The 57,671-nt window shown below is 51.9% G+C and carries 55 protein-coding genes (1 of these 55 running past the window's edge); 39 read left to right on the top strand and 16 right to left on the bottom strand.

Features of this window, described 5'->3' with window-relative positions; all coding sequences use genetic code 11:
• Positions 1–24 precede the first annotated feature (24 nt).
• The 8 genes from purF (at position 25) to rpnB (ending at position 7,612) form a co-directional block, all read left to right on the top strand.
• Entirely contained in the window at positions 25–1,542 is a 1,518-nt protein-coding gene (gene purF / locus HEM79_RS07300) for an amidophosphoribosyltransferase (RefSeq protein WP_000334208.1), read from the top strand.
• A 94-nt stretch (positions 1,543–1,636) separates the two neighbouring features.
• Positions 1,637–2,206: a flavin prenyltransferase UbiX gene (ubiX, locus tag HEM79_RS07295; RefSeq protein WP_000825692.1), complete on the top strand. Its 570-nt coding sequence runs from the start codon at positions 1,637–1,639 to the stop codon at positions 2,204–2,206.
• A gap of 263 nt (positions 2,207–2,469) precedes the next feature.
• Positions 2,470–3,252, top strand: coding sequence for a lysine/arginine/ornithine ABC transporter substrate-binding protein ArgT (gene argT / locus HEM79_RS07290; protein ID WP_176242335.1), 783 nt, complete (start codon positions 2,470–2,472; stop codon positions 3,250–3,252).
• Between the two features lie 220 nt (positions 3,253–3,472).
• Entirely contained in the window at positions 3,473–4,255 is a 783-nt protein-coding gene (hisJ, locus tag HEM79_RS07285) for a histidine ABC transporter substrate-binding protein HisJ (RefSeq protein ID WP_137594785.1), read from the top strand.
• A gap of 89 nt (positions 4,256–4,344) precedes the next feature.
• On the top strand, positions 4,345–5,031 hold the full coding sequence (gene hisQ, locus HEM79_RS07280; RefSeq protein WP_097337692.1) for a histidine ABC transporter permease HisQ: 687 nt from the start codon (positions 4,345–4,347) through the stop codon (positions 5,029–5,031).
• Entirely contained in the window at positions 5,028–5,744 is a 717-nt protein-coding gene (locus HEM79_RS07275; RefSeq protein ID WP_021551136.1) for an ABC transporter permease, read from the top strand. The genes hisQ and HEM79_RS07275 overlap by 4 nt, the downstream gene beginning before the upstream one ends.
• A gap of 7 nt (positions 5,745–5,751) precedes the next feature.
• Positions 5,752–6,525, top strand: a complete 774-nt coding sequence (hisP, locus tag HEM79_RS07270; RefSeq protein ID WP_001293616.1) for a histidine ABC transporter ATP-binding protein HisP — start codon at positions 5,752–5,754, stop codon at positions 6,523–6,525.
• A gap of 196 nt (positions 6,526–6,721) precedes the next feature.
• The gene (gene rpnB / locus HEM79_RS07265; RefSeq protein ID WP_001625563.1) at positions 6,722–7,612 is read left to right on the top strand and encodes a recombination-promoting nuclease RpnB; all 891 of its coding nucleotides are present in this window, start codon (positions 6,722–6,724) and stop codon (positions 7,610–7,612) included.
• A gap of 47 nt (positions 7,613–7,659) precedes the next feature.
• On the opposite strand, the gene HEM79_RS07260 is transcribed toward rpnB, so the two are convergent.
• Genes HEM79_RS07260 through yfcG form a run of 3 tightly spaced genes read right to left on the bottom strand, consistent with a single transcriptional unit; the run spans position 7,660 to position 9,640 of the window.
• Positions 7,660–8,553, bottom strand: coding sequence for a TIGR01777 family oxidoreductase (locus HEM79_RS07260; protein WP_176242333.1), 894 nt, complete (start codon positions 8,551–8,553; stop codon positions 7,660–7,662).
• Positions 8,554–8,573: 20 nt separating this feature from the next.
• Complete coding sequence (folX, locus tag HEM79_RS07255; protein WP_000068454.1) at positions 8,574–8,936, bottom strand: dihydroneopterin triphosphate 2'-epimerase; 363 nt, start codon at positions 8,934–8,936, stop codon at positions 8,574–8,576.
• Between the two features lie 56 nt (positions 8,937–8,992).
• The gene (gene yfcG, locus HEM79_RS07250; protein ID WP_176242332.1) at positions 8,993–9,640 is read right to left on the bottom strand and encodes a GSH-dependent disulfide bond oxidoreductase; all 648 of its coding nucleotides are present in this window, start codon (positions 9,638–9,640) and stop codon (positions 8,993–8,995) included.
• Positions 9,641–9,774: 134 nt separating this feature from the next.
• Between yfcG and yfcF the strand changes: the two genes are divergently transcribed.
• From yfcF to yfcD, 3 genes are read left to right on the top strand one after another with little or no spacing between them, the layout of a single operon-like run.
• Complete coding sequence (yfcF, locus tag HEM79_RS07245) at positions 9,775–10,419, top strand: glutathione transferase (RefSeq protein WP_176242330.1); 645 nt, start codon at positions 9,775–9,777, stop codon at positions 10,417–10,419.
• Positions 10,420–10,474: 55 nt separating this feature from the next.
• A complete protein-coding gene (gene yfcE, locus HEM79_RS07240; RefSeq protein WP_010351461.1) occupies positions 10,475–11,026 on the top strand; it encodes a phosphodiesterase in 552 nt (183 codons plus the stop codon).
• 58 nt (positions 11,027–11,084) lie between these two features.
• Complete coding sequence (yfcD, locus tag HEM79_RS07235) at positions 11,085–11,627, top strand: NUDIX hydrolase YfcD (RefSeq protein ID WP_000437935.1); 543 nt, start codon at positions 11,085–11,087, stop codon at positions 11,625–11,627.
• A 32-nt stretch (positions 11,628–11,659) separates the two neighbouring features.
• Here yfcD and yfcC read toward each other — a convergent pair whose 3' ends face one another.
• From yfcC to ackA, 3 genes are all read right to left on the bottom strand, one after another.
• Complete coding sequence (gene yfcC / locus HEM79_RS07230; RefSeq protein WP_176242328.1) at positions 11,660–13,180, bottom strand: putative basic amino acid antiporter YfcC; 1,521 nt, start codon at positions 13,178–13,180, stop codon at positions 11,660–11,662.
• A 189-nt stretch (positions 13,181–13,369) separates the two neighbouring features.
• A complete protein-coding gene (pta, locus tag HEM79_RS07225; RefSeq protein ID WP_176242326.1) occupies positions 13,370–15,517 on the bottom strand; it encodes a phosphate acetyltransferase in 2,148 nt (715 codons plus the stop codon).
• Between the two features lie 74 nt (positions 15,518–15,591).
• Positions 15,592–16,794, bottom strand: a complete 1,203-nt coding sequence (ackA, locus tag HEM79_RS07220; RefSeq protein ID WP_000095696.1) for an acetate kinase — start codon at positions 16,792–16,794, stop codon at positions 15,592–15,594.
• 337 nt (positions 16,795–17,131) lie between these two features.
• Here ackA and yfbV point away from each other — a divergent pair, with 337 nt between their 5' ends.
• The 4 genes from yfbV (at position 17,132) to HEM79_RS07200 (ending at position 20,745) form a co-directional block, all read left to right on the top strand.
• A complete protein-coding gene (gene yfbV / locus HEM79_RS07215) occupies positions 17,132–17,587 on the top strand; it encodes a terminus macrodomain insulation protein YfbV (RefSeq protein WP_000106629.1) in 456 nt (151 codons plus the stop codon).
• An 83-nt stretch (positions 17,588–17,670) separates the two neighbouring features.
• Positions 17,671–18,165 carry a YfbU family protein gene (locus HEM79_RS07210; RefSeq protein WP_000426118.1) on the top strand — a complete coding sequence of 165 codons (495 nt, stop codon included), beginning with the start codon at positions 17,671–17,673 and terminating at the stop codon, positions 18,163–18,165.
• A 10-nt stretch (positions 18,166–18,175) separates the two neighbouring features.
• Positions 18,176–18,826 carry a hexitol phosphatase HxpA gene (gene hxpA / locus HEM79_RS07205; protein WP_001203422.1) on the top strand — a complete coding sequence of 217 codons (651 nt, stop codon included), beginning with the start codon at positions 18,176–18,178 and terminating at the stop codon, positions 18,824–18,826.
• Positions 18,827–18,912: 86 nt separating this feature from the next.
• Positions 18,913–20,745: an SLC13 family permease gene (locus tag HEM79_RS07200; protein WP_001012878.1), complete on the top strand. Its 1,833-nt coding sequence runs from the start codon at positions 18,913–18,915 to the stop codon at positions 20,743–20,745.
• An 86-nt stretch (positions 20,746–20,831) separates the two neighbouring features.
• Here HEM79_RS07200 and yfbR read toward each other — a convergent pair whose 3' ends face one another.
• Both yfbR and alaA read right to left on the bottom strand, forming a co-directional pair.
• On the bottom strand, positions 20,832–21,431 hold the full coding sequence (gene yfbR / locus HEM79_RS07195; RefSeq protein WP_000813872.1) for a 5'-deoxynucleotidase: 600 nt from the start codon (positions 21,429–21,431) through the stop codon (positions 20,832–20,834).
• An 83-nt stretch (positions 21,432–21,514) separates the two neighbouring features.
• On the bottom strand, positions 21,515–22,732 hold the full coding sequence (gene alaA / locus HEM79_RS07190; RefSeq protein WP_000074519.1) for an alanine transaminase AlaA: 1,218 nt from the start codon (positions 22,730–22,732) through the stop codon (positions 21,515–21,517).
• A gap of 920 nt (positions 22,733–23,652) precedes the next feature.
• On the opposite strand from alaA, the gene lrhA reads away from it, so the two are divergent.
• The 14 genes from lrhA to nuoN all read left to right on the top strand — a co-directional run bounded on the left by lrhA (position 23,653) and on the right by nuoN (position 40,243).
• Positions 23,653–24,591, top strand: coding sequence for a transcriptional regulator LrhA (gene lrhA / locus HEM79_RS07185; protein ID WP_021551129.1), 939 nt, complete (start codon positions 23,653–23,655; stop codon positions 24,589–24,591).
• 629 nt (positions 24,592–25,220) lie between these two features.
• Positions 25,221–25,664, top strand: coding sequence for an NADH-quinone oxidoreductase subunit NuoA (gene nuoA / locus HEM79_RS07180; protein ID WP_000062994.1), 444 nt, complete (start codon positions 25,221–25,223; stop codon positions 25,662–25,664).
• Positions 25,665–25,679: 15 nt separating this feature from the next.
• Positions 25,680–26,342 (top strand): NADH-quinone oxidoreductase subunit NuoB, encoded by a 663-nt coding sequence (gene nuoB / locus HEM79_RS07175; RefSeq protein WP_000386733.1) that lies wholly within the window; start codon positions 25,680–25,682, stop codon positions 26,340–26,342.
• Between the two features lie 89 nt (positions 26,343–26,431).
• Complete coding sequence (gene nuoC / locus HEM79_RS07170) at positions 26,432–28,234, top strand: NADH-quinone oxidoreductase subunit C/D (RefSeq protein WP_000247878.1); 1,803 nt, start codon at positions 26,432–26,434, stop codon at positions 28,232–28,234.
• A gap of 2 nt (positions 28,235–28,236) precedes the next feature.
• Positions 28,237–28,737, top strand: a complete 501-nt coding sequence (gene nuoE / locus HEM79_RS07165) for an NADH-quinone oxidoreductase subunit NuoE (protein WP_000545042.1) — start codon at positions 28,237–28,239, stop codon at positions 28,735–28,737.
• Positions 28,734–30,071 carry an NADH-quinone oxidoreductase subunit NuoF gene (gene nuoF / locus HEM79_RS07160; RefSeq protein ID WP_000789507.1) on the top strand — a complete coding sequence of 446 codons (1,338 nt, stop codon included), beginning with the start codon at positions 28,734–28,736 and terminating at the stop codon, positions 30,069–30,071. Before nuoE ends, nuoF begins: the two co-directional genes overlap by 4 nt.
• A gap of 52 nt (positions 30,072–30,123) precedes the next feature.
• On the top strand, positions 30,124–32,850 hold the full coding sequence (nuoG, locus tag HEM79_RS07155) for an NADH-quinone oxidoreductase subunit NuoG (RefSeq protein ID WP_176242325.1): 2,727 nt from the start codon (positions 30,124–30,126) through the stop codon (positions 32,848–32,850).
• Positions 32,847–33,824, top strand: coding sequence for an NADH-quinone oxidoreductase subunit NuoH (gene nuoH / locus HEM79_RS07150; RefSeq protein WP_176242323.1), 978 nt, complete (start codon positions 32,847–32,849; stop codon positions 33,822–33,824). The genes nuoG and nuoH overlap by 4 nt, the downstream gene beginning before the upstream one ends.
• 14 nt (positions 33,825–33,838) lie before the next feature.
• Entirely contained in the window at positions 33,839–34,381 is a 543-nt protein-coding gene (gene nuoI / locus HEM79_RS07145; RefSeq protein ID WP_000172749.1) for an NADH-quinone oxidoreductase subunit NuoI, read from the top strand.
• A gap of 11 nt (positions 34,382–34,392) precedes the next feature.
• Positions 34,393–34,947: an NADH-quinone oxidoreductase subunit J gene (nuoJ, locus tag HEM79_RS07140; RefSeq protein ID WP_000393513.1), complete on the top strand. Its 555-nt coding sequence runs from the start codon at positions 34,393–34,395 to the stop codon at positions 34,945–34,947.
• A complete protein-coding gene (nuoK, locus tag HEM79_RS07135) occupies positions 34,944–35,246 on the top strand; it encodes an NADH-quinone oxidoreductase subunit NuoK (protein WP_000612644.1) in 303 nt (100 codons plus the stop codon). Before nuoJ ends, nuoK begins: the two co-directional genes overlap by 4 nt.
• A complete protein-coding gene (nuoL, locus tag HEM79_RS07130; RefSeq protein ID WP_176242321.1) occupies positions 35,243–37,084 on the top strand; it encodes an NADH-quinone oxidoreductase subunit L in 1,842 nt (613 codons plus the stop codon). Before nuoK ends, nuoL begins: the two co-directional genes overlap by 4 nt.
• A gap of 165 nt (positions 37,085–37,249) precedes the next feature.
• A complete protein-coding gene (nuoM, locus tag HEM79_RS07125; RefSeq protein ID WP_000926452.1) occupies positions 37,250–38,779 on the top strand; it encodes an NADH-quinone oxidoreductase subunit M in 1,530 nt (509 codons plus the stop codon).
• Between the two features lie 6 nt (positions 38,780–38,785).
• Positions 38,786–40,243, top strand: a complete 1,458-nt coding sequence (gene nuoN / locus HEM79_RS07120; RefSeq protein ID WP_176242319.1) for an NADH-quinone oxidoreductase subunit NuoN — start codon at positions 38,786–38,788, stop codon at positions 40,241–40,243.
• 68 nt (positions 40,244–40,311) lie between these two features.
• Here nuoN and HEM79_RS07115 read toward each other — a convergent pair whose 3' ends face one another.
• Positions 40,312–40,815: a YfbM family protein gene (locus HEM79_RS07115; protein ID WP_176242317.1), complete on the bottom strand. Its 504-nt coding sequence runs from the start codon at positions 40,813–40,815 to the stop codon at positions 40,312–40,314.
• Positions 40,816–40,916: 101 nt separating this feature from the next.
• Positions 40,917–41,888, bottom strand: a complete 972-nt coding sequence (locus HEM79_RS07110) for a M28 family metallopeptidase (protein WP_176242462.1) — start codon at positions 41,886–41,888, stop codon at positions 40,917–40,919.
• A gap of 136 nt (positions 41,889–42,024) precedes the next feature.
• Here HEM79_RS07110 and HEM79_RS07105 point away from each other — a divergent pair, with 136 nt between their 5' ends.
• Complete coding sequence (locus tag HEM79_RS07105; RefSeq protein ID WP_176242315.1) at positions 42,025–43,788, top strand: vWA domain-containing protein; 1,764 nt, start codon at positions 42,025–42,027, stop codon at positions 43,786–43,788.
• A 121-nt stretch (positions 43,789–43,909) separates the two neighbouring features.
• Here HEM79_RS07105 and rbn read toward each other — a convergent pair whose 3' ends face one another.
• On the bottom strand, positions 43,910–44,827 hold the full coding sequence (rbn, locus tag HEM79_RS07100; protein WP_176242313.1) for a ribonuclease BN: 918 nt from the start codon (positions 44,825–44,827) through the stop codon (positions 43,910–43,912).
• Between the two features lie 64 nt (positions 44,828–44,891).
• Between rbn and HEM79_RS07095 the strand changes: the two genes are divergently transcribed.
• The 9 genes from HEM79_RS07095 (at position 44,892) to pmrD (ending at position 53,163) form a co-directional block, all read left to right on the top strand.
• Positions 44,892–45,353 (top strand): GNAT family N-acetyltransferase, encoded by a 462-nt coding sequence (locus HEM79_RS07095; RefSeq protein ID WP_000568143.1) that lies wholly within the window; start codon positions 44,892–44,894, stop codon positions 45,351–45,353.
• Between the two features lie 54 nt (positions 45,354–45,407).
• Positions 45,408–45,713 (top strand): stress response protein ElaB, encoded by a 306-nt coding sequence (elaB, locus tag HEM79_RS07090; protein ID WP_000070621.1) that lies wholly within the window; start codon positions 45,408–45,410, stop codon positions 45,711–45,713.
• A gap of 78 nt (positions 45,714–45,791) precedes the next feature.
• Positions 45,792–47,087, top strand: a complete 1,296-nt coding sequence (gene menF / locus HEM79_RS07085) for an isochorismate synthase MenF (RefSeq protein WP_176242312.1) — start codon at positions 45,792–45,794, stop codon at positions 47,085–47,087.
• An 88-nt stretch (positions 47,088–47,175) separates the two neighbouring features.
• Positions 47,176–48,846 (top strand): 2-succinyl-5-enolpyruvyl-6-hydroxy-3-cyclohexene-1-carboxylic-acid synthase, encoded by a 1,671-nt coding sequence (menD, locus tag HEM79_RS07080; RefSeq protein WP_176242310.1) that lies wholly within the window; start codon positions 47,176–47,178, stop codon positions 48,844–48,846.
• The gene (menH, locus tag HEM79_RS07075; RefSeq protein WP_176242308.1) at positions 48,843–49,601 is read left to right on the top strand and encodes a 2-succinyl-6-hydroxy-2,4-cyclohexadiene-1-carboxylate synthase; all 759 of its coding nucleotides are present in this window, start codon (positions 48,843–48,845) and stop codon (positions 49,599–49,601) included. Before menD ends, menH begins: the two co-directional genes overlap by 4 nt.
• Before the next feature lie 14 nt (positions 49,602–49,615).
• Positions 49,616–50,473, top strand: coding sequence for a 1,4-dihydroxy-2-naphthoyl-CoA synthase (menB, locus tag HEM79_RS07070; protein ID WP_000639990.1), 858 nt, complete (start codon positions 49,616–49,618; stop codon positions 50,471–50,473).
• Complete coding sequence (gene menC / locus HEM79_RS07065) at positions 50,473–51,435, top strand: o-succinylbenzoate synthase (RefSeq protein ID WP_021551116.1); 963 nt, start codon at positions 50,473–50,475, stop codon at positions 51,433–51,435. The genes menB and menC overlap by 1 nt, the downstream gene beginning before the upstream one ends.
• The gene (menE, locus tag HEM79_RS07060) at positions 51,432–52,787 is read left to right on the top strand and encodes an o-succinylbenzoate--CoA ligase (RefSeq protein WP_176242306.1); all 1,356 of its coding nucleotides are present in this window, start codon (positions 51,432–51,434) and stop codon (positions 52,785–52,787) included. Before menC ends, menE begins: the two co-directional genes overlap by 4 nt.
• 109 nt (positions 52,788–52,896) lie before the next feature.
• A complete protein-coding gene (pmrD, locus tag HEM79_RS07055) occupies positions 52,897–53,163 on the top strand; it encodes a signal transduction protein PmrD (protein ID WP_176242304.1) in 267 nt (88 codons plus the stop codon).
• Here the strand turns inward: pmrD and arnF are convergent.
• The 5 genes in view from arnF to arnA are tightly spaced (each overlapping or abutting the next) and all read right to left on the bottom strand, a layout consistent with a single transcriptional unit that may run on beyond the window.
• Positions 53,157–53,543, bottom strand: coding sequence for a 4-amino-4-deoxy-L-arabinose-phosphoundecaprenol flippase subunit ArnF (gene arnF, locus HEM79_RS07050; protein WP_176242303.1), 387 nt, complete (start codon positions 53,541–53,543; stop codon positions 53,157–53,159). The genes pmrD and arnF overlap by 7 nt on opposite strands.
• Positions 53,543–53,878 carry a 4-amino-4-deoxy-L-arabinose-phosphoundecaprenol flippase subunit ArnE gene (gene arnE / locus HEM79_RS07045; RefSeq protein ID WP_000638003.1) on the bottom strand — a complete coding sequence of 112 codons (336 nt, stop codon included), beginning with the start codon at positions 53,876–53,878 and terminating at the stop codon, positions 53,543–53,545. The genes arnF and arnE overlap by 1 nt, the downstream gene beginning before the upstream one ends.
• Positions 53,875–55,527 (bottom strand): lipid IV(A) 4-amino-4-deoxy-L-arabinosyltransferase, encoded by a 1,653-nt coding sequence (gene arnT / locus HEM79_RS07040; RefSeq protein ID WP_176242301.1) that lies wholly within the window; start codon positions 55,525–55,527, stop codon positions 53,875–53,877. The genes arnE and arnT overlap by 4 nt, the downstream gene beginning before the upstream one ends.
• On the bottom strand, positions 55,527–56,417 hold the full coding sequence (gene arnD / locus HEM79_RS07035) for a 4-deoxy-4-formamido-L-arabinose-phosphoundecaprenol deformylase (RefSeq protein ID WP_176242299.1): 891 nt from the start codon (positions 56,415–56,417) through the stop codon (positions 55,527–55,529). Before arnD ends, arnT begins: the two co-directional genes overlap by 1 nt.
• A protein-coding gene (arnA, locus tag HEM79_RS07030; RefSeq protein WP_176242297.1) for a bifunctional UDP-4-amino-4-deoxy-L-arabinose formyltransferase/UDP-glucuronic acid oxidase ArnA crosses the window boundary here: on the bottom strand, positions 56,414–57,671 show its 3' portion. It continues 725 nt past the right edge of the window; 1,258 of the gene's 1,983 nt are visible here — the last part of the coding sequence; its start codon lies off the right edge, out of view; its stop codon occupies positions 56,414–56,416. The genes arnD and arnA overlap by 4 nt, the downstream gene beginning before the upstream one ends.

Here is a 57,671-nt window from a genome sequence, read left to right as displayed (position 1 = left end):
GTGGCTTAACGAGGAAAAAGACGTATGTGCGGTATTGTCGGTATCGCCGGTGTTATGCCGGTTAACCAATCGATTTATGATGCCTTAACGGTGCTTCAGCATCGCGGTCAGGATGCCGCTGGCATCATCACCATTGATGCCAATAACTGCTTCCGTTTGCGTAAAGCAAACGGTCTGGTGAGCGATATATTTGAAGCTCGCCATATGCAGCGTTTGCAGGGCAATATGGGCATTGGTCATGTGCGTTACCCTACGGCTGGCAGCTCCAGCGCCTCTGAAGCACAGCCGTTTTACGTTAACTCCCCGTATGGCATCACGCTTGCCCATAATGGCAATCTGACTAACGCTCACGAGTTGCGTAAAAAGCTGTTTGAAGAAAAACGCCGCCACATCAACACCACTTCCGACTCGGAAATTCTGCTCAATATCTTCGCCAGCGAACTGGACAACTTTCGCCATTACCCGCTGGAAGCCGACAACATTTTTGCCGCCATTGCCGCCACAAACCGCCAGATCCGTGGCGCGTATGCCTGTGTGGCGATGATTATCGGTCACGGTATGGTCGCGTTTCGCGATCCTAACGGCATTCGTCCCCTGGTGTTAGGGAAGCGCGATATTGATGAGAATCGCACAGAATATATGGTCGCTTCTGAAAGCGTTGCGCTCGACACCCTGGGCTTTGAGTTCCTGCGTGATGTAGCACCTGGTGAAGCGATTTACATCACTGAAGACGGACAGTTGTTTACCCGCCAGTGTGCCGACAATCCGGTCAGCAATCCGTGCCTGTTTGAGTATGTATACTTCGCCCGCCCGGACTCGTTCATCGACAAAATTTCCGTTTACAGCGCCCGCGTCAATATGGGAACGAAACTTGGCGAGAAAATTGCTCGCGAATGGGAAGATCTGGATATCGACGTGGTTATTCCAATCCCGGAAACTTCCTGCGATATCGCGCTGGAAATCGCTCGAATTCTGGGTAAACCGTACCGCCAGGGCTTCGTCAAAAACCGCTATGTTGGCCGCACCTTTATCATGCCGGGTCAGCAGCTGCGCCGTAAGTCTGTGCGCCGTAAACTGAACGCCAACCGCGCCGAGTTCCGTGATAAAAACGTCCTGCTGGTTGATGACTCCATCGTCCGTGGCACCACCTCTGAGCAGATTATCGAGATGGCGCGTGAAGCCGGAGCGAAGAAAGTTTACCTCGCCTCTGCAGCACCGGAAATTCGCTTCCCGAACGTTTATGGTATTGATATGCCGAGCGCCACGGAGCTTATCGCCCACGGTCGTGAAGTGGATGAAATTCGTCAGATCATTGGTGCAGACGGCCTGATTTTCCAGGATCTGAACGATCTGATCGAAGCCGTCCGTGCTGAAAACCCGGATATTCAGCAGTTTGAATGCTCGGTGTTTAACGGCGTTTACGTTACCAAAGACGTCGATCAGGGCTATCTCGATTTCCTCGATACCTTACGTAATGACGATGCCAAAGCAGTGCAACGTCAGAACGAAGTTGAAAACCTGGAAATGCATAACGAAGGATGACGCCTTCACGCAGGGTGCCGGTCTGGCACCCTGACTTGCAACTCCCGCCGAAATACTGCAAAGTCTGCCTGCAAGTCTGACAGGGCAACTATTTATGAAACGACTCATTGTAGGCATCAGCGGTGCCAGCGGCGCGATTTATGGCGTGCGTTTATTACAGGTTCTGCGCGATGTCGCAGATGTTGAAACGCATCTGGTGATGAGCCAGGCGGCGCGCCAGACCTTATCCCTCGAAACGGATTTTTCCCTGCGCGAGGTGCAAGCGTTAGCCGATGTGACGCACGATGCGCGCGATATTGCTGCCAGCATTTCTTCCGGTTCTTTCCAGACGTTGGGGATGGTGATTTTACCCTGTTCAATCAAAACCCTTTCCGGCATTGTCCATAGCTATACCGATGGTTTACTGACCCGTGCGGCAGACGTGGTGCTGAAAGAGCGTCGCCCGTTGGTGCTCTGCGTGCGTGAAACACCATTGCACTTAGGCCACCTGCGGTTAATGACTCAGGCGGCGGAAATCGGTGCGGTGATTATGCCTCCCGTTCCGGCGTTTTATCATCGCCCGCAATCGCTTGATGATGTGATAAATCAGACGGTTAACCGTGTACTTGACCAGTTTGCGATAACCCTTCCCGAAGATCTCTTTGCCCGCTGGCAGGGCGTATAACTTTGCTGTTGCCCTGTTTCAGGGCAATTTTGCAACCGCGATCAAATCCTCGACATTTTGTTCCTGCCATTCAATCGAAACGCTGCGATTCAACCGCCATACCTGCTATCTTCAACTTCAGGACAATGACGCAACGTCTTATTAACATATTTAACATCGAATGTTTCTGCTGTCGGCAAGATGGCATAAGACCTGCATGAAAGAGCCTGCAACACACAACACAATACACAACATAAAAAAGCCATTTCACTTGAGGGTTATGTATGAAGAAGTCGATTCTCGCTCTGTCTTTGTTAGTCGGTCTCTCCACAGCGGCTTCCAGCTATGCGGCGCTGCCGGAGACGGTACGTATCGGAACGGATACCACCTATGCACCGTTCTCATCGAAAGATGCCAAAGGTGACTTTGTTGGCTTTGATATCGATCTCGGTAACGAGATGTGCAAACGGATGCAGGTGAAATGTACCTGGGTTGCCAGTGACTTTGATGCGCTGATCCCCTCACTGAAAGCGAAAAAAATCGACGCCATTATTTCGTCGCTCTCCATTACCGATAAACGTCAGCAGGAGATTGCCTTCTCTGACAAGTTGTACGCCGCAGATTCTCGTTTGATTGCCGCCAAAGGTTCGCCGATCCAGCCGACGCTGGATTCACTGAAAGGTAAACATGTTGGCGTGCTGCAAGGCTCCACCCAGGAAGCGTATGCCAATGACAACTGGCGCAGTAAAGGCGTCGATGTGGTGGCCTATGCTAACCAGGATTTGGTCTATTCCGATCTGGATGCAGGCCGTCTGGATGCCGCTCTGCAGGATGAAGTGGCTGCCAGCGAAGGTTTCCTCAAGCAACCCGCCGGTAAAGAGTTCGCCTTTGCTGGCTCATCAGTGAAAGACAAAAAATACTTCGGTGATGGTACAGGCGTAGGGCTACGTAAAGATGATGCCGAACTGAAAGCCGCTTTTGATAAGGCACTTGGCGAACTGCGTCAGGACGGCACCTACGATAAGATGGCGAAAAAGTATTTCGACTTTAATGTCTACGGTGACTGATACGTCGCAGGGAAGCTGTACCTGATGGAATGATCATCATGGTGCACGCCAGGTTTGTTGCACTATCGTGGTGCATTTAAATGCATACTTAAGCATTTTTAATGAAAAATAATACGTCTAACGGGGCGGGATATTTTGCCTTGATGGTCAATTTTATGGCACGATAAGTGTAACAAACCTGTAAATATTCCCTATAAAAAGACTGTCAGTTGAGGACATTATGAAAAAACTGGTGCTATCGCTCTCTCTGGTTCTGGCCTTCTCCAGCGCAACTGCAGCGTTTGCTGCGATCCCGCAAAACATCCGCATCGGCACCGATCCGACCTATGCGCCGTTTGAATCAAAAAATTCACAAGGCGAACTGGTTGGCTTTGACATCGATTTGGCGAAGGAGCTATGTAAACGCATCAATACGCAATGTACGTTTGTCGAAAACCCGCTGGATGCGTTAATCCCGTCCTTAAAAGCGAAGAAGATTGACGCCATCATGTCATCGCTTTCCATTACGGAAAAACGTCGGCAAGAAATTGCCTTCACCGACAAACTGTACGCTGCCGATTCTCGTCTGGTGGTGGCGAAAAATTCCGACATTCAGCCGACAGTCGAGTCGCTGAAAGGCAAGCGGGTAGGGGTATTGCAGGGCACCACCCAGGAGACATTTGGTAACGAACACTGGGCGCCAAAAGGCATTGAAATCGTCTCTTATCAGGGGCAGGACAACATTTACTCTGACCTGACCGCCGGACGAATTGATGCCGCGTTCCAGGATGAGGTCGCCGCCAGCGAAGGTTTCCTCAAGCAGCCAGTCGGTAAAGATTACAAATTCGGTGGCCCGTCTGTTAAAGATGAAAAACTGTTTGGCGTAGGCACCGGCATGGGCCTGCGTAAAGAAGATAACGAACTGCGCGAGGCACTGAACAAAGCCTTTGCCGAAATGCGCGCTGACGGTACTTACGAGAAACTGGCGAAAAAGTACTTCGATTTTGATGTTTATGGTGGCTAATCGCCATCGGTGAAAGAAAGCCCGCTCCCTTCGGGTAACCGGAGGGAGACAAGAGGCGGTAATTCACCACACACGACAGGACAGGCAGCATGTTGTATGGGTTTTCAGGTGTTATTTTACAGGGTGCGCTCGTCACGCTGGAGCTGGCGATCAGCTCTGTAGTGCTCGCTGTAATCATCGGTTTAATTGGCGCTGGCGGTAAGCTCTCGCAAAATCGGCTTTCGGGGCTGATTTTCGAAGGATACACCACGCTGATTCGTGGCGTGCCGGACTTGGTGTTGATGCTGCTGATTTTCTACGGTTTGCAGATTGCGCTAAACACGGTGACGGAGGCGATGGGCGTCGGGCAGATTGATATCGACCCGATGGTCGCCGGCATTATCACTCTCGGTTTTATCTACGGTGCTTACTTCACCGAAACGTTCCGTGGCGCGTTTATGGCAGTGCCGAAAGGGCATATAGAGGCGGCGATGGCGTTCGGTTTTACTCGTGGGCAAGTGTTTCGGCGGATCATGTTTCCGGCGATGATGCGTTACGCCCTGCCGGGAATTGGCAACAACTGGCAGGTGATTCTTAAATCAACTGCCCTGGTTTCGTTACTCGGTCTGGAAGATGTGGTCAAAGCCACGCAACTTGCGGGTAAAAGTACCTGGGAACCGTTCTATTTCGCCATCGTCTGCGGCGTGATTTATCTGGTTTTCACCACCGTTTCCAATGGTGTGCTGCTGTTCCTTGAGCGCCGCTACTCCGTGGGTGTGAAGAGGGCCGACCTGTGATCGAAATCATTCAGGAATACTGGAAATCATTGTTGTGGACCGACGGCTACCGTTTTACTGGCGTCGCGATCACTCTCTGGCTGCTGATTTTGTCGGTAGTGATGGGCGGAATTCTGGCGCTGTTTCTGGCGATTGGTCGCGTCTCAAGTAATAAATACATCCAGTTTCCAATCTGGCTATTTACGTATATTTTTCGCGGTACGCCGCTGTATGTTCAGTTGCTGGTGTTCTATTCCGGCATGTATACGCTGGAGATTGTTAAGGGCACCGAGTTCCTTAACGCCTTTTTCCGCAGTGGCCTGAACTGTACCGTCCTGGCGCTGACGCTCAACACCTGCGCTTACACCACCGAGATTTTTGCCGGGGCAATCCGCTCAGTGCCGCATGGGGAAATTGAAGCCGCCAGAGCCTATGGCTTCTCGACCTTTAAAATGTATCGCTGCATTATTTTGCCTTCTGCACTGCGTATTGCTTTGCCGGCATACAGCAACGAAGTGATCCTGATGCTGCACTCTACTGCGCTGGCTTTCACCGCCACGGTGCCGGATCTGCTGAAAATTGCCCGCGATATCAACGCCGCCACTTATCAACCATTTACCGCTTTCGGCATTGCCGCTGTGCTCTATTTAATTATCTCTTATGTCCTGATAAGCCTGTTCCGTAAAGCGGAAAAACGCTGGTTGCAGCATGTGAAACCTTCTTCAACGCACTGAGAATACGATGTCCGAGAATAAATTAAACGTTATCGATTTGCACAAACGCTATGGCGAACACGAAGTGCTGAAAGGGGTCTCACTGCAAGCGAATGCCGGAGATGTAATAAGCATCATCGGATCGTCGGGATCGGGGAAAAGTACCTTTCTGCGCTGCATTAACTTCCTCGAAAAACCGAGTGAAGGATCGATCGTGGTCAATGGCCAGACGATCAATCTGGTGCGTGATAAAGACGGTCAACTCAAAGTCGCCGATAAAAATCAGCTGCGCTTACTGCGCACACGCCTGACCATGGTGTTCCAGCACTTCAATCTCTGGAGCCATATGACGGTACTGGAAAACGTCATGGAAGCGCCGATTCAGGTGTTAGGCCTGAGCAAGCAGGAAGCTCGCGAGCGGGCGGTGAAGTATCTGGCGAAAGTCGGCATAGACGAACGTGCGCAGGGTAAATACCCGGTGCACCTGTCCGGTGGTCAGCAACAGCGTGTTTCCATCGCAAGGGCGCTGGCAATGGAACCGGAAGTTCTGCTGTTTGATGAACCTACCTCGGCGCTCGATCCTGAACTGGTAGGCGAGGTGTTGCGTATTATGCAGCAGCTCGCAGAAGAGGGGAAAACGATGGTTGTAGTGACCCACGAAATGGGCTTTGCCCGCCACGTCTCCACGCATGTAATTTTTCTTCATCAAGGGAAAATTGAAGAAGAGGGTACGCCAGAAAAGTTATTCGGCAACCCGCAAAGTCCGCGTCTGCAACAGTTCCTTAAGGGATCGCTAAAATAATTATCTCTCCGGTGGCTAATGCTGCCGGTGTATTTTCAGGGGGAATTTGCGAGTCAGCTTCCGCTAAAATGTAAAAGTTGCAGTCCGCTAAAAATACTTCTGAATTCGCTGTCCAAAGATAAAAACTGCCTGCTGCATTGGGTGTTAATCGTGGTTATTGTCGCGTCATCTTAAATTTGAGGGGTGACGGAACGCCATGACAATATCGACAACTTCCACGCCGCATGATGCGGTATTTAAATCTTTTTTACGCCATCCAGACACCGCGCGGGATTTTATTGATATTCACCTTCCCGCGCCGCTGCGTAAACTGTGTGATTTAACGACGCTTAAACTGGAACCAAACAGTTTTATTGATGAAGACCTGCGGCAATATTATTCCGACCTCTTGTGGTCTGTGAAAACGCAGGAGGGAGTGGGTTATATTTATGTAGTGATAGAGCACCAAAGTAAGCCGGAAGAATTAATGGCTTTTCGCATGATGCGTTATTCCATTGCGGCAATGCAAAACCATCTTGATGCGGGCTATAAAGAGCTTCCATTGGTGATCCCGATGCTGTTTTATCATGGCTGCAGAAGCCCTTATCCATATTCACTCTGCTGGCTTGATGAATTTGCCGAGCCTGCGATTGCCCGCAAAATATATTCATCAGCGTTTCCGTTGGTGGATATTACCGTGGTGCCGGATGACGAGATTATGCAACACCGCAAAATGGCGCTGTTGGAGTTAATTCAGAAACATATTCGCCAGCGCGATCTGTTGGGATTAGTCGACCAAATTGTTTCGCTGCTAGTTACAGGGAACACTAATGACAGACAGCTAAAAGCCCTGTTTAATTACGTATTACAAACAGGGGATGCCCAGCGTTTCCGTGCATTTATTGGTGAGATAACAGAACGCGCACCACAAGAAAAGGAGAAACTGATGACCATTGCTGACAGATTACGTGAAGAAGGCGCAATGCAGGGCAAACACGAAGAAGCCCTGCGTATTGCTCAGGAGATGCTGGATAGAGGTTTAGACAGAGAGTTAGTTATGATGGTGACCCGACTATCGCCAGACGATCTTATAGCGCAAAGCCACTAACCCTGTAACACCGGGAGTTAACTGGCGGATGTTTGCAGTAAACCACATCAGCGAACGACATCCGCCAGCGCCTCTTCTAAATCGTACCAGCGAAAAGCGAACCCCGCTTCTTCAAGCCGTTTTGGCAACGCACGTTGTCCGCCCAAGACCAGAACCGATGATTCCCCCATCAGCAAGCGAATAGCTGTGGCAGGGACGCGCAAAATCGCCGGGCGATGCAGCGCATGACCAAGCGCATGGGCAAATTGTTCATTGTGTACCGGGTAGGGCGAAACCATATTAAATGGCCCGCGCAGCTCGTTATCCAGCAGCCAGAGAATACCGTTGACCATATCATCAATATGAATCCAGGCCAGATACTGCCGACCGGAGCCAATCGGACCACCCAGGCCAAGGCGAAACGGAGGCAGCATTTTGCCGAGGATACCGCCATCCGAAGCCAGTACTACGCCGGTACGCAGCAGGCACACTCGTGTTTTGTCGCTTTGCGCCCGACAGGCAATTTCTTCCCAACGGGCGCAGAGTTTATGGGTAAATTCGTTATGTGGCGGTTCTTCTTCAGTGACCACGACTTCACCTAAGTCACCATAATATCCCGCCGCCGAGCCTGAAATGAGCACTGACGGCGGCGTGTCGCTGGCGTTAATCAAATCCACCAGTTTTTGCGTGATATTCCAGCGGCTTTGGCAGAGGCGATCTTTTTGCTCGCGAGTCCAGCGTTTATCGGCTATTGGTTCACCGGCCAGATTGATCACCGCATCAACGCCGTTGAGGTTGCTTTGATCGGCAAGCCCTTGCCATAGTGTCACTCGGGAGCCGAGAACGGAACTGGCTTTCTGCGGGTTACGCGTTACCACCGTTACCTGATGACCCAGTTCCAACAAGCGTGGGATTAAATGGCGACCAATTAATCCTGTCCCTCCGGTGATCACTATATTCATGCAGCCTCCCGATATAGCGGTTAACGCTGCCAGCTCAAGGTCATGGATACCGAATCGGCATAGCGCAGCGCGTGAAGTTTATCGATCTCCACTTCAGCATACGTCACCCAGTGATGTTCACGTGCGATATCGAGCACATCCTGAGTTAATTTTTCCAGCAAAGAGAAACGGTTATTCTCTACGTGTTGAATGATGTTTTTGGTAACGGTGCGATAATTCAGCGCGTCATTAATATCTTCGCTGGTACGCGCTTTATCGGCGGGGTAATGGATCGTCACGTTGATAACGATATCCTGACGGTTGTTAATCTCTTCGTCTTTAATTCCGATAAATGTACGTAAGCGAAGGTTCTTTATACGAATAATCGCGGCAGGTTGTGCCATTGCAGGTTCTCCGTTGTTTTATTTAGGATTAAATAATACACGAGAACCAGGTTCTGTTAACTATTCGAAATCTCATCATTTACTTGTGCTTTTAGTAGCGCCTGCCCGGTAGCAGGACGTGAGCGGATTCGTTCATACCAATTTTTTACTGCCGGATACATCGCGAGTTCAATTCGCTGGCGAGTCCAGGCATTAACCCACGGCCAACAGGCAATATCTGCAATACTGTAGTTTTCACCGCCCAGCCAGGGCGAGTTTTCCAGGCGCTTATTCAGCACATGATACAGACGCTGAGTTTCAACCTGATAACGCTCAATTGCATAGGGAATAGTCTGTGGCGCTGCATGATTAAAATGGTGATTTTGCCCGAGCATCGGCCCCAGGCCTCCAACCTGCCAGAATAACCACTGTAATGTGGCGGCGCGCTCACGCGGTTCATGACCTAAAAATAGCCCTGTTTTTTCCGCCAGATACAACAAAATTGCACCTGACTCAAAGAGGCTTAATGGTTCACCGCCGTCAGTCGGGGCATGATCAACAATCGCCGGAATTTTATTGTTGGGTGAAATGCGCAAAAACTCCGGGCGAAACTGACCGCCTTTACCGAGGTCAACTTTGATTAAGCGATAATCCAGTCCCGCCTCTTCGAGAAACAACGTAATTTTGTGACCATTCGGCGTTGGGGCGAAATAGAGATCGATCATTGCAGCTCCGGTTATCTAATAATCTGAACACATCAAGTATAGAAAGCGCAGCGACTTGTGTAAGTTTTCATCAAGTAACCGTGACAAAAAGGCTCTATAGTTTGATAGCAAGCCCATTTATCGCTGAGGACATAATGAGTAAACCTGCAATCACGCTGTGGTCAGATGCCCATTTTTTCTCCCCTTATGTGTTATCCGCCTGGGTGGCGTTGCAGGAGAAAGGCCTGCCTTTTCATATAAAAACCATCAACCTCGACAGCGGTGAACATTTGCGGCCGACGTGGCAAGGTTACGGACAGACACGGCGCGTGCCGTTGTTACAAATTGATGATTTTGAGTTGAGTGAATCCTCTGCCATTGCAGAATATCTGGAGGATCGTTTTGCGCCGCCGACCTGGGAACGCATTTATCCGCTTGATTTGCAAAATCGGGCGCGAGCACGGCAGATTCAGGCCTGGCTACGCAGCGATCTGATGCCCATCCGCGAAGAACGTCCGACGGATGTTGTCTTTGCTGGTACTAAAAAAGCGCCATTAACGGTGGAGGGAAAGGCCAGTGCAGAGAAACTGTTCGCGATGGCAGAACATTTACTGGCGCATGACCAGCCGAATCTGTTTGGTGAGTGGTGTATTGCAGATACTGATTTGGCGTTAATGATTAACCGCCTGGTATTACAGGGTGATGAGGTGCCGGAACGTCTGGTGGATTATGCAGCATTCCAGTGGCAGCGGGCTTCAGTTCAGCTTTTTATTGCACTTTCGGCGAAGCAATCTGGCTGATAGAGGCGATAGAATCCAGTATCATAGCTTACGTTTTTTCGACGAGGAGTGAGTGATGAAACTGATGTTTGCATCGGACATTCATGGGTCGTTACCGGCGACGGAACGTGTTCTGGATTTGTTTGCCCAGAGCGGAGCTCAGTGGCTGGTGATTCTTGGCGACGTGCTGAATCATGGCCCGAGAAACGCCCTGCCTGAAGGGTATGCGCCAGCCAAAGTAGCCGAACGGCTGAATGAGGTGGCGCATAAAGTTATCGCCGTGCGCGGCAACTGCGATAGCGAAGTGGATCAGATGCTGCTGCACTTCCCTATAACCGCACCGTGGCAACAGGTATTACTGGAAAAACAACGTCTGTTTCTGACGCATGGTCATCTGTTTGGCCCGGATAATCTGCCGGCTTTAAACCAGAACGACGTGCTGGTGTACGGTCATACCCATCTACCAGTGGCGGAACAGCGGGGTGAAATTTTCCACTTTAACCCCGGTTCGGTAAGCATTCCGAAAGGCGGCTATCCGGCGAGCTATGGCATGTTGGATGATGACGTACTAAGCGTAATCGCACTCAATGATCAAAGTATCATTGCGCAGATCGCGATTAATCCGTAATTTACTCCACAACTCAAAATGCGCCGTAAGAGCGCCAGAAAAAGAAGGTTTCCTGATAATGGAACAGCGTCGTTTGGCAAGTACTGAATGGGTGGATATTGTCAATGAAGAGAACGAAGTCATTGCACAAGCCAGCCGGGAACAAATGCGGGCACAGTGTCTGCGTCATCGTGCAACTTATATCGTCGTGCATGATGGCATGGGCAAAATTCTTGTGCAGCGTCGTACCGAGACAAAAGACTTTTTACCCGGCATGTTAGATGCGACCGCTGGTGGTGTGGTCCAGGCCGATGAGCAACTGCTGGAATCCGCACGTCGCGAAGCGGAAGAAGAGTTGGGCATTGCCGGTGTCCCCTTTGCCGAGCACGGGCAGTTCTATTTCGAAGATAAAAATTGCCGTGTCTGGGGCGCGCTGTTCAGTTGTGTCTCTCACGGTCCATTCGCCCTCCAGGAAGATGAAGTCAGTGAAGTTTGCTGGCTAACGCCGGAAGAAATCACCGCACGTTGCGATGAGTTTACTCCAGACTCGCTGAAAGCCCTGGCGTTGTGGATGAAGCGCAATGCCAAAAATGAAGCCGTAGAGACTGAAACGGCAGAATGAAAAAAGAGCCGCAATTGCGGCTCTTAACATTTTTAATGGTAGCCCATTAACTGAGCGCCGATCACCACGACGCTGGACATAATAAACAGCAGTCCAAGCAGTGTCGCACCCACTTTCACCCAGTTACGGAAGTCCACCCGGCAAACGCCGAGTGTCGCCATTAACGACGCCGAGGTCGGGTAAATGATGTGACTGAAGCCATCGCCAAACTGGAACGCCAGCACGGTAACCTGACGGTTAACACCGACCAGATCGCCAAGCGGTGCCAGTAACGGCATGGTTAGCGCAGCCTGACCAGAACCGGATGTCACGAAGAAATTAAATACCGCCTGGAAGAGCAACATAAACCAGGCCGCGACAGCGTTATCCAGACCGCTAATGGCATTGGCAATGCTGTTGAGGATAGTATTCAGCACGCTGGCCTCACCAGCTTCACCGTTACCCACCAGCAGCAAAATCCCTTTGGCGAAACCCACCAGCAGGGCAGGGGCGATCATCATGCGCGCGCCTTCGGTAAAGGATGAAGCCATGGTATTTACCGTCATGCCGTTAAGACGGAAGACAACGCCGATGATGCCAATCACCAGCCCCATAGTGAAGAACTGGCTGGCGATTTCTGGAATAAACCAGGCATTAACGATCACCCCCCAAATCACCCAGATCATAACGGCGGTCAGGACAATCAATACCAGCCAGTCACCAAAGGTAAACGGACGTTGTTCAACGTCAGCCTGCTTTTCACGGAAGAAGCGATCGGAATCATGCACGCGTGACAACAGAGGATTCTTTTTCACTCGTGAGGCGTAAACCATGGTAAAGATCAGGCCAATCAGAGTGGCGATAACCCACACCACAATGCGCAGGCCGGAGCCGGAAAGCACCGGAACGCCAGCAATCCCCTGGGCGACAACCACGCAGAACGGGTTCATCCACGAGCTGGCAAAACCGATTTGAGTGGCGATATAGGTCACCAGGACGGTAGTAATACTGTCATAACCCAGTCGTACCATTAGCGGGGCAATGATGATGGCAAAGGCGACGGCCTCTTCTCCCATGCCAAACACCGCACCACCGAGCGAAAAGAGAATAAACAGCGCAGGAATAAAGAGAATTTCATTCCCTCGTGTATGGCGGATAAGCGCCAGGATGCCGTTATCAATGGTTCCTGTACGCATCACGATGCCAAATGCACCGCCGATCACCAGCATAAACATGATGATGCCAACGGCTGTCCCGTATTTCGATCCGGAGGTTAACCCTTCAAACGGGAAGTTCATCAGGCCTGGACGTTCATCTCCGGTCGAGAACAGTTGTACGCGGTGATACTCAGGTTCGCCGGCCTCGTTGGTCAGAATGCGAAATGAGTGAGGGTCTACGACTTTGCGTGTTTTCGTCTGACCATCAACCTGGTACTGCACTTCCTGACTGTCAAACATCCCCACCGGAACAACCCATGTGGCGAGGCTGGTTAAAATAGCGACAAAAAAGATAATCACCAGCGTATCGGGCATTGCCCATCTTCTGGTTGGTTTGGATTCAGTTATTGCGGACATAGCGCAAATTTTCCCTTGCACAAGACAAAGTGGTAAGTATGCAAAGTGATATGGCGCAATTCATTGATGCAGCGCAGTTAAGCAAGATAATCAGAAAGGAGTAATGCAAATTAAGAGAATAAAAAACCGAAAATAGTGACTATTTCCGGTTCAGATATCCGCAGCGCAAGGCTGCGGATGATGACGAGATTACTGCTGCTGCTGTGCAGACTGAATCGCAGTCAGCGCGATGGTGTAGACGATGTCGTCAACCAGAGCGCCACGGGACAGGTCGTTAACCGGCTTGCGCATACCCTGCAGCATCGGCCCGATGGAGATCAGGTCGGCAGAACGCTGTACCGCTTTGTAGGTGGTGTTACCGGTGTTCAGATCCGGGAAGATGAACACGGTAGCGCGACCTGCAACCGGAGAGTTCGGTGCTTTAGATTTCGCAACGTCAGCCATTACCGCAGCGTCGTACTGCAGCGGACCGTCGATCATCAGGTCAGGACGTTTTTCTTGCGCCAGACGAGTTGCTTCGCGAACTTTTTCTACGTCGCTACCTGCACCAGAAGTACCGGTGGAGTAGGAGAGCATAGCAACACGCGGTTCGATACCGAAGGCAGCGGCGGAGTCTGCGGACTGAATCGCAATTTCTGCCAGCTGTTCTGCGGTCGGATCCGGGTTGATCGCACAGTCACCGTAAACGTAAACCTGTTCCGGCAGCAGCATGAAGAACACGGAAGATACCAGGGAGCTGCCCGGTGCAGTTTTGATCAGCTGCAGCGGCGGACGGATGGTGTTTGCGGTGGTGTGAACAGCACCGGAAACCAGACCGTCAACTTCATCCTGTTCCAGCATCAGCGTACCGAGAACCACGTTGTCTTCCAGCTGTTCGCGGGCAACGGTTTCGGTCATACCTTTGTTCTTACGCAGTTCGACCAGACGAGCAACATAGCTTTCGCGAACCACTTCTGGATCAACGATTTCGATGCCTGCGCCCAGTTCTACGCCCTGAGAAGCTGCAACGCGGTTGATCTCTGCCGGATTACCCAGCAGAACGCAAGTTGCGATACCACGTTCAGCACAGATAGCGGCTGCTTTAACCGTACGCGGTTCGTCGCCTTCCGGCAGAACAATACGTTTGCCCGCTTTGCGCGCCAGTTCGGTCAGCTGATAACGGAATGCTGGCGGAGACAGGCGACGGCTGCGCTCGGAAGTGGCAGTCAGAGAATCGATCCAGTCAGCGTTGATGTAGTTAGCAACATATTCCTGAACTTTCTCGATACGCTCATGATCGTCAACCGGAACTTCCAGGTTGAAGCTCTGCAGGCTCAGAGAAGTCTGCCAGGTGTTGGTGTTCACCATAAATACCGGCAGGCCGGTAGCGAAAGCACGTTCGCACAGTTTAGAAATGCGCGCGTCCATTTCGTAGCCGCCAGTCAGCAGCAGGGCACCGATTTCTACGCCGTTCATTGCAGCCAGGCAAGCGGCAACCAGCACATCAGGACGGTCTGCGGAAGTCACCAGCAGAGAACCAGCACGGAAGTGCTCCAGCATGTGCGGAATGCTGCGTGCGCAGAAAGTGACGGATTTAACGCGGCGAGTGTTGATGTCGCCTTCGTTGATGATGGTCGCATTCAGGTGACGCGCCATATCGATCGCACGGGTCGCGATCAGATCAAAGCTCCACGGCACAGCGCCGAGAACCGGCAACGGGCTGGATTCTTGCAGCTTCGCCGGATCAACATTGTTGACTTTAGCTTTGGAAGAGTCGTCGAAAATCTCGGACAGATCCGGGCGAGTACGCCCTTGTTCATCAACCGGTGCGTTCAGTTTGTTAACGATAACGCCGGTGATATTGGTGTTTTTTGCACCGCCGAAGCTGTTGCGAGTCAGTTCGATACGCTCTTTCAGCTGTTCCGGGGTGTCAGTGCCCTGAGACATAACGAAGACGATTTCCGCATTCAGCGTTTTGGCGATTTCGTAGTTCAGAGACTGGGCAAACTGGTGCTTACGTGTCGGGATCAGACCTTCAACCAGAACAACTTCAGCGTCTTTGGTGTTAGCGTGGTAGTTCGCGACGATCTCTTCCATCAGCACATCTTTTTTATTGCTGGAAAGCAGACCTTCAACGTAACTCATTTTCAGCGGTTCAGCGGCTGTCGTGGTGGAAGAATTCGCACGCACAATAGTCGTTGTCTGATCGGGCGCATCGCCACCGGTACGCGGCTGAGCGATAGGTTTGAAAACGCTCAGACGAACGCCTTTGCGTTCCATTGCACGGATCACGCCAAGACTGACGCTGGTCAGACCGACGCTGGTTCCGGTAGGGATCAGCATAATAATACGGGACACGGTTTATCCTCTTTCGTTACCGCCGGTTTGGCGGGTTACAAAACAGCACCGCCAGCAGGGCTGGCGGTGTGGAATCAGGCGGTCAGGCGGCAGGCGTCTTGCGCGATAACCAGCTCTTCGTTGGTTGGGATCACAACAGCAGGGCGGGTGCCTTCTTTGTTGATGAAACCAGATTTGCCGAAACGTGCAGCCAGGTTGCGTTCATGATCAACTTCAAAGCCCAGCACGCCCAGTTTGCCCAGAGACAGTTCACGAACCATCGCGGCATTTTCACCGATACCACCGGTGAATACAACTGCGTCCAGACGACCATCCATCAGTGCAGTGTATGCACCGATATATTTCGCCAGACGGTGGCAGTAAACGTCCATTGCGCGCTTCGCGTCTTCTTTAGTCGCGTAGTTGTCTTCAACATAGCGGCAGTCGCTGGTGACTTCGGTCAGACCCAGCAGGCCAGACTCTTTGGTCAGCATTTTGTTGATTGCGTCAACGCTCATGCCCAGGGTGTCGTGCAGGTGGAAGATGATAGCCGGGTCGATATCGCCAGAGCGAGTACCCATTACCAGACCTTCCAGCGGGGTCAGACCCATAGAGGTGTCAACGCATTTACCGTTGCGGATAGCAGAAACGGAACCACCGTTGCCCAGGTGGCAGGTGATGATGTTCAGCTCTTCTACCGGTTTGTTCAGCATTTTTGCCGCTTCCTGGGTTACATAGAAGTGGCTGGTGCCGTGCGCGCCGTAACGACGGATGCCGTGCTCTTTGTACAGGTTGTACGGCAGAGCGTAGAGGTAAGACTCTTCCGGCATAGTCTGGTGGAACGCAGTGTCAAATACAGCAACGTTTTTGTCTTTCAGCTGCGGGAAAGATTTCAGAGCTTCTTCGATACCGATCAGGTGAGCCGGGTTGTGCAGCGGTGCAAAAGAAGCCGCATCTTTGATACCCTGAATAACAGACTCATCGATCACTACGGAGCTGGTATACTTCTCGCCGCCGTGTACGATACGGTGACCGATAGCGGTCAGCTGCGCAGAAAGTTCTGGTTTTTGTGCCAGAATATTATTAACGATAAAGTTGAGCGCTTCGCTGTGAGCGGCGCCTGCACCTAAAGCCGCTTCTTGTTTATTGCCGTCCATTTTCCATTTGATGCGTGCTTCGGGCAGGTGGAAACATTCGGCTAAACCAGAAAGGTACTCTTCACCATTTACAGCATCGATGATTGCAAATTTCAGTGAAGAACTACCGCAGTTCAGAACCAGTACTAACTTACTCGACATGGAAGTACCTATAATTGATACGTGGCTAAAAAAACGTCAGGGAGCCATAGAGCGTAGCGCATGATGACACCGACATTTATGATTAACATCATGCACTGCAAATTTTTTTTGCATGATGGAATAAATATCTTGAGTCTATGCCATTTTGCGTAATTTTCAGCCAATGGCATAATGTATATGAATTTGACGACTCAATGAATATGTACTACTTAGGCCTTCAGGCTGCTAAAGGATACCTGATAGTGGGTATGGAAGACAAAATGTTTTGAACGTTGTCCCGCTGAGTTGTGAATTTGCACAAATTTTTGAATCTTTATATGTGAAGTTGAGGTGAAGCATGTCAACGCCGGATAATCGTTCTGTTAATTTTTTTAGCTTGTTTCGCCGGGGACAGCATTACTCAAAGACGTGGCCGCTGGAAAAACGCCTTGCCCCGGTCTTTGTTGAAAATCGCGTTATCAAGATGACGCGCTATGCGATTCGTTTTATGCCGCCGATTGCTGTGTTTACTCTCTGCTGGCAAATTGCGCTAGGCGGTCAGCTTGGGCCGGCTGTTGCTACTGCGCTGTTCGCCCTGAGTTTGCCGATGCAGGGGCTGTGGTGGCTGGGCAAACGTTCTGTTACGCCATTACCGCCGGCGATCCTGAGTTGGTTTTATGAGGTTCGTGGTAAATTGCAGGAGGCCGGGCAAGCATTAGCCCCCGTAGAAGGCAAGCCTGACTATCAGGCATTAGCTGACACGCTTAAGCGCGCCTTCAAACAACTGGATAAAACTTTCCTTGATGATTTGTAATTGACCCCTGATTACGCATATAAAAGAAGGCAGACATCGGCCTTCTTTTTTTTCACCGTAGTAAAGTGATACAGGAGTCAACAATGGAAATGACCAACGCGCAACGTCTTATTTTGTCTAACCAGTACAAAATGATGACTATGCTCGATCCGGCAAATGCTGAACGTTATCGTCGTCTGCAAACAATCATTGAACGCGGTTATGGATTGCAGATGCGCGAACTGGATCGTGAGTTTGGCGAGCTGAAAGAAGAAACCTGCCGTACTATCATCGACATTATGGAGATGTATCACGCACTGCATGTCTCCTGGTCTAATTTGCAGGATCAACAAGCTATCGATGAACGCCGTGTCACTTTCCTCGGCTTCGACGCTGCCACCGAAGCACGTTATCTCGGTTATGTACGCTTTATGGTTAATGTCGAAGGGCGTTACACCCATTTTGATGCCGGGACTCACGGCTTTAATGCCCAGACGCCAATGTGGGAGAAATACCAACGCATGTTGAATGTCTGGCATTCTTGCCCGCGTCAGTATCATCTGAGCACAAACGAAATTAATCAAATCATTAACGCCTGAGGAGGCTTGCGTGCGGTGCAAAGGTTTTCTGTTTGATCTTGATGGTACGCTGGTAGACTCCCTGCCTGCGGTAGAGCGGGCGTGGAGCAACTGGGCGAGACGCCATGGATTAACGCCGGAAGAAGTGCTGGCTTTTATTCACGGTAAACAGGCAATAACGTCTCTGCGCCATTTTATGGTGGGGAAATCGGAGGCGGAAATTGCTGCAGAGTTTACGCGTCTGGAGCAAATCGAGGCTACGGAAACCGAAGGAATTTCCGCACTCCCGGGGGCGATAGCTTTACTCAATCATTTGAATAAAGCGGGTATTCCATGGGCGATTGTGACTTCAGGTTCAATGCCAGTTGCACGAGCGCGCCACAAAGTAGCCGGACTTCCCGCACCGGAAGTATTTGTTACTGCGGAGCGGGTGAAACGTGGGAAACCAGAGCCTGACGCCTATTTGTTAGGCGCGCAACTGCTGGGTCTTGCACCACACGAATGCGTTGTAGTGGAAGACGCTCCCGCAGGTGTGCTTTCTGGCCTGGCAGCGGGATGCCATGTTATTGCGGTTAATGCACCGGCAGACACTCCACGTCTGAATGAGGTAGATTTGGTTCTCCATAGTCTGGAGCAAATTACTGTGACCAAACAGCCAAATGGCGATGTTATTATTTCGTGAAACACCTAATCATGATTTAGCCCCGTCTCGTCGGGGCTTTTTTGTGGCAGAATCAAGCCATCCCCCTCAATTAACAAGGATAAGTTGTGAACGGTGAATTGATCTGGGTTCTCTCATTACTGGCCGTTGCCATAGTCCTGTTTGCAACAGGCAGAGTGCGTATGGATGCGGTCGCTTTGTTTGTTATTGTCGCGTTTGCATTAAGCGGAACGCTGACGGTCCCCGAAGTTTTTTCCGGCTTTTCCGATCCTAACGTTGTGCTGATCGCCGCCCTGTTTATTATTGGCGATGGTTTAGTCCGTACCGGCGTTGCCACCGTGATGGGGACATGGCTGGTCAAAGTGGCCGGCAACAGTGAAATCAAAATGCTGGTTTTACTGATGTTAACTGTCGCCGGTCTTGGCGCATTTATGAGTTCAACTGGCGTCGTCGCTATCTTTATTCCCGTGGTGTTAAGCGTTGCCATGCGTATGCAAACGTCGCCATCGCGCCTGATGATGCCGCTAAGTTTTGCCGGGCTGATTAGCGGCATGATGACGCTGGTGGCGACCCCGCCTAACCTGGTGGTGAACAGCGAACTGCTACGCGAGGGTTATCACGGGTTTAGTTTCTTTAGCGTAACGCCTATCGGCCTGGTCGTATTGGTACTCGGCATCTTATACATGCTGGTGATGCGTTTTATGCTGAAAGGGGATTCCCAGACCCCGCAGCGCGAAGGCTGGACGCGTCGCACCTTCCGCGATCTTATTCGTGAATACCGTCTTACCGGGCGTGCGCGCCGTCTGGCTATTCGCCCCGGTTCGCCGATGATCGGTCAACGGCTGGACGACCTTAAATTGCGTGAACGCTATGGCGCAAACGTCATTGGTGTTGAACGCTGGCGTCGTTTTCGTCGTGTTATTGTGAATGTGAACGGGGTTTCTGAATTTCGCGCGCGTGACGTTTTGCTTATTGATATGTCAGCGGCTGACGTTGATCTCCGGCAATTTTGCAGTGAACAATTACTGGAGCCGATGGTTTTGCGCGGCGAGTATTTTTCCGATCAGGCTCTTGATGTCGGCATGGCAGAGATTTCATTAATTCCTGAGTCAGAGCTTATTGGTAAATCGGTGCGCGAAATCGGCTTTCGTACCCGCTACGGGCTGAATGTCGTGGGGCTGAAACGCAATGGCGTGGCGCTGGAAGGTTCGTTGGCGGATGAACCTCTGCTGCTGGGCGATATTATTCTGGTGGTTGGTAACTGGAAACTGATCGGTATGCTGGCAAAACAGGGCCGCGATTTTGTGGCGCTGAATTTACCAGAAGAAGTGAGTGAAGCATCTCCCGCACACAGCCAGGCGCCACATGCCATTTTCTGTCTGGTGCTGATGGTGGCGTTAATGCTGACCGATGAAATTCCTAACCCTGTTGCCGCTATCATTGCCTGCCTGCTGATGGGGAAATTCCGCTGTATCGATGCCGAAAGTGCCTATAAATCCATTCACTGGCCGAGCATTATTTTGATCGTTGGGATGATGCCGTTTGCTGTGGCATTACAGAAAACCGGTGGTGTCGCGCTGGCGGTGAAAGGGCTGATGGACATCGGCGGCGGTTACGGGCCGCATATGATGCTGGTCTGTTTGTTTGTCTTGTCGGCAGTTATTGGGTTATTTATCTCTAATACCGCGACGGCGGTGTTGATGGCTCCGATTGCGCTGGCTGCCGCAAAAACAATGGGCGTATCACCTTATCCGTTCGCAATGGTCGTGGCGATGGCTGCATCCGCCGCTTTTATGACGCCAGTTTCTTCACCCGTTAACACACTGGTTTTAGGCCCGGGGAATTACAGCTTCAGCGACTTTGTGAAGCTGGGAGTACCGTTCACCATTATCGTGATGGTGGTTTGTGTGGTGATGATCCCGATGTTGTTTCCATTTTGACGAGAGCCAGATGTCGCATCCGTCGCTTATTGCCTGATGCGACGCTGGCGCGTCTTATCAGGCTGTGTCGGCTGGTATCTGGCTGCTTACAGCGGTGAATCCTGGCTAATCTCATCGAGCGAAAGATGAAAGCTGGGAACAAATACCTCCATGAAGTAGTCCATCTCCTGGCTGCGGCGCGCTTCAAGCGTTGCTTCCAGTCGCGTTTTTGCCAGTAAAAATTCATTATTTCCGGCTGCGAGTTCTTCCAGGCATTTCAGATATGCACACAGCGCATCCGCCTGTTTAACCAGTGACTTTTCTTCATCGCTATACGCATTTTCATCGATTAATGGCGCAAAAATATCCCGCAGCTCCTCCGGAACCATATCGACAAGTTTTTGCTGAGCGATTTTCTCAATGGCTTTATATTCCTGGGCGATTTGCGAGTTGAAGTATTTCACCGGAGTAGGGAGATCGCCCGTGAGCACTTCAGAGGCATCGTGGTACATCGCCAGAAGTGCGATGCGTTCTGCATTCACCTGTCCGCCAAATTTGCGATTCTTGATGGCTGCCAGCGCATGGGCGACCATCGCTACCTGCAAACTGTGTTCGGACACATTTTCCGTCCGCACGTTGCGCATTAGCGGCCAGCGGTTAATGAGTTTCAGGCGGGAGAGGTGGGCAAAAAAATGGCTCTGTTTCATAGTGACCTTACGAGTGATGACATCCTGAGGTCATTGTGGAGGGATAACACTGCCGGATGCAATCTCCGGCAGTGAATTTAAGATTACAACTGATGATAACCGGAAAGGAAACGAGCGAACTTGCTCAAGGACAGTTCGATATCATCAACACGCGGCAGCGTGACAATGCGGAAGTGATCCGGCCATGGCCAGTTAAATGCAGTTCCTTGTACCAGCAGAACTTTTTCCTGTAACAGGAAATCCAGTACCATCTTCTGATCGTCGTGAATATTAAAGCGTTTGGCGTCGATTTTCGGGAACATGTACAGTGCGCCGCGCGGCTTCACGCAGGAAACACCTGGAATGTCGTTAATCAATTCCCAGGCGCGATTACGCTGCTCGTAAAGACGTCCACCCGGCATGATAAACTCGCTGATGCTCTGATAGCCGCCGAGTGCGGTCTGTATTGCGTGTTGTGCGGGAACGTTAGCGCAAAGTCGCATTGAGGCCAGCATTTCCAGACCTTCGATGTAGCCTTTGGCGTGTTTTTTCGGCCCGTTCAATACCATCCAGCCCTGACGGAAGCCTGCAACACGATACGTTTTCGACAGTCCGTTAAAGGTAATAGTCAGCAGGTCAGGAGCTAACGGCGCAATCGAGTGATGTTCAGCGTCGTCATAGAGGATTTTGTCGTAAATTTCATCGGCGAAGATAATGAGATTATGTTGACGCGCAATCTCCACAATCTCCATCAAAAGCTCTTTAGAATATACTGCGCCGGTTGGGTTGTTCGGGTTGATAATAACAATGCCGCGCGTGCGTGGCGTAATTTTGGCGCGAATGTCATCGAGATCCGGGAACCAGTCAGAGGATTCATCGCAAAGATAGTGCACTGCTTTACCGCCGGAGAGCGAAACTGCCGCTGTCCATAGAGGGTAATCAGGCGCAGGAACCAACATTTCGTCCCCACTGTTCAGCAATGCCTGCATTGCCTGAACGATAAGCTCTGATACACCATTGCCAATGTAAATATCTTCCACGGTAACATCACGCATACCGCGAGCCTGGTAGTGCTGCATGATGGCTTTACGCGCGGAGTAAAGACCTTTGGAATCGCAATAGCCCTGAGCTGTCGGGAGGTTGCGTATCACGTCAACCAGGATTTCATCGGGTGCGTCAAAACCGAACGGCGCTGGGTTGCCGATGTTCAGTTTCAGTACCTTGTTACCTTCTTCTTCCAGGCGTTTTGCTTCTTTCAGCACCGGACCACGGATGTCGTAACAGACATTCTCTAATTTGCTGGATTTTTCAATGGGGGACATGAATCTTGACCTTTTTGCTGTTATCGCCACTCCCTGCCGTGGAAGTCAGCTTAGAACAATGTACTCCCCCGAGGCGGCGTTTTGAAGTTCTGCAGAACAAGATTTTGCTGGCAGAGAAAGAGGAATTGTGCTGTTAATAACTTAATTATCGCAAAATAATAAGATGCATATACTTAATAAGTGATGTTTGGTAGTGATTTATTCTGAATATCAATTCAGAGTATGGTTTTTTTGTCTGATAGATAAATGTGTAAAATTTCTTCGGCTTAAGAAATCACGAACATAAAGCATTCATGATATTTTCGTTATAAGTGAAAAATTAACGAGTAGTGATTGCCGATGTGTCGTATAGGTGATGACGGGGGAAATTATTGTTAAGAGGAATTAATGAATGCGGGTGATGCTAATTAATTATTATTTAATATTCAAAAAGGCTTTGTTGTGCATATTAATAATAGAAGATTACTTTGCCTAACATAACATAACTTTGCATCAGATAATTCGCAATGACCCTTATAAATAAAAGGGTTTTAGGGTAAAATGCCTACTTTAATGACGGAGCACCTGCTTTTGATGCAGCCTCATCCTCGCTGTTTGTACGCGTACACGTATTAGCCGCGCTGCTGCGAGGGAGTGGAGCAGGGAGCAACATTTACATTTACATAAACTCTCGCATGTCATAAATAGAAAAGAGTGAGTAACTTAATAGATATGCGATCCCTGAAGATATATTCTGTGATCTACTTCAGGCATTATAACGGAACAATGTGAGCCACATTTTTAGTGCAACTCATATGCATTTTTACTTTCATCCGGGTTCCGGATGAAACTGCCAGGGAGGCACATTACAAATGGAATTGCTTGTTTGTGTGTGCACAGCATTAACCAGCTCAGTATGAGCCGCCAGTAAGTGATAATATATGATAAGTGCAAATCGTCCGATAATTAACCTCGACCTCGATCTGCTGAGAACATTTGTTGCTGTTGCCGATCTGAACACTTTTGCAGCTGCAGCTGCCGCTGTGTGTCGTACTCAGTCTGCTGTTAGCCAGCAAATGCAACGTCTGGAACAACTCGTTGGGAAAGAACTGTTCGCTCGGCATGGTCGCAACAAACTGTTAACTGAACATGGCATTCAGCTTCTTGGTTACGCCAGGAAAATCCTGCGTTTTAATGATGAGGCTTGCTCATCATTGATGTTCAGTAATCTTCAGGGCGTGTTAACTATCGGTGCTTCAGATGAATCTGCTGATACGATCTTACCTTTCCTGCTTAATCGCGTAAGTTCGGTTTATCCGAAACTTGCGCTGGATGTCCGCGTTAAACGCAATGCCTATATGGCAGAAATGCTGAAGTCCCAGGAAGTGGATTTAATGGTTACCACTCATCGTCCTGATACCTTTAAGGCGTTGAACCTGCGTACTTCGCCAACGCACTGGTATTGCGCTGCGGAATATGTGTTGCAAAAAGGCGAGCCGATCCCACTTGTGCTACTGGATGACCCCAGTCCGTTCCGTGACATGGTTCTGGCAACGCTCAATAAAGCGGAGATTCCATGGCGCCTGGCGTATGTTGCCTCCACATTACCGGCGGTTCGTGCTGCAGTAAAAGCGGGTCTTGGCGTGACAGCAAGACCGGTTGAGATGATGAGTCCGGATCTGCGCGTTTTGAGCGCGGTAGACGGTTTACCTCCACTCCCAGATACCGAATATTTGCTGTGCTATGATCCGTCCAGCAATAATGAGTTGGCGCAGGTGATATACCAGGCTATGGAGAGTTATCACAACCCATGGCAATACAGCCCGCTGACTACCCAGGAGGGGGACGATTCCCTGTTGATAGAAGGGGATTACGAATAATCGTCCGGCAATAACAATTTCTGATGACAAGTTTGTAAAAATAGGCCACTGGTGATTAATAAAACGCCAGTGGCTTTTTTTACAATAAATCCTTAAGAATTTTCCTCACGGCGAACAAAAGTGTTCATTTTTCAATCATCAGCCATTCTCCTGGCTTACGAACAAAAAATCGCCTGAAAAAAATCTCCTGCTACAATGATGTTAAAAAATACGTAAAATTATTGATGTGTTTTTGTTATGGATTAACAAAAGCGTGTCACAGATCAAGAAAATACTCTCTTTTGGGGGGAGGAATCGACACAAATTCCTGTCAAAATAGACCCGTATTTTTTCCATTGCTTCACAACGGACACGATTCAACAACATCTAATTTTCCTGGAGTTGTCAACAATCTGGGGCTATAGGGCATTAAATGCAAAAGTTGTTGATATCATGTAAATTAATGTGAAGAAACCTTTGTTAAAGTTGACAAAAGGTTATAGAAAGGAGTAAAAGACCACATCAATTAGCTGTATAAAATAGTTTCTACAGTGATTGTAAGGTTTTTTTTTATTCCTCCCCATGAATCGATGTGGCGTCCATCTGCCGTGAAGAGCAGTGAATCTGGCGCTACTTTTGATGAGTAAGCAATGAGTATGTCAACATCCACTGAAGTCATCGCTCATCACTGGGCATTCGCTATCTTTCTTATCGTTGCCATTGGCCTGTGTTGCCTGATGCTGGTAGGCGGTTGGTTTTTAGGCGGTCGCGCACGCGCGAGGTCGAAAAACGTGCCGTTTGAATCAGGTATCGACTCGGTCGGCTCCGCCCGCTTACGCCTGTCTGCCAAGTTTTATCTGGTGGCCATGTTCTTCGTTATCTTCGACGTTGAGGCGCTGTATCTGTTCGCATGGTCAACTTCCATTCGCGAAAGCGGCTGGATTGGCTTTGTAGAAGCGGCAATTTTTATTTTTGTGTTACTGGCTGGTCTGGTTTATCTGGTGCGTATTGGCGCGCTGGACTGGACGCCCGCGCGTTCTCGCCGCGAGCGTATGAACCCGGAAACGAACAGTATCGCTAATCGTCAACGCTAACCGCGAGGCATTAAGATGGATTATACGCTCACCCGCATAGATCCCAACGGTGAGAACGACCGTTACCCCCTGCAAAAGCAGGAGATCGTAACCGACCCTCTGGAGCAAGAAGTTAACAAAAACGTGTTTATGGGCAAGCTCAATGACATGGTTAACTGGGGTCGTAAAAACTCAATTTGGCCGTATAACTTCGGTCTTTCCTGCTGTTACGTTGAGATGGTGACCTCATTTACTGCGGTGCATGACGTGGCGCGTTTTGGCGCAGAAGTATTACGTGCTTCGCCGCGTCAGGCTGACCTGATGGTGGTGGCAGGAACCTGCTTTACCAAAATGGCACCGGTTATTCAGCGTCTGTATGACCAGATGCTGGAGCCGAAATGGGTTATCTCCATGGGAGCCTGTGCCAACTCTGGCGGTATGTACGACATTTATTCCGTTGTACAGGGCGTTGATAAATTCATTCCGGTTGATGTGTATATCCCGGGGTGTCCGCCGCGTCCAGAAGCGTATATGCAGGCACTGATGCTGTTGCAGGAATCTATTGGTAAAGAACGTCGCCCGCTCTCCTGGGTCGTTGGCGATCAGGGCGTTTATCGCGCCAATATGCAATCAGAGCGCGAACGCAAGCGCGGTGAACGCATTGCCGTTACCAACCTGCGCACCCCTGACGAGATTTAATTTGCGCCTGTCGGCAAAGGTATTTTTCTTCGCTTATTCCTAAATCTATTGCGCGAAGCCACGCCGACAGTCACCACGGACCATATGCAATGGTGAACAATATGACCGACTTAACCGCGCAAGAACCCGCCTGGCAGACCCGCGATCATCTTGATGATCCGGTGATAGGCGAACTGCGCAACCGTTTTGGGCCGGATGCCTTTACTGTTCAGGCGACTCGCACCGGGGTTCCCGTTGTGTGGATCAAGCGTGAACAATTACTGGAAGTTGGCGATTTCTTAAAGAAACTGCCGAAACCTTACGTCATGCTGTTTGATTTACACGGCATGGACGAACGTCTGCGCACCCACCGCGAAGGGCTACCTGCTGCGGATTTTTCTGTTTTCTACCATCTGATTTCCATCGATCGTAACCGCGACATCATGCTGAAGGTGGCGCTGGCTGAAAACGACCTGCACGTACCGACCTTTACCAAATTGTTCCCGAACGCCAACTGGTATGAGCGTGAAACCTGGGATCTGTTTGGCATTACTTTCGACGGTCACCCGAACCTGCGCCGCATCATGATGCCGCAAACCTGGAAAGGTCACCCGCTGCGTAAAGATTACCCGGCGCGCGCAACCGAATTCTCGCCGTTTGAGCTGACCAAAGCCAAACAGGATCTGGAGATGGAAGCCCTGACCTTCAAACCGGAAGAGTGGGGGATGAAGCGCGGCACCGAAAACGAGGACTTCATGTTCCTCAACCTCGGTCCGAACCACCCGTCGGCGCATGGGGCTTTCCGTATCGTTTTGCAACTCGACGGCGAAGAGATTGTCGACTGCGTACCAGACATCGGCTACCACCACCGTGGCGCGGAGAAAATGGGCGAACGCCAGTCATGGCACAGCTACATTCCGTATACCGACCGTATCGAATACCTCGGCGGCTGCGTTAACGAAATGCCTTATGTGCTGGCGGTAGAGAAACTGGCCGGAATTACCGTGCCGGATCGCGTTAACGTGATTCGCGTAATGCTCTCCGAACTGTTCCGCATCAACAGCCACCTGCTGTATATCTCGACCTTTATTCAGGACGTCGGCGCAATGACGCCAGTATTCTTCGCCTTTACCGATCGTCAGAAAATTTACGATCTGGTGGAAGCAATCACTGGTTTCCGTATGCACCCAGCGTGGTTCCGTATTGGCGGCGTAGCGCACGACCTGCCACGTGGCTGGGATCGTCTGCTGCGTGAGTTCCTCGACTGGATGCCGAAACGTCTGGCGTCTTACGAGAAAGCGGCGCTGCAAAACACCATTCTGAAAGGCCGTTCCCAGGGCGTTGCCGCCTACGGTGCGAAAGAGGCGCTGGAGTGGGGCACCACCGGTGCTGGCCTGCGAGCCACCGGGATCGACTTCGACGTGCGTAAGGCGCGTCCTTATTCTGGCTATGAAAACTTCGACTTTGAAATCCCGGTTGGTGGTGGCGTTTCTGACTGCTACACCCGCGTAATGCTGAAAGTGGAAGAGCTGCGCCAGAGCCTGCGCATTCTTGAGCAGTGCCTCAACAACATGCCGGAAGGCCCGTTCAAAGCGGATCACCCGCTGACTACGCCGCCGCCGAAAGAGCGCACGCTGCAACATATCGAAACCCTGATCACCCACTTCCTGCAAGTGTCGTGGGGGCCGGTGATGCCTGCCAATGAATCCTTCCAGATGATTGAGGCGACCAAAGGGATCAACAGTTACTACCTGACCAGCGACGGCAGCACCATGAGTTATCGCACCCGTATCCGCACGCCGAGTTATGCGCACTTGCAGCAAATTCCGGCGGCGATCCGTGGCAGCCTGGTGTCTGACCTGATTGTTTATCTGGGCAGTATCGATTTTGTTATGTCAGATGTGGACCGCTAATTATGCACGAGAATCAACAACCACAAACCGAGGCTTTTGAGCTGAGTGCGGCAGAGCGTGAAGCGATTGAGCACGAGATGCACCACTACGAAGACCCGCGTGCGGCGTCCATTGAAGCCCTGAAGATCGTTCAGAAGCAGCGTGGCTGGGTGCCGGACGGTGCGATCCACGCGATCGCTGACGTTCTGGGTATTCCGGCGAGCGATGTCGAAGGCGTGGCAACATTCTACAGCCAGATCTTCCGCCAGCCAGTTGGTCGCCATGTGATCCGTTATTGCGACAGCGTGGTCTGTCACATCAACGGTTACCAGGGCATTCAGGCGGCGCTGGAGAAAAAACTGAACATCAAACCAGGGCAAACGACGTTTGACGGTCGCTTTACGCTGCTGCCAACCTGCTGCCTGGGGAACTGTGATAAAGGGCCAAACATGATGATCGATGAGGACACTCACGCGCATCTGACCCCGGAAGCGATCCCTGAACTGCTGGAGCGGTATAAATGAAAAATATTATCCGTACTCCCGAAACGCATCCGCTGACCTGGCGTCTGCGTGATGATAAACAGCCAGTGTGGCTGGATGAATACCGCAGCAAAAACGGTTACGAAGGGGCGCGTAAGGCGCTGACCGGGCTTTCTCCGGACGAAATCGTTAATCAGGTAAAAGACTCCGGCCTGAAAGGGCGCGGCGGTGCAGGCTTTTCTACTGGCCTGAAGTGGAGCCTGATGCCGAAAGACGAATCCATGAACATCCGTTACCTGCTGTGTAACGCCGATGAAATGGAGCCGGGCACCTATAAAGATCGCCTGCTGATGGAACAACTGCCGCACCTGCTGGTGGAAGGTATGCTCATCTCCGCGTTTGCGCTGAAAGCTTACCGTGGCTACATCTTCCTGCGTGGCGAATATATTGAAGCAGCAGTGAATCTGCGCCGTGCCATTGCCGAAGCGACCGAAGCGGGTCTGCTTGGCAAAAACATTATGGGAACAGGTTTTGATTTTGAACTGTTTGTCCATACCGGGGCAGGGCGCTACATCTGCGGTGAAGAAACAGCGTTAATCAACTCCCTGGAAGGGCGTCGCGCTAACCCGCGTTCAAAACCGCCATTCCCGGCAACCTCCGGCGCATGGGGTAAACCGACCTGCGTCAACAACGTCGAAACCCTGTGTAACGTTCCGGCAATCCTTGCTAACGGCGTGGAGTGGTATCAGAACATCTCGAAAAGCAAAGATGCTGGCACCAAGCTGATGGGCTTCTCCGGTCGGGTGAAAAATCCGGGTCTGTGGGAACTGCCGTTCGGCACCACCGCACGCGAGATCCTCGAAGATTACGCCGGTGGTATGCGTGACGGCCTGAAATTCAAAGCCTGGCAGCCAGGCGGCGCGGGCACCGACTTCCTGACCGAAGCGCACCTTGACCTGCCGATGGAATTCGAAAGTATCGGTAAAGCGGGCAGCCGTCTGGGTACGGCGCTGGCGATGGCGGTTGACCATGAGATCAACATGGTGTCGCTGGTGCGTAACCTGGAAGAGTTTTTCGCCCGTGAATCCTGCGGCTGGTGTACACCGTGCCGCGACGGTCTGCCGTGGAGCGTAAAAATTCTGCGTGCGCTGGAGCGTGGCGAAGGTCAGCCGGGCGATATTGAAACACTTGAGCAACTGTGTCGATTCTTAGGCCCGGGTAAAACCTTCTGTGCCCACGCACCTGGTGCGGTGGAGCCGTTACAGAGCGCCATCAAATATTTCCGCGAAGAATTTGAAGCGGGAATCAAACAGCCGTTCAGCAATACCCATTTGATTAATGGGATTCAGCCGAACCTGCTGAAAGAACGCTGGTAACCGAATTTCGATTAACGCTCAGTCTCTGACTGAGAAAACTGGAAGCATGCTAATGGCTACAATTCATGTAGACGGCAAAGAATACGAGGTCAACGGAGCGGACAATCTGCTGGAAGCTTGTCTGTCTCTGGGTCTTGATATTCCTTACTTTTGCTGGCATCCGGCGCTGGGAAGCGTCGGTGCTTGCCGCCAGTGTGCGGTGAAGCAGTACCAAAACGCGGAAGACACGCGTGGTCGCCTGGTGATGTCCTGTATGACACCAGCTTCCGATGGCACCTTTATTTCCATTGACGACGAAGAAGCGAAACAGTTCCGTGAAAGTGTGGTCGAGTGGTTAATGACTAACCACCCGCACGACTGTCCGGTATGTGAAGAGGGCGGTAACTGCCATCTTCAGGATATGACCGTGATGACCGGACACAGCTTCCGTCGCTACCGTTTCACCAAACGTACCCACCGCAATCAGGATCTGGGGCCGTTCATCTCTCATGAAATGAACCGCTGCATCGCCTGTTACCGCTGTGTGCGTTACTACAAAGATTACGCTGACGGTACGGATCTGGGCGTTTATGGCGCACACGACAACGTCTACTTCGGTCGCCCTGAAGACGGCACCCTGGAAAGTGAATTTTCCGGTAACCTGGTCGAAATTTGCCCGACTGGCGTATTTACCGACAAAACGCACTCCGAGCGTTACAACCGTAAATGGGATATGCAGTTTGCGCCGAGCATCTGCCAGCAATGTTCCATTGGCTGTAACATCAGCCCCGGCGAACGTTACGGCGAACTGCGTCGTATCGAAAACCGTTACAACGGTACGGTAAACCACTACTTCCTCTGCGACCGTGGTCGTTTCGGTTACGGCTACGTCAACCTGAAAGATCGTCCGCGTCAGCCAGTACAGCGTCGTGGCGATGATTTCATTACCCTCAACGCCGAACAGGCAATGCAGGGCGCAGCAGATATTCTGCGTCAGTCGAAGAAAGTGATCGGCATCGGTTCTCCGCGAGCCAGCGTAGAAAGCAACTTTGCGCTGCGTGAGCTGGTGGGCGAAGAAAACTTCTATACCGGTATCGCTCACGGTGAGCAGGAACGTCTGCAACTGGCGCTGAAAGTGCTGCGTGAAGGCGGCATTTATACGCCGGCACTGCGCGAAATCGAATCTTACGATGCGGTACTGGTGCTGGGCGAAGACGTTACCCAGACCGGAGCGCGCGTCGCGCTGGCAGTGCGTCAGGCGGTGAAAGGTAAAGCACGCGAAATGGCGGCAGCACAGAAAGTGGCTGACTGGCAGATTGCGGCAATCCTCAACATCGGTCAACGTGCGAAGCATCCGCTGTTTGTTACCAACGTTGATGACACTCGTCTGGATGATATTGCGGCGTGGACTTACCGCGCACCGGTTGAAGATCAGGCGCGTTTAGGTTTTGCCATCGCCCATGCGCTGGATAACTCCGCGCCAGCGGTTGACGGTATCGAGCCTGAGCTGCAAAGCAAAATCGACGTCATCGTGCAGGCTCTGGCGGGTGCGAAGAAACCGTTGATTATCTCCGGGACGAACGCCGGTAGCACAGAAGTGATTCAGGCGGCGGCTAACGTCGCGAAAGCCCTGAAAGGTCGCGGCGCTGACGTAGGTATCACCATGATTGCCCGTTCCGTCAACAGCATGGGGCTGGGCATTATGGGCGGCGGTTCGCTTGAAGAAGCGTTAACCGAACTGGAAACCGGACGCGCCGACGCGGTGGTGGTGCTGGAAAACGATCTGCATCGTCACGCTTCCGCAACCCGCGTGAATGCTGCGCTGGCTAAAGCGCCGCTGGTGATGGTGGTTGACCATCAACGCACAGCGATCATGGAAAACGCCCATCTGGTGCTTTCCGCCGCCAGCTTTGCTGAAAGCGACGGTACGGTTATCAACAACGAAGGTCGCGCTCAACGTTTCTTCCAGGTTTACGACCCGTCCTATTACGACAGCAAAACGGTCATGCTGGAAAGCTGGCGCTGGCTGCACTCGCTGCACAGCACCCTGCTGAGCCGTGAAGTGGACTGGACGCAGCTCGACCATGTGATTGATGCCGTTGTGGCGAAAATCCCGGAGCTGGCGGGTATCAAAGATGCCGCGCCGGATGCGACATTCCGCATTCGTGGTCAGAAACTGGCTCGTGAGCCGCACCGTTACAGTGGTCGTACCGCCATGCGCGCCAACATCAGCGTTCATGAGCCGCGTCAGCCGCAGGATATTGACACCATGTTCACCTTCTCGATGGAAGGTAACAACCAGCCGACCGCGCACCGTTCGCAAGTGCCGTTTGCCTGGGCGCCGGGCTGGAACTCCCCGCAGGCGTGGAACAAGTTCCAGGATGAAGTGGGCGGCAAACTACGCTTTGGCGATCCGGGTGTGCGTCTGTTTGAAATCAGCGAAAACGGTCTGGATTACTTCACCAGCGTACCGGCACGCTTCCAGCCGCAGGAAGGGAAATGGCGTATCGCGCCGTACTACCACCTGTTTGGCAGCGATGAACTGTCACAGCGTGCTCCGGTCTTCCAGAGCCGTATGCCGCAGCCGTACATCAAACTTAACCCGGCAGATGCCGCGAAGTTGGGTGTGAACGCGGGTACACGCGTCTCCTTTAGTTACGATGGCAACACGGTCACGTTGCCAGTTGAAATCGCCGAAGGGCTGACGGCAGGGCAGGTGGGCTTGCCGATGGGGATGTCCGGCATTGCTCCAGTGCTGGCTGGCGCGCATCTTGAGGATCTCAAGGAGGCACAACAATGAGTTGGTTATCACCGGAACTGATTGAGATCCTGCTGACCATCCTCAAAGCGGTGGCGATCCTGCTGGTGGTTGTCACCTGCGGGGCATTCATGAGCTTTGGCGAACGTCGCCTGCTGGGTCTGTTCCAGAACCGTTACGGACCTAACCGTGTTGGCTGGGGCGGTTCGCTCCAGCTGGTCGCGGACATGATCAAAATGTTCTTTAAAGAAGACTGGATCCCGAAATTCTCGGATCGCGTCATCTTTACCCTGGCGCCGATGATTGCCTTTACCTCGCTGCTGCTGGCCTTTGCGATTGTGCCAGTCAGTCCGGGTTGGGTGGTTGCCGACCTGAACATCGGGATTTTGTTCTTCCTGATGATGGCAGGCCTGGCGGTCTACGCGGTGCTGTTTGCGGGCTGGTCAAGTAACAACAAATACTCGCTGTTGGGTGCGATGCGTGCTTCTGCGCAGACCCTGAGCTACGAAGTGTTCCTCGGGCTTTCCCTGATGGGCGTGGTGGCGCAGGCCGGTTCATTCAACATGACCGACATCGTCAACAGCCAGGCGCATGTGTGGAACGTCATCCCGCAATTCTTTGGTTTTATTACCTTTGCCATCGCGGGCGTGGCGGTGTGTCACCGTCATCCGTTTGACCAGCCGGAAGCCGAGCAGGAACTGGCGGATGGTTACCACATTGAATATTCCGGTATGAAGTTCGGTCTGTTCTTCGTGGGTGAATACATCGGGATTGTGACCATCTCTGCACTGATGGTGACACTGTTCTTCGGTGGCTGGCAAGGCCCGTTGTTACCGCCATTCATCTGGTTCGCGCTGAAAACCGCGTTCTTTATGATGATGTTCATTTTGATTCGTGCGTCGTTACCGCGTCCGCGTTATGACCAGGTAATGTCCTTCGGCTGGAAAATCTGCCTGCCGCTGACGCTGATCAACTTGCTGGTAACGGCGGCTGTCATTCTCTGGCAGGCGCAATAAGGGGCACTAAGACCATGACCTTAAAAGAATTGTTAGTAGGTTTCGGCACCCAGGTTCGTAGTATCTGGATGATCGGCCTGCACGCGTTCGCCAAACGCGAAACGCGAATGTACCCGGAAGAGCCGGTCTATCTGCCGCCCCGTTATCGTGGTCGTATTGTTCTGACCCGCGACCCGGACGGCGAAGAGCGTTGCGTAGCCTGTAACCTCTGCGCGGTAGCCTGCCCGGTCGGCTGTATCTCGCTGCAAAAAGCAGAAACCAAAGACGGCCGCTGGTATCCGGAATTTTTCCGCATCAACTTCTCACGCTGCATTTTCTGTGGTCTGTGCGAAGAAGCCTGTCCGACCACGGCGATCCAGTTAACCCCGGATTTCGAAATGGGGGAATACAAGCGCCAGGATCTGGTTTACGAGAAAGAGGATCTGCTGATCTCCGGTCCGGGCAAATACCCGGAATATAACTTCTACCGGATGGCAGGTATGGCAATCGACGGCAAAGATAAGGGCGAAGCAGAGAACGAAGCCAAGCCTATCGACGTCAAGAGCCTGTTACCGTAAGGAGAGGGGCAATGGAGTTCGCTTTTTATATCTGTGGCCTGATAGCCATACTTGCGACCTTGCGAGTGATCACCCATACCAATCCGGTGCACGCACTGCTGTACCTGATTATTTCGCTGCTGGCGATTTCCGGGGTGTTCTTCTCACTGGGCGCTTACTTCGCCGGTGCGCTGGAAATTATTGTCTACGCTGGTGCCATTATGGTGCTGTTCGTGTTCGTGGTGATGATGCTCAACCTGGGCGGTTCGGAAATTGAACAGGAACGCCAGTGGCTGAAACCGCAGGTGTGGATTGGTCCGGCAATTTTGTCGGCCATCATGCTGGTGGTGATTGTTTACGCCATTCTCGGTGTTAACGATCAGGGTATCGACGGTACGCCAATCAGTGCTAAAGCAGTGGGTATTACGCTGTTCGGGCCTTACGTACTGGCGGTTGAACTGGCTTCTATGCTGCTGCTGGCTGGTCTGGTTGTGGCCTTCCACGTCGGTCGTGAAGAGCGTGCGGGTGAAGTGCTGAGCAATCGTAAAGACGACAGCGCGAAAAGAAAAACGGAGGAGCGCGCATGATCCCCTTACAACACGGACTGATCCTCGCGGCAATCTTATTCGTTCTTGGCTTAACCGGTCTGGTTATCCGTCGCAATCTGCTGTTTATGCTGATTGGTCTGGAAATCATGATTAATGCCTCCGCGCTGGCCTTTGTGGTCGCCGGTAGCTACTGGGGCCAGACCGACGGTCAGGTGATGTACATTCTCGCCATCAGCCTCGCGGCGGCGGAAGCGAGTATCGGCCTTGCGCTGCTGCTGCAACTTCACCGTCGTCGCCAGAACCTGAACATCGATTCAGTAAGTGAGATGCGCGGATGAACATGCTTGCCTTAACCATTATTTTGCCATTGATTGGCTTCATCCTGCTGGCGTTCTCTCGTGGGCGCTGGTCTGAAAACGTCTCGGCGATCGTGGGCGTAGGCTCTGTGGGCCTGGCGGCGCTGGTGACTGCCTTTATTGGCGTCGATTTCTTCGCTAATGGCGAGCAGGCTTACAGCCAGCCGCTGTGGACGTGGATGTCGGTAGGCGACTTTAATATCGGTTTCAACCTGGTGCTGGACGGCCTGTCGCTGACCATGCTCTCGGTGGTCACCGGTGTGGGTTTCCTGATCCACATGTACGCCTCCTGGTATATGCGCGGTGAAGAGGGATACTCTCGCTTCTTCGCCTACACCAACCTGTTCATCGCCAGCATGGTGGTTCTGGTTCTCGCCGACAACCTGCTGCTGATGTACCTCGGCTGGGAAGGCGTGGGTCTGTGCTCCTATCTGCTGATCGGTTTCTATTACACCGATCCGAAGAATGGCGCAGCGGCAATGAAAGCGTTCGTCGTGACCCGTGTGGGTGACGTGTTCCTCGCTTTCGCGCTGTTCATTCTCTACAACGAACTGGGCACCCTGAACTTCCGCGAAATGGTGGAACTGGCACCAGCGCACTTTGCTGACGGCAATAACATGCTGATGTGGGCGACGCTGATGCTGCTGGGCGGTGCGGTCGGTAAATCTGCGCAGTTGCCGTTGCAGACATGGCTTGCCGACGCGATGGCGGGCCCGACGCCTGTCTCCGCGCTGATCCACGCTGCAACGATGGTAACCGCGGGTGTCTACCTGATCGCCCGTACCCACGGCCTGTTCCTGATGACCCCGGAAGTTCTGCATCTGGTGGGCATTATCGGGGCGGTTACGCTGCTGCTGGCCGGTTTTGCCGCGCTGGTACAGACCGACATCAAACGTGTTCTCGCTTACTCTACCATGAGCCAGATTGGCTACATGTTCCTCGCGCTTGGCGTACAGGCATGGGATGCGGCGATTTTCCACTTGATGACCCACGCATTCTTTAAAGCGTTGCTGTTCCTGGCATCCGGTTCCGTCATTCTGGCCTGCCATCACGAACAGAACATCTTCAAGATGGGCGGTCTGCGTAAATCTATTCCACTGGTTTATCTCTGCTTCCTGGTGGGCGGCGCGGCACTGTCGGCACTGCCGCTGGTCACTGCGGGCTTCTTCAGTAAGGATGAGATCCTCGCGGGTGCGATGGCGAATGGTCATATCAATCTGATGGTGGCAGGTCTGGTCGGTGCGTTTATGACCTCGCTTTACACCTTCCGTATGATTTTCATCGTCTTCCACGGAAAAGAACAAATTCACGCTCACGCCGTGAAAGGGGTAACTCACAGCCTGCCGCTGATTGTGCTGCTGATCCTTTCCACCTTCGTTGGTGCACTGATTGTACCGCCGCTGCAGGGCGTGCTTCCGCAAACGACGGAGCTGGCGCACGGCAGCATGTTGACCCTGGAAATTACCTCTGGCGTGGTCGCGGTGGTCGGCATTCTGCTGGCTGCCTGGCTGTGGCTGGGTAAACGTACTCTGGTGACCTCCATCGCCAACAGTGCGCCGGGCCGCCTGCTGGGCACCTGGTGGTACAACGCCTGGGGCTTTGACTGGCTGTACGACAAAGTGTTCGTCAAGCCGTTCCTGGGTATTGCCTGGTTGCTGAAACGCGATCCGCTGAACGCAATGATGAACATCCCGGCGATCCTCTCGCGCTTTGCGGGTAAAGGTCTGCTGTTCAGTGAGAACGGCTACCTGCGCTGGTATGTGGCATCCATGAGCATCGGTGCGGTCGTGGTGCTGGCACTGTTGATGGTACTGCGTTGAGTTAAGGATTGTGGAATTGCCCCTGGGCATATAAGTACGTAGGTCGGATAAGCCGCCTTCGCGGCGCATCCGACACTACAACCGCAATCCGAAGAGAATTTTCTGTCGTGAGAATTCGTTGAAAATCCGGTCCTGACGGGACTTTTACAAGGAATAAAGATCGCCATGTTACTACCCTGGCTAATATTAATTCCCTTTATCGGCGGCTTCCTGTGCTGGCAGACCGAACGCTTTGGCGTCAAGGTGCCGCGCTGGATCGCGCTGATCACCATGGGATTGACGCTGGCGCTGTCGCTGCAACTCTGGTTGCAGGGCGGTTATTCACTGACGCAATCCGCCGGAATTCCGCAGTGGCAGTCTGAATTCGACATGCCGTGGATCCCGCGTTTTGGAATCTCTATCCATCTCGCCATTGATGGTCTGTCGCTGCTGATGGTCGTCCTGACCGGTCTGCTCGGCGTGCTGGCGGTACTTTGCTCGTGGAATGAGATCGAAAAATATCAGGGCTTCTTCCACCTCAACCTGATGTGGATCCTGGGCGGCGTTATCGGCGTGTTCCTTGCCATCGACATGTTCCTGTTCTTCTTCTTCTGGGAAATGATGCTGGTGCCGATGTACTTCCTGATCGCATTGTGGGGGCATAAAGCCTCTGACGGTAAAACGCGTATCACGGCGGCAACCAAGTTCTTCATTTACACCCAGGCGAGTGGTCTGGTGATGTTGATCGCCATCCTGGCGCTGGTTTTTGTTCACTACAATGCGACCGGCGTCTGGACCTTCAACTATGAAGAGCTGCTGAATACGCCAATGTCCAGCGGTGTGGAATATCTGCTGATGCTGGGCTTTTTCATCGCCTTTGCGGTGAAAATGCCGGTGGTTCCACTGCACGGCTGGCTGCCGGATGCGCACTCTCAGGCACCGACTGCCGGTTCCGTTGACCTCGCGGGGATCTTGCTGAAAACCGCCGCTTACGGTCTGCTGCGTTTCTCCCTGCCGCTGTTCCCGAACGCGTCGGCAGAGTTCGCGCCAATCGCTATGTGGCTGGGTGTTATCGGCATCTTCTACGGTGCGTGGATGGCCTTTGCCCAGACCGATATCAAACGTCTGATCGCCTACACCTCGGTTTCCCACATGGGCTTCGTGCTGATTGCTATCTACACCGGCAGCCAGTTGGCCTACCAGGGCGCGGTAATCCAGATGATTGCGCACGGCTTGTCGGCGGCGGGTCTGTTTATTCTTTGTGGTCAGCTTTATGAACGTATCCATACCCGCGACATGCGCATGATGGGCGGTCTGTGGAGCAAGATGAAATGGCTGCCAGCACTGTCGCTGTTCTTTGCGGTGGCAACGCTTGGGATGCCAGGCACCGGTAACTTCGTCGGCGAATTTATGATTCTGTTCGGCAGCTTCCAGGTTGTCCCGGTGATTACCGTTATCTCTACCTTTGGGCTGGTCTTTGCATCTGTTTATTCGCTGGCGATGTTGCATCGCGCTTACTTCGGTAAAGCGAAAAGCCAGATTGCCAGCCAGGAACTGCCAGGGATGTCGCTGCGTGAGCTGTTTATGATCCTGTTGCTGGTGGTGCTGCTGGTACTGCTGGGCTTCTATCCGCAGCCGATTCTGGATACCTCGCACTCTGCGATTGGCAATATCCAGCAGTGGTTTGTTAATTCCGTTACTACTACAAGGCCGTAAATCGCCATGACAATAACTCCACAAAACCTGATCGCACTGCTACCGTTGCTGATCGTCGGCTTGACGGTGGTGGTTGTGATGCTCTCCATTGCGTGGCGACGCAATCATTTCCTCAACGCTACGCTCTCGGTTATTGGGCTTAACGCGGCGCTGGTTTCGCTCTGGTTTGTCGGCCAGGCGGGCGCTATGGACGTTACGCCGCTGATGCGCGTTGATGGTTTCGCCATGCTTTACACCGGGCTGGTACTGTTGGCGAGCCTCGCCACCTGTACTTTCGCCTACCCGTGGCTTGAAGGCTATAACGACAACAAGGATGAGTTCTACCTGTTGGTGTTAATTGCCGCGCTGGGCGGGATCCTGCTGGCGAATGCCAACCATCTGGCGTCTCTGTTCCTCGGTATTGAACTGATCTCTTTGCCGCTGTTTGGCCTGGTCGGTTACGCTTTCCGCCAGAAACGTTCGCTGGAAGCCAGTATCAAATACACTATCCTTTCTGCCGCAGCGTCTTCTTTCCTGCTGTTCGGTATGGCGCTGGTGTATGCGCAGTCTGGTGACCTGTCGTTTGTTGCACTGGGTAAAAACCTTGGCGATGGTATGCTCAACGAGCCGCTGTTGCTGGCAGGTTTCGGCCTGATGATTGTTGGCCTCGGCTTTAAACTCTCTCTGGTGCCGTTCCACCTGTGGACGCCAGACGTATACCAGGGCGCGCCTGCGCCGGTTTCCACCTTCCTGGCGACGGCGAGCAAAATCGCTATCTTCGGTGTGGTGATGCGTTTGTTCCTTTACGCACCGGTGGGTGACAGCGAAGCGATTCGCGTGGTGCTGGCGATTATCGCCTTTGCCTCCATCATCTTCGGTAACCTGATGGCGCTGAGCCAGACCAACATCAAACGTCTGCTCGGTTACTCGTCTATCTCTCACCTCGGCTATCTGCTGGTGGCGCTGATTGCGCTGCAAACTGGCGAGATGTCGATGGAAGCGGTAGGGGTTTACCTGGCCGGTTATCTGTTCAGCAGCCTCGGCGCGTTCGGTGTGGTCAGCCTGATGTCCAGCCCGTATCGTGGCCCGGATGCTGATTCCCTGTTCTCTTACCGTGGTCTGTTCTGGCATCGTCCGATCCTCGCGGCAGTGATGACGGTGATGATGCTGTCTCTGGCCGGTATCCCGATGACGCTGGGCTTTATCGGTAAGTTCTACGTGCTGGCGGTCGGTGTCCAGGCACACTTGTGGTGGCTGGTGGGTGCCGTGGTTGTCGGTTCGGCAATCGGCCTCTACTACTACCTGCGCGTGGCGGTGAGCCTGTACCTGCACGCACCGGAACAACCGGGTCGCGATGCACCATCAAACTGGCAGTACAGCGCGGGCGGTATCGTGGTGCTGATCTCCGCACTGTTGGTACTGGTGCTGGGTGTATGGCCGCAACCGCTGATTAGCATTGTGCGTTTGGCAATGCCGATGATGTAAGTCGTCAGTCTGTAAGCTGAGAAAGCCGCCGACATGTTCGGCGGTTTTTTTATGGTGCCCTGACACCATCACCCAACAATAACCGTCAGCGCATGATTCCCTTGCCGTAGCATACGTCTGTACGCACTAATCAGCTTTTCCATATCAAGCATGATCGAAGCAAAGAGTTGCCCCTCTAATTCTTCTGAAAAGGTCACTCCCGGATATATCTCCATTTCATTGAGTCGCTGAATGGAAAACTGTTTACGCAGCTCATTTCGGTCGAGTGCCTCCAGGCGGTCGATAGTGGCGGCTAACTCCTGATTCCAGGTCAATCCCAGGAAACCATCTATGCCATCTTCGAGACTATGTTCACCGAGCACCGCACGACTCAGCGGATCATTTTTTGCTGGATCAAAGGCAGATGTGCCCGTCAGGCCAAAATGTAAAAAATCCCAGCGTTTATCAATATCCAGTCGCCTTAAGCCTGAAAGCGTTTCATGAATATCGTCCATTAAAGATTTTTCATTAGACTCAATCAGCTTGTTGGCCTTTTCTGAGTTTATTTCCGCAAAATACGCAATCATTCCCATCTTATTTCTCCCGTCAGATTTCCTTTTGCGCATCTTAAAACAGACGGAGAAAAATAAAATATACAAGCTGCTTTTTCTGGAGCCGCCTCGAGAAAATTTTATTATTTACTGTTGTACAACAAGGTTATAACACCATCCACCACCTGCGCCATTTTCTGATAGTTCAGTCTGTCTGCTGTATCGCCGGGCTGGTGATATTGTTTATTACGATAAAAAGCGGTGTCTGTAATCATGACGGCGGGAATACCTTGCTGCCAGTAATTAAGGTGGTCGGAGAAATCAATACCGGGAATAAAACCAGGGGCATTAATAGAATAAACAGATAATTCTTTTGACGATAACAACGCGGCTTTTACCTGACGCACGGCGCTGATATCCTGCATTCTGCCGACCACAGCAATAAAGTCACCTCGATCGGGATAAAGCCAGGACATCGCAGAGTAAGGATAGTCTTGACTCCCAGGCGCGGAATCATAAAACCCAATCATTTCAAGGGATATCATCAGTTTAACCGGGCGCATCAGGGTAACGGCATGTACCGCGCTTCCCATTTCGTCACTGCGAAAGAAGGGCGGCTCTTCTGAAGCATAGGCAACCAGTTGTACGCCAATAGCTGGTGCTTTCTGTTGTAGCAGACGCGCCAGTTCCAGTAATCCTGCGACGCCGCTGGCGTTATCATCTGCACCAGGCGTATAGATTAATTGGTCGTTTTCATAACTGGTTGCGGAATCATAGTGCGCACCAATAATAATCAGCGGTCCATCCTGTGGACCATAGTCAGCAATAATGTTTTTGTAAGGCCCATCAATAATAGGAACCCTCTGTTCGGTAACTTTTGCCCCGCTTTGTGTGAAAATATTTTTAATATAGCTGGCAGATATATTCAATTTATCAATATGATCAGCACTGCGTGGATACTCTGTTTGTGAAAGATAACGTACCGTTTTTTCTAGCTGCTCAGGGCTGGCATGTTGCGGTGAGGGGGGTAAGGCGCTGACGTAAGGTTGATATAAAACAAGTAAAGGAAGAGAAAATATTAGCAATATGACATAGAGAGGAATTATTCTTTTCATATATTTATTGTTGATGAAATGTGTTGTTTTATCATTATTCATGATGAGTGCCAGTAATGTATTTAATTAATACTGACAGGAATATACAAAAGACATATTTTACGCCAGGTTCATGATTTTTTTAAAAGGAAGTTGTATGAGAAATAAAAATATAATTATGTTGCTTATTGGTGGTTTGATTTTGACAGGATGCGGACAGGAGCCTGATGATAAGGAAAACCCGCAGCACCAATCTACTACATCGACAGACCAGCAAGCGCGTGCCGCGCAACAAGCGGCAACAAAAGTGGCTGAGCAAAGAGCCGCCGCTGCTAAAGCCGCTGCAGACGCGAAAGCAAAAGCCTTAGTCCAGCAAGAAGCGCAACAATACTCAGACAAACAAGCTTTACAGGGGCGATTGCAGGAAGCGCCAACATATGAAAGAGCGGCTAAAGCAAAAGCTACACATATCTCAAATCCTGGAACCGCTCGCTACCAGCAGTTCGATGACAATCCGGTTAAGCAGGTAGCGCAAAACCCGTTGGCGACGTTTAGCCTTGATGTTGACACCGGCAGCTATGCAAATGTACGCCGTTTTCTCAATCATGGGCAGTTGCCTCCGCCAGATGCAGTGCGGGTGGAGGAGATGGTGAATTACTTTCCGTCAGACTGGGTTATTAATGATAAAAGCAATAATAAAGAGCTTGTTCCCGCCAGTAAGCCTGTACCTTTTGTTATGCGCCACGAACTGGCACCGGCGCCATGGAATGAGCAGCGAACCTTACTGAAAGTGGATATTCTGGCGAAAGATCTCAAAAGTGAAGCGTTGCCTGCTTCTAATCTGGTCTTTCTTATCGACACGTCCGGGTCAATGTATTCTGATGAACGCTTACCTCTAATTCAGTCTTCTTTGAAATTGCTGGTCAAAAAACTCCGTGATCAGGACAACATTTCTATCGTGACCTATGCCGGTGACTCCCGTATTGCGTTGCCTTCTACCTCCGGGAATCATAAAGATGAAATCAATGCTGCTATTGATTCGCTGAATGCCAGAGGTAGCACTAATGGCGGTGCCGGGCTGGAGATGGCTTATCAGCAGGCAGCGAAGGGGTTTATTAAAGGTGGCGTCAATCGCATTTTATTAGCAACTGACGGTGATTTTAACGTTGGCATTGACGATCCAAAATCGATTGAATTAATGGTGAAAAAACAGCGGGAGTCTGGTGTTACGCTATCGACGCTGGGCGTAGGAGGGGATAATTACAATGAGGCAATGATGGTGAGAATTGCCGATGTCGGCAACGGTAATTACAGCTACATTGATACCCTCTCTGAAGCGCAGAAAGTGTTAAACAGCGAAATGCATCAGACGTTGGTTACCGTGGCGAAAGATGTTAAAGCGCAGATTGAGTTTAACCCGGCGTGGGTGACGGAATATCGTCAGATTGGTTATGAAAAGCGCCAACTGCAGGCAGAAGATTTTAATAACGACAATGTTGATGCTGGCGATATTGGCGCAGGTAAACATATAACTTTGTTATTTGAATTAACGCTGAACGGACAAAAAGCGTCAATTGATAAATTACGCTATGCACCGGATCAGAAATCAGCGAAATCGGACAAAGCGAAAGAGCTGGCATGGTTAAAGATACGCTGGAAATACCCTCAGGGAAAAGAAAGTCAGTTAGTCGAATTCCCACTGCCACCGACAATTAATGCTCCTTCTGAAGATATGCATTTTCGCGCAGCAGTAGCTGCATATGGGCAAAAGTTACGCGGTTCTGAATACCTGAACAATACATCCTGGCAGCAGATCAAACAGTGGGCGCGGCAGGCAAAAGGGCAAGATACTCAAGGTTACAGAGCTGAATTTATTCGCCTGACTGAACTGGCGGAAGGTCTGGACAATTCACAAAACTAAAAATGATAAATCTGTTTGCCTGATATCGACATCAAGCGTATTCGGCAAACAGATGAAAGATATGTCGAATAAGTACGTTGGCATCATTAAATTAATCCGCCAACTAACTACCGCTTTCGATTTAAATGCTAAACACCGCGAAATCGCTCGCCAGTTCTGTTGCCGGGAAAATTGCCCGGCACTCGCGTAATAAATGCTGACAGCCTTTATCATCATAGCGTGAGCTGACGTGGGTAATGATCAATTTGCCGACACCCGCCTCACGAGCCAGAGTCGCCGCCTGACGGCTTGAACTGTGCCCACGGCTGTTAGCTTTGGCTTCCATCTCCATATCCAGCGTCGTTTCGTGAACCATTATGTCGACACCTTTAGCAAGATCGATTGCGGCATCGCAAGGGCCGGTATCACCAAAAATAGCGATTGATTTACCCGGTGTAGGCGCGGCTAAGTAATCAGCGCCGTTAATCTGCCGACCGTCTTCCAGCGTGACTGTTTTGCCTTTTTTCAAATCCTGGAACAGCGGACCGGGTTGTACGCCGGCATCTTTTAACGCCTGGGCATTCAGCGCGCCTGGTTTATCATGTTCTTCAATACGATAGCCGTAACACTCAAGTGGATGTTCCATTGGATATGCCGTTACCTTGCGCAGGCCATCATCAACTATTTCTCCTGCCGTAATTTCAACAATTTCCAGCGGATAATCGGTCCATGAGCCGCTAATGCGTAACGCTGTCTCAACAAATTCGCGGATACCTTTCGGACCATAAATCGTTAATGGTTGCACAATGCCTGACATGGAACGACTGCATAGCAACCCGGGCAAGCCAAAAAGGTGATCGCCATGAAGATGGCTTATAAAAATCTTGTCCAGTTTTCCCGGGTTAAATGCCGTGTGCAACATCTGGTGTTGTGTACCTTCACCACAGTCAAATAACCAAAGCCCGGCTTGCGTCGGATGTTGCAGATTAAGCAATATGGCTGTGACATTACGTGTCCGGGTCGGAACACCTGCTGAAGTGCCTAAAAAAATTAATTCCATGAGTTCATCACGCTGCTGAAAATATTCCGGCTAGTATAAAGCAAACAGCACAAAGGAGCCTTCCATGATCGACTGGCAAGATCTGCATCATTCTGATTTATCCGTTTCTCAGCTTTATGCCTTATTACAACTGCGTTGTGCGGTATTTGTAGTGGAACAAAACTGTCCTTACCAGGATATCGATGGTGACGATCTGGAGGGAGAAAATCGCCACATTCTCGGTTGGCATAACGGGACACTGGTGGCGTATGCGAGGATTCTGAAAAGTGACGACGAACTGCAACCCGTCGTGATTGGTCGGGTGATTGTCAGCGAAGACTTACGCGGCGAAAAAATCGGTCAACAATTGATGAGTAAGGCGCTGGAATCGTGTACTCGCCACTGGCCGGAGAAGCCGATTTATCTGGGGGCGCAGGCGCATTTACAAAACTTTTATGGGCAATTTGGTTTCATCCCTGTGACCGATATTTATGAGGAAGATGGTATTCCGCATATCGGGATGGCGCGCGAGGTTATTCAGGCGTAATCGATAACCGTTGTCTATAGTTAGTGGCAGGTTTTACGCAAATGGAGAACGATAATGTCTAATCAGTTTGGTGATACACGTATCGATGACGACCTGACGTTGCTGAGTGAAACACTTGAAGAGGTACTACGTTCCTCTGGCGATCCCGCCGATCAAAAATATGTTGAGTTAAAGGCGCGTGCAGAAAAGGCGCTGGATGATGTGAAAAAAAGGGTAAGCCAGGCTTCTGACAGTTATTACTATCGGGCGAAGCAGGCGGTTTATCGCGCCGATGACTACGTCCACGAAAAACCCTGGCAGGGAATTGGCGTTGGCGCGGCTGTTGGACTGGTATTAGGACTATTGCTGGCACGCCGTTAAAACCTCCCTACACTGGGGTACTGCATTTTTTCTGTAGTACCCCGTATAATGTGAGGCTTTTAACAGGGAGAGGTCCGCGTGCAATCACTTACTACGGCGCTGGAAAATCTACTGCGCCATTTGTCGCAAGAGATTCCGGCGACACCCGGCATTCGGGTTTTCGACATTCCTTTCCCTCTCAATGACGCTTTTGATGCCTTAAGCTGGCTGGCCAGTCAGCAAACGTACCCGCAATTTTACTGGCAACAACGTAATGGTGATGAAGAAGCTGCCGTGCTGGGCGCGATTACCCGTTTTACGTCGTTGGAGCAGGCACAACGTTTTCTTCGTCAGTATCCAGAACACGCCGACTTACGCATCTGGGGACTGAATGCGTTTGACCCGTCGCAGGGCAATCTACTTTTACCACGCCTGGAATGGCGGCGCTGTGGCGGTAAAGCCACGCTACGGCTGACGCTATTCAGTGAAAATTCCCTTCAGGACGATGCAGTTAAGGCAAAAGAATTTATCGCCACACTGGCGAATATTAAACCTTTGCCCGCGTTACGTTTAACCACCACGAAAGAACAACACTGGCCGGACAAAACTGGCTGGACGCGATTAATCGAACTGGCAACGAAAACCATCGCTGAAGGTGAGCTCGACAAAGTGGTTCTTGCTCGGGCGACTGACCTGCATTTCGCAAGTCCGGTCAATGCGGCGGCGATGATGGCTGCCAGTCGTCGGCTCAATCTGAACTGCTATCATTTTTACATGGCCTTTGATGGCGAAAATGCTTTTCTTGGCTCAACGCCTGAGCGGCTATGGCGGCGGCGAGACAAAGCTCTGCGTACCGAAGCCCTGGCGGGAACGGTAGCAAATCATTCTGATGATAAGCAGGCGCAGCAGTTGGGTGAGTGGCTGATGGCGGATGATAAAAACCAGCGCGAGAACATGCTGGTGGTGGAAGATATCTGCCAACGATTGCAGGCCGACACCCAGACGCTGGATGTGTTACCGCCGCAGGTACTGCGTCTGCGTAAAGTGCAGCATCTGCGCCGCTGTATCTGGACTTCACTCAACAAAGCGGATGATGTGATCTGTTTACATCAGTTGCAGCCAACGGCAGCAGTTGCTGGTTTGCCGCGCGATCTGGCGCGGCAGTTCATCGCCCGGCACGAACTGTTCACCCGTGAATGGTATGCCGGTTCTGCGGGTTATCTCTCATTACAACAAAGCGAATTCTGCGTTTCCCTGCGCTCGGCGAAAATCAGTGACAATGTGGTGCGATTGTATGCCGGAGCAGGCATTGTGCGAGGCTCAGACCCCGAGCAAGAGTGGCAGGAAATCGACAACAAAGCGGCAGGGTTGCGAACATTATTACAAATGGAATAGTAATGAGTCGCATCATTACCGATTCATATCAATAATCTATTTTTGTAGCTCCTTATACTTAGCCGCAATATTGATACCGGACAAACTCATGTCAGTAAGCGCATTTAACCGACGCTGGGCGGCGGTCATTCTGGAAGCATTAACGCGTCATGGCGTCAGACACGTCTGCATTGCCCCTGGCTCCCGTTCTACGCCGTTAACGTTAGCGGCGGCGGAAAATTCTGCATTCATCCACCACACCCATTTTGATGAGCGTGGGCTGGGGCATCTGGCGCTGGGGCTGGCGAAAGTCAGCAAACAGCCGGTGGCGGTGATAGTGACTTCCGGCACGGCGGTGGCAAATCTCTATCCGGCACTGATTGAAGCGGGGTTAACTGGAGAGAAACTGATCCTCTTAACCGCCGATCGTCCGCCGGAACTGATCGACTGCGGCGCGAATCAGGCGATTCGCCAGCCGGGAATGTTCGCCTCTCACCCCATGCATAGTATTTCACTACCGCGTCCGACGCAGGATATTCCCGCTCGCTGGCTGGTATCCACCATCGACCATGCTCTCGGTACGCTTCATACTGGCGGAGTTCATATCAACTGCCCGTTTGCTGAACCGTTGTATGGCGAGATGGACGACACCGGGCTTAGCTGGCAACAACGTCTGGGCGACTGGTGGCAGGACGATAAACCGTGGCTGCGTGAAGCGCCTCGTCTGGAGAGCGAAAAACAGCGCGACTGGTTCTTCTGGCGGCAAAAGCGTGGCGTGGTCGTTGCGGGTCGCATGAGTGCGGAAGAGGGCAAAAAAGTGGCCCAGTGGGCGCAAACTCTTGGCTGGCCGCTGATTGGCGACGTATTGTCGCAAACCGGGCAGCCGCTGCCGTGCGCTGACCTGTGGTTAGGCAATACCAAAGCGACCAGCGAGTTACAGCAGGCGCAGATTGTTGTGCAACTGGGAAGCAGTCTGACCGGCAAACGGTTACTGCAATGGCAGGCGAGTTGTGAGCCGGAAGAGTACTGGATTGTTGATAATATTGAAGGGCGACTCGACCCGGCGCACCATCGTGGACGTCGGCTGATTGCCAATATCGCCGACTGGCTGGAGCTGCATCCGGCAGAAAAACGCCAGCCCTGGTGCGTTGAGCTCCCGCGCCTGGCTGAACAGGCAATGCAGGCGGTTGTTGCGCGCCGTGATGCATTTGGTGAAGCGCAACTGGCGCATCGCATCAGCGACTATCTGCCGGAGCAGGGGCAACTGTTTGTCGGTAACAGTCTGGTGGTGCGTCTGATCGATGCGCTCTCGCAACTTCCGGCAGGTTATCCGGTTTATAGCAACCGTGGAGCCAGCGGTATTGACGGACTGCTCTCTACCGCCGCAGGCGTTCAGCGGGCGAGCGGCAAACCCACGCTGGCGATTGTTGGCGATCTCTCTGCACTTTACGACCTGAACGCACTGGCGTTACTGCGCCAGGTTTCCGCGCCGCTGGTATTAATAGTGGTGAACAACAACGGCGGGCAAATTTTCTCGCTGCTACCAACGCCAACAAGCGAGCGTGAGCGTTTCTATCTGATGCCGCAAAATGTCCATTTTGAGCACGCCGCTGCGATGTTTGAGTTGAAATATCATCGCCCGCAAAACTGGCAGGAACTTGAAACGGCGCTTGCCGACGCCTGGCGCACCCCGACCACCACCGTGATTGAGATGGTGGTTAACGACACCGATGGTGCGCAGACCCTCCAGCAGTTGCTGGCGCAGGTAAGCCATTTATGATCCTGCACGCGCAGGCAAAACACGGCAAGCCAGGTTTACCCTGGCTGGTTTTTTTGCACGGTTTTTCCGGCGATTGCCAGGAGTGGCAGCAAGTCGGCGAAGCGTTTGCCGACTACTCGCGGTTGTATGTTGATCTCCCTGGTCACGGCGGTTCGGCGGAAATTAGCGTCGATGGATTTGATGATGTCACCGACTTACTGCGTAAAACCCTTGTTAGTTACAACATACTTAACCACTGGCTGGTGGGGTACTCGCTCGGCGGACGCGTGGCAATGATGGCGGCTTGTCAGGGGATGCCGGGGCTTTGTGGCGTTATTGTCGAAGGTGGTCATCCTGGGCTGCAAAGTGCTGAACAACGCGCGGAACGCCAGCGTTCCGATCACCGTTGGGCGCAGCGTTTTCGCACAGAACCATTAACGGCGGTCTTTGCCGACTGGTATCAACAACCGGTTTTTGCCTCGCTCAACGATGAGCAGCGCCAGGAACTGGTGACGCTGCGTAGTAACAATAACGGCGCAACGCTTGCCGCCATGCTGGAAGCAACCTCATTGTCCGTCCAGCCTGATTTACGTGCTAACCTTAGCGCCCGCACATTTGCGTTTTATTATTTATGTGGTGAACGTGACAGCAAATTCCGCGCTCTGGCGGCGGAACTGGCTGCTGACTGCCATGTCATTCCTCGCGCCGGACATAACGCGCATCGGGAGAATCCCGCTGGCGTAATCGCAAGTCTGGCGCAGATCTTGCGTTTCTGACTAAAGGACACACTATGATTTATCCTGATGAAGCAATGCTTTACGCACCGGTTGAATGGCACGACTGTTCCGAAGGTTTCGAGGACATTCGTTATGAAAAATCTGCCGACGGTATCGCAAAAATCACCATTAATCGTCCGCAGGTGCGCAATGCCTTCCGTCCTCTGACGGTAAAAGAGATGATCCAGGCACTGGCGGATGCGCGTTATGACGACAACATCGGCGTGATCATTCTGACTGGCGCAGGCGATAAAGCGTTCTGCTCCGGCGGCGATCAGAAAGTCCGTGGCGATTACGGCGGTTATAAAGATGACTCCGGCGTACATCACCTGAACGTGCTGGACTTCCAGCGTCAGATCCGTACCTGCCCGAAACCAGTTGTCGCGATGGTTGCTGGCTACTCTATCGGCGGCGGTCACGTTCTGCACATGATGTGCGACCTGACCATTGCGGCAGAAAACGCCATCTTCGGTCAGACTGGCCCGAAAGTCGGCTCCTTCGACGGCGGCTGGGGTGCTTCCTATATGGCGCGTATTGTCGGACAGAAAAAAGCGCGTGAAATCTGGTTCCTGTGCCGTCAGTACGACGCAAAACAGGCGCTGGACATGGGCCTTGTGAACACCGTTGTGCCACTGGCGGATCTGGAAAAAGAAACCGTCCGCTGGTGCCGCGAAATGCTGCAAAACAGCCCGATGGCGCTGCGCTGCCTGAAAGCTGCACTGAACGCAGACTGCGACGGTCAGGCAGGGCTGCAAGAGCTGGCGGGTAACGCCACCATGCTGTTCTACATGACGGAAGAAGGTCAGGAAGGTCGTAATGCTTTCAACCAGAAACGTCAGCCTGATTTCAGCAAATTCAAACGGAATCCGTAATGCGTAGCGCGCAGGTATACCGCTGGCAGATCCCCATGGACGCGGGGGTGGTTCTGCGCGACAGGCGGTTAAAAACCCGCGACGGGCTGTACGTTTGCCTGCGCGACGGCGAGCGCGAAGGGTGGGGAGAGATCTCCCCACTGCCGGGCTTCAGTCAGGAAACCTGGGAAGAGGCGCAAAGTGTGCTGCTTGCCTGGGTAAATGACTGGCTGGCAGGCGATTGCGAATTACCGCAAATGCCTTCCGTCGCCTTTGGCGTAAGCTGTGCATTGGCGGAACTGGCAGACACGTTGCCGCAAGCAGCCAATTACCGTGCGGCACCGCTGTGTAATGGCGATCCTGACGATCTGATCCTCAAACTTGCCGATATGCCAGGTGAGAAAGTGGCGAAGGTCAAAGTGGGATTATACGAAGCCGTGCGCGACGGCATGGTGGTGAATCTGTTGCTGGAAGCGGTTCCGGATCTGCATTTGCGTCTTGACGCGAATCGCGCCTGGACGCCGCTGAAGAGCCAGCAGTTTGCCAAATACGTTAACCCGGATTATCGCGACCGCATCGCTTTTCTCGAAGAGCCGTGCAAAACCCGCGATGATTCCCGCGCCTTTGCCCGTGAAACCGGCATTGCCATTGCCTGGGATGAAAGCCTGCGCGAGCCGGATTTTGCCTTTGTGGCGGAAGAGGGTGTGCGCGCGGTGGTTATCAAACCCACACTCACTGGCAGCCTGGATAAAGTACGCGAGCAGGTGCAGGCGGCGCACGCGCTGGGGCTGACGGCGGTGATCAGTTCTTCCATCGAGTCGAGCTTAGGCTTAACGCAACTGGCGCGGATTGCGGCCTGGTTAACGCCAGACACCATTCCGGGGCTGGACACACTGGATCTGATGCAGGCGCAGCAGGTTCGTCGCTGGCCGGGTAGTCCACTGCCGTTAGTGGAAGCAGATGCACTGGAGCGGCTGCTATGATCTTCTCTGACTGGCCGTGGCGTCACTGGCGGCAAGTGCGGGGAGAAGCCATCGCCTTGCGTCTCAACGATGAGCAACTCAACTGGCGCGAGCTTTGTGCTCGCGTCGATGAATTAGCCTCAGGCTTTGCGGCGCAGGGCGTGGTTGAGGGCAGCGGCGTGATGCTGCGGGCGTGGAATACGCCGCAAACGCTGCTGGCCTGGCTGGCGTTGCTGCAATGCGGTGCGCGGGTGCTTCCCGTCAATCCACAGCTTCCGCAGCCGTTGCTTGAGGAGTTGCTGCCCAATCTTACTCTGCAATTTGCGCTGGTGCCGGAAGGGGAGAACACCTTTCCGGCGTTAACGTCGCTGCAAATTCAGGCTGGGGAGGGCGCATATGCAGCTATGTGGCAGCCGACACGTCTGTGCTCAATGACGTTGACCTCTGGTTCTACCGGGTTGCCGAAAGCCGCTGTTCATACTTATCAGGCTCATCTTGCCAGCGCCGAAGGTGTGTTATCGCTGATTCCGTTTGGCGAGCACGATGACTGGCTGCTCTCTTTGCCGCTATTTCACGTTTCCGGTCAGGGAATTATGTGGCGCTGGTTATACGCTGGCGCGCGGATGACGGTACGCGATAAACAGCCGCTGGAGCAAATGCTGGCAGGCTGTACTCACGCTTCGCTGGTGCCGACGCAGCTCTGGCGTTTGCTGGTTAACCGTAGTTCAGTTTCCCTGAAAGCGGTATTGCTTGGCGGCGCGGCGATCCCGGTCGAGTTGACGGAACAGGCGCGCGAGCAGGGCATCCGTTGCTTTTGCGGCTATGGTCTGACGGAGTTTGCCTCCACGGTGTGTGCAAAAGAAGCCGACGGTCTGGTGGACGTCGGTTCGCCGTTGCCCGGTCGGGAAGTAAAAATCGTTAACGATGAAGTGTGGTTGCGTGCTGCCAGTATGGCAGAAGGTTACTGGCGTAACGGGCAACTGGTGCCACTGGTGAATGACGAAGGCTGGTACGCTACGCGCGATCGCGGCGAGATGCATAACGGTAAACTGACCATTGTCGGGCGATTAGATAATCTGTTCTTTAGCGGTGGTGAAGGTATTCAGCCGGAAGAAGTGGAGCGGGTTATTGCTGCGCATCCTGCGGTTTTGCAGGTGTTTATCGTCCCCGTTGCAGACAAGGAGTTTGGTCATCGCCCGGTGGCTGTCGTGGAGTATGACAGCGAAGTCGTTGATCTTAGCGAATGGGTGAAAGATAAACTGGCACGTTTTCAGCAACCGGTGCGTTGGCTGACGCTTCCGCCTGAACTGAAAAACGGCGGCATTAAGATCTCACGCCAGGCGTTGAAAGAGTGGGTTCAACGCCAGCAGTAATGGATCATCCGTTTCACATCTCATTTTTGCCATTCCATTGCCGTTGATAAAGAGTTTATCTGTTAATCTGTAACTTAATGTGAAAACTCTTAGCAAACAGGATAATGCAATGGAATGGCTGGTCAAGAAATCATGTTGCGACAAACAAGATAACAGACATGTTCTTATGCTCTGCGGTGCTGGCGGTGCGATAAAAATGATCGCTGAAGTGAAGAGTGACTTCGCCGTGAAAGTGGGGGATTTACTCTCGCCTTTGCAGAATGCGCTTTATTGTATTAATCGTGAAAAGTTGCACACGGTGAAAGTCCTCTCGGCAAGCAATTACAGCCCCGATGAGTGGGAACGGCAGTGTAAACCGGCTGGGAAAACTCAGTAACGTTGTTTTGTCGTGGGCAGGAAAATCAGCATTAATCCGCTCACAATACAGGTTACGCCCAGCAGTGCCTTCAGTGAAAACGTCCCTTCCCAGCCAGGAAGTACCATTGAAGCAATCCATACCAGTACATAACTCATACTCAGTAAGGCATAGGCTTTGCTGAGTGCCAGTTGATGTAACGCTTTATACCAGCAAAAAACGGAGATCAGATAACCAGACAATCCGACCAGCAGCATCTGAGCACCGGTATCAAAAGCAAAAAACGCTGCGATAAAATCCCGCCACTGCGTCATCGGCGGCAGATGACTTGCCGCATAACCCAGACTTAATTGTGCTGCAGAAGCAATAATGACGCTGAATAATCCCCACATCAGACCCATTATACGGTACTCCCCAGGATCACAATGCCGCCAATAATGAATGCCACCCCGCACCAGTGACGCATCGATACCGGCTCGTGCCACAGTTTTACCGCAGCCAGCGTCACCCAGACAAAATTCAGACTCAACATCGGGTAGGCAATGCCCACCGGTACATTCTGTAAGACCAGTAGCCAAAGCACCATCGCAAGGCCAAGACAAGCCAGCGCCAGTCCCAGCCACAGTACGATATGTTTGCGTCGTTTGTTTATTGCCACAAAGCCGGTTGCCTGTTTCTGACACAACTGCCCGGCTACACTAAGCAGGCTGGCAAAGACTAAAATCAGCCAGATCATTTGGGGCGATACTGAATGAGCACCAGACGCCCCTGGTGATCGATGGCATCGGCGGGCGGAATGGCGAGACTGTTGATGTCTTCATCACGGTCAACCGAAAGCACGAGTGTAATAATCCCCTCCTGACGATGTTGATTAAGCCACCGGGCGAACTCATCACCTCTGACAAATCTCCCTTGCGCATCCGGATAATTAAGGCCGTATTTCAACTCACCTGTCTGGCGATACATGATGATGTCATCGCGTTGCAGGCTCCATGCCAGACCTGCGGCAACACCGACGCTATCAGTAAGAATATAGCGGCTCGGCTGAAGTGATTCTTGCGTCATCTCGACAAAAAATTGCGGATGTTTTCCTTCCATAACTCTGTCAGGAATTGAAAATCCTACCAGCAACGCCATCCCCAGCGGGCAAAGTGCGGCAAAAGGCCAGGTTTTATCCACGTTTGTTAAGGTGTACCAGCCGAAAAATGCCCACAGCGAAAAAATAGACCATGAGCAAAAGACTTTATAGATCTCGAAAGTCTGCCAGACAGGTGTATTCATCGGCCCCCAGGGGGAGACAACAAACGTGGCAATAATGCCCGTGACGCCAAATGCAATGTTAATCCAGCCATTAATTCGCAGCGCCAGAGGATTATTTTTTGCCGACTGCAAAGCGTAATGCGCCATCAACATCGCTAAAGGCGCAAAGCAGGAGAGAATATAAGTGGGCAATTTGCCTTTGGCGACGGAGAAAAACAGCAGCGACATCACCATCCAGCTTAACAAATAGACGGTTGCGGAATGATTGCGATTTTTCCAGCCTGCGTAAAGTGCGCCGGGGAGTAATCCCAGCCACGGCAGGCTACCGGCAATGATGACAGGCAAGTAGTACCAGATCGGGGCTTTATGTTGGGCATCATCCATCGCAAAGCGTTGAATATGCTCAACCCAGAAAAAATAGTGCCAGAAATCAGGCTCCCGCTGCGCTATCGCCAGCCCCCAGGGGAGAACCGTTAGTACGCAACTGATAACCGCCAGCCAGCCGTAAATAAAGAAATCTTTCCAGCGTTTTTGCGTCGCTACCCACGGCAGCACGCTTAATACCGGCACGGCGAGGGCGAGGAAACCTTTGGTCATCACCCCCATGCCACAGGTTAACCCCAGCAGCAAAAATCCCGCGCTTTTGCCTCTCCTCGTTTGTGCCTGCATTGCCAGCCAGAAGCTGCACATTCCCGCCACCAGCCAGAATGCAATAAATGGATCGAGCACGGCATAAGTGCCGATGGCATAGACAATAAACAGCGAGAGATAAACCATAGCGGCGAGTAGTGCCAGACGCTTATCGCGCCATAAGCGCAGAGTAAACCAGGCCACCAGCGCGGTGGTTAACAGGGTCGCAAAGATGACACCAGCCCGCACACCAACGTTATTCGCGCCAAATAACCATTGCCCAATACTGTTAATCCAGTATCCGGCAATGGGTTTTTCGAAATAACGTAGCCCTAACAAATGGGGCACAATCCAGTCGCCGGAAGCCAGCATTTCCCGACTAATTTCCGCATAACGCGTTTCATCCGGTTGCCAGAGCAGACGTGTGCTGATCGGTAACACGTAATAACAGACAATAAACGCAAAGAGGCCGATAAGGTAACGTATCGATTTCATCACCGACTACCCACAGCTTGTTGGCAACCCAGCCAGCCTTCACGTCCGGCAATATTTCCGCGAACGACGTGCCCGAGCGGCAACGTCTCTGATAACAGTTCGCTTAAAGGGCAAAATGTCACGCCTTCCTGGGCGGCGCGTTTCAGGAGATCCACAAAATTATGCTGATAAGCGCAGCCTTCAACTTCTGCATGAATGGTATAAACCGGCGTGCCTTTATCTCGCAGGATGCGGTTGAGCAGCCAGCCGTTGAAATCTTCTGCTTTCACATTCCGACCAATCACTTCATCCCAGGTGGGTAAGGTCACCGGGATTTGCGCAGTGCCGGGCTTTCCTGATTCGAGCAATGGACGAAACGGCATCGCCCCACGACAATCGCTGTTGTAGCGCAAATGGAACGCTTCTTTTGCTTCGATCACCTGCTGGTCGGCACGCCAGCCAGCGGCAGCGGAGCAGGTTACCGGTTGGCCGATAATCTCTTCCAGAGTGCGAAGGCCGTGTGCGATATCGTCGACCATTGTTTGCCGATCCCAGTGACCGATATGGGCTTGCCAGGCATGGTGATCCCAGGCGTGCAGGCCGACTTCGTGGTGTTTAGCCGCTTCACGAATGATATCGGCGTTAGCATGACCAATCTCTTTACCTGGCCATGCCGTACCTGCCAGTAAAATATTCCAGCCATAAAGCGATGCCGCGTTTGAGCGCAGCATCTTCCACAAAAACTGTGGCCTCACCAGTCGCCAGAGATGGCGGCCCATATTGTCCGGGCCGACGCTGAAAAAAATGCTGGCCTGAATATTATGCTTACTCAAGATTTCCAGCAGACGCGGCACGCCTTCACGGGTGCCACGAAAGGTGTCGACATCAATGCGTAAGCCCACTTTGATCATGATGATTTTTCCGCAAGATCGACAGTGCGCAGGAAGAAATCCAGCGTTTCGTCGATGGTTTCCTGCATATCAATTTTCGGTTCCCAGCCCAGGCAGCGGCGAGCATTGCGGATACTTGGTTTACGATGCTCTACGTCCTGATATCCTTTGCCGTAGTAACTGCTACTTTCTACCACGCGAAAGCCTGCAAACGGTGGGAAGTGATGGCGCAGTGGATGTTTTTCAAAGCTCGCCAGCAGCATCTCGCCCAGTTCCTCAATGCTCGCTTCGTTATCAGGATTGCCAATGTTGATAATTTCGCCGTCGCAGCGATTTCCCGCATTTTCGATAATGCGGTATAACGCTTCAATGCCATCCCGAATATCAGTAAAGCAGCGTTTTTGTTTTCCGCCATCAATCAGCTTAATTGGTGAGCCTTCCACCAGATTAAGAATGAGTTGGGTAATTGCGCGCGAGCTGCCGATTCGTGCCGCATTAAGGTTATCCAGCCGTGGCCCCATCCAGTTAAACGGGCGGAAGAGGGTGAACTGTAAACCTTCTTTTTCGCCATAGGCCCAGATCACCCGATCAAGTAATTGTTTTGAAACCGAATAAATCCAGCGCGGTTTATTCACCGGGCCGACGATCAAATTAGAATGGTCTTCATCGAAGTATTTATCACCACACATCCCATAAACTTCTGAAGTCGATGGGAAGATGATTCGCTTACGGTACTTCACGCAATAACGGATAATGCGCAGATTCTCTTCAAAATCGAGTTCAAATACGCGCAGTGGGTTGCGGGTATATTCAATCGGTGTGGCTATCGCCACCAGCGGCAAGACGACATCACATTTTTTGACGTGATACTCAATCCATTCGGAATGAATACTGATATCGCCTTCGACAAAGTGAAAATGCGGATGATTAAGGAAACGACTAATGGCGTCGCTGCCGATATCCAGACCGTAAACTTCATAATGATCTTCGCGCAGCAGGCGTTCTGTCAGATGGTTGCCAATAAAGCCATTAACGCCAAGGATGAGTACCCGGGTACGGCGTCGGGCAGCGCAGGTTGATTGGCTATTTAATCGAGAACCTTGCACCAGCCCCAGCGTTTGCGCTAATTGTGAGCCTTGCATGGTAATGCCGTCGCCCGCCTGTCCGGTGACGATTTCCAGCGTGCTATAACCACAGGCAATCAACAGCGGTGCAACAGAAATCACGCTGCCCGGTTGTGCGGCAGTAGTAAGAGAATGTACGCGGGACGACCAG

It is taken from the genome of Escherichia sp. 93.0816, assembly GCF_013368855.2.
GTDB classification, from domain to species: domain Bacteria; phylum Pseudomonadota; class Gammaproteobacteria; order Enterobacterales; family Enterobacteriaceae; genus Escherichia; species Escherichia ruysiae.
This window is presented reverse-complemented; position numbering and strand designations above follow the sequence as displayed.

Excerpts from the sequence above, each read along its gene's own strand:
- purF (WP_000334208.1), top strand. The coding sequence starts at position 25 with ATGTGCGGTATTGTCGGTATCGCCGGTGTTATGCCGGTTAACCAATCG.
- ubiX (WP_000825692.1), top strand. The coding sequence starts at position 1,637 with ATGAAACGACTCATTGTAGGCATCAGCGGTGCCAGCGGCGCGATTTAT.
- argT (WP_176242335.1), top strand. The coding sequence starts at position 2,470 with ATGAAGAAGTCGATTCTCGCTCTGTCTTTGTTAGTCGGTCTCTCCACA.
- hisJ (WP_137594785.1), top strand. The coding sequence starts at position 3,473 with ATGAAAAAACTGGTGCTATCGCTCTCTCTGGTTCTGGCCTTCTCCAGC.
- hisQ (WP_097337692.1), top strand. The coding sequence starts at position 4,345 with ATGTTGTATGGGTTTTCAGGTGTTATTTTACAGGGTGCGCTCGTCACG.
- hisP (WP_001293616.1), top strand. The coding sequence starts at position 5,752 with ATGTCCGAGAATAAATTAAACGTTATCGATTTGCACAAACGCTATGGC.
- rpnB (WP_001625563.1), top strand. The coding sequence starts at position 6,722 with ATGACAATATCGACAACTTCCACGCCGCATGATGCGGTATTTAAATCT.
- HEM79_RS07260 (WP_176242333.1), bottom strand. The coding sequence starts at position 8,553 with ATGAATATAGTGATCACCGGAGGGACAGGATTAATTGGTCGCCATTTA.
- folX (WP_000068454.1), bottom strand. The coding sequence starts at position 8,936 with ATGGCACAACCTGCCGCGATTATTCGTATAAAGAACCTTCGCTTACGT.
- yfcG (WP_176242332.1), bottom strand. The coding sequence starts at position 9,640 with ATGATCGATCTCTATTTCGCCCCAACGCCGAATGGTCACAAAATTACG.
- yfcF (WP_176242330.1), top strand. The coding sequence starts at position 9,775 with ATGAGTAAACCTGCAATCACGCTGTGGTCAGATGCCCATTTTTTCTCC.
- yfcE (WP_010351461.1), top strand. The coding sequence starts at position 10,475 with ATGAAACTGATGTTTGCATCGGACATTCATGGGTCGTTACCGGCGACG.
- yfcD (WP_000437935.1), top strand. The coding sequence starts at position 11,085 with ATGGAACAGCGTCGTTTGGCAAGTACTGAATGGGTGGATATTGTCAAT.
- yfcC (WP_176242328.1), bottom strand. The coding sequence starts at position 13,180 with ATGTCCGCAATAACTGAATCCAAACCAACCAGAAGATGGGCAATGCCC.
- ackA (WP_000095696.1), bottom strand. The coding sequence starts at position 16,794 with ATGTCGAGTAAGTTAGTACTGGTTCTGAACTGCGGTAGTTCTTCACTG.
- yfbV (WP_000106629.1), top strand. The coding sequence starts at position 17,132 with ATGTCAACGCCGGATAATCGTTCTGTTAATTTTTTTAGCTTGTTTCGC.
- HEM79_RS07210 (WP_000426118.1), top strand. The coding sequence starts at position 17,671 with ATGGAAATGACCAACGCGCAACGTCTTATTTTGTCTAACCAGTACAAA.
- yfbR (WP_000813872.1), bottom strand. The coding sequence starts at position 21,431 with ATGAAACAGAGCCATTTTTTTGCCCACCTCTCCCGCCTGAAACTCATT.
- alaA (WP_000074519.1), bottom strand. The coding sequence starts at position 22,732 with ATGTCCCCCATTGAAAAATCCAGCAAATTAGAGAATGTCTGTTACGAC.
- lrhA (WP_021551129.1), top strand. The coding sequence starts at position 23,653 with ATGATAAGTGCAAATCGTCCGATAATTAACCTCGACCTCGATCTGCTG.
- nuoA (WP_000062994.1), top strand. The coding sequence starts at position 25,221 with ATGAGTATGTCAACATCCACTGAAGTCATCGCTCATCACTGGGCATTC.
- nuoB (WP_000386733.1), top strand. The coding sequence starts at position 25,680 with ATGGATTATACGCTCACCCGCATAGATCCCAACGGTGAGAACGACCGT.
- nuoC (WP_000247878.1), top strand. The coding sequence starts at position 26,432 with ATGGTGAACAATATGACCGACTTAACCGCGCAAGAACCCGCCTGGCAG.
- nuoE (WP_000545042.1), top strand. The coding sequence starts at position 28,237 with ATGCACGAGAATCAACAACCACAAACCGAGGCTTTTGAGCTGAGTGCG.
- nuoF (WP_000789507.1), top strand. The coding sequence starts at position 28,734 with ATGAAAAATATTATCCGTACTCCCGAAACGCATCCGCTGACCTGGCGT.
- nuoG (WP_176242325.1), top strand. The coding sequence starts at position 30,124 with ATGGCTACAATTCATGTAGACGGCAAAGAATACGAGGTCAACGGAGCG.
- nuoH (WP_176242323.1), top strand. The coding sequence starts at position 32,847 with ATGAGTTGGTTATCACCGGAACTGATTGAGATCCTGCTGACCATCCTC.
- nuoI (WP_000172749.1), top strand. The coding sequence starts at position 33,839 with ATGACCTTAAAAGAATTGTTAGTAGGTTTCGGCACCCAGGTTCGTAGT.
- nuoJ (WP_000393513.1), top strand. The coding sequence starts at position 34,393 with ATGGAGTTCGCTTTTTATATCTGTGGCCTGATAGCCATACTTGCGACC.
- nuoK (WP_000612644.1), top strand. The coding sequence starts at position 34,944 with ATGATCCCCTTACAACACGGACTGATCCTCGCGGCAATCTTATTCGTT.
- nuoL (WP_176242321.1), top strand. The coding sequence starts at position 35,243 with ATGAACATGCTTGCCTTAACCATTATTTTGCCATTGATTGGCTTCATC.
- nuoM (WP_000926452.1), top strand. The coding sequence starts at position 37,250 with ATGTTACTACCCTGGCTAATATTAATTCCCTTTATCGGCGGCTTCCTG.
- nuoN (WP_176242319.1), top strand. The coding sequence starts at position 38,786 with ATGACAATAACTCCACAAAACCTGATCGCACTGCTACCGTTGCTGATC.
- HEM79_RS07115 (WP_176242317.1), bottom strand. The coding sequence starts at position 40,815 with ATGGGAATGATTGCGTATTTTGCGGAAATAAACTCAGAAAAGGCCAAC.
- HEM79_RS07110 (WP_176242462.1), bottom strand. The coding sequence starts at position 41,888 with ATGAAAAGAATAATTCCTCTCTATGTCATATTGCTAATATTTTCTCTT.
- HEM79_RS07105 (WP_176242315.1), top strand. The coding sequence starts at position 42,025 with ATGAGAAATAAAAATATAATTATGTTGCTTATTGGTGGTTTGATTTTG.
- rbn (WP_176242313.1), bottom strand. The coding sequence starts at position 44,827 with ATGGAATTAATTTTTTTAGGCACTTCAGCAGGTGTTCCGACCCGGACA.
- HEM79_RS07095 (WP_000568143.1), top strand. The coding sequence starts at position 44,892 with ATGATCGACTGGCAAGATCTGCATCATTCTGATTTATCCGTTTCTCAG.
- elaB (WP_000070621.1), top strand. The coding sequence starts at position 45,408 with ATGTCTAATCAGTTTGGTGATACACGTATCGATGACGACCTGACGTTG.
- menD (WP_176242310.1), top strand. The coding sequence starts at position 47,176 with ATGTCAGTAAGCGCATTTAACCGACGCTGGGCGGCGGTCATTCTGGAA.
- menH (WP_176242308.1), top strand. The coding sequence starts at position 48,843 with ATGATCCTGCACGCGCAGGCAAAACACGGCAAGCCAGGTTTACCCTGG.
- menB (WP_000639990.1), top strand. The coding sequence starts at position 49,616 with ATGATTTATCCTGATGAAGCAATGCTTTACGCACCGGTTGAATGGCAC.
- menC (WP_021551116.1), top strand. The coding sequence starts at position 50,473 with ATGCGTAGCGCGCAGGTATACCGCTGGCAGATCCCCATGGACGCGGGG.
- menE (WP_176242306.1), top strand. The coding sequence starts at position 51,432 with ATGATCTTCTCTGACTGGCCGTGGCGTCACTGGCGGCAAGTGCGGGGA.
- pmrD (WP_176242304.1), top strand. The coding sequence starts at position 52,897 with ATGGAATGGCTGGTCAAGAAATCATGTTGCGACAAACAAGATAACAGA.
- arnF (WP_176242303.1), bottom strand. The coding sequence starts at position 53,543 with ATGGGTCTGATGTGGGGATTATTCAGCGTCATTATTGCTTCTGCAGCA.
- arnE (WP_000638003.1), bottom strand. The coding sequence starts at position 53,878 with ATGATCTGGCTGATTTTAGTCTTTGCCAGCCTGCTTAGTGTAGCCGGG.
- arnT (WP_176242301.1), bottom strand. The coding sequence starts at position 55,527 with ATGAAATCGATACGTTACCTTATCGGCCTCTTTGCGTTTATTGTCTGT.
- arnD (WP_176242299.1), bottom strand. The coding sequence starts at position 56,417 with ATGATCAAAGTGGGCTTACGCATTGATGTCGACACCTTTCGTGGCACC.